Below are 56285 nucleotides of genomic sequence, written 5' to 3'. Positions count from 1 at the left end.
ACCGCGATCAGGTCGCCGCCGCCGGCGCGCTCCTCGTCAGCGGCCGACACGGATGCTGGGCAGACCGAGCGACACCGGCCGCGGGCCGTCGGCGGCCCCGACGGGTGCCGGCGTCGGGACGCCACAGCTCTCCGCCTGGGCACGGTCCCACGCGTCGCCGGCACGGGTGCGCCGGATCCGCAACGGTGCGTCCCCGTCGGCGATCAGGAAGTGCGGGGCCGAGCGGGTGACCTCGACGGTGACGACGTCCCCGGGGCGCGGCACGTCCGATCCGCCCGGCACCGAGAAGTGCACGAGTCGGGAGTCCTCGGCGCGGCCCGACAGCCGGTGCGTGGCGTCGTCCTTCTTGCCCTCACCGGTGGCGACGAGGACCTGGACCGTGCGCCCGACCTGCTTCGCGTTCTCCTCTGCCGTGATGTGCTCCTGCAGGGCGACGAGGCGCTCGTACCGTTCCTGCACGACGTGCTTCGGCAGCTGCTCGTCCATCGTCGCCGCGGGCGTCCCCGGCCGGATCGAGTACTGGAACGTGAACGCCGAGGCGAACCTCGACTGCTCCACGACGCGCAGGGTGTCCTCGAAGTCCGCGTCGGTCTCGCCGGGGAAGCCGACGATGATGTCCGTCGAGATCGCCGCGTGCGGGATCTTCGCCCGGACGCGGTCGAGGATGCCGAGGAACCGTTCGCTCCGGTAGCTGCGACGCATCGCCTTGAGGACGCGGTCCGACCCGGACTGGAGCGGCATGTGCAGCTGGGGCATCACGTTCGGCGTCTCGGCCATCGCGTCGATGACGTCGTCCGTGAAGGCGGCGGGGTGCGGGCTGGTGAACCGGACCCGCTCGAGGCCCTCGATCTGACCGGCGGCACGGAGCAGCTTGCCGAACGCCTGGCGGTCCCCGAACTCGACGCCGTACGAGTTGACGTTCTGCCCGAGCAGGGTGACCTCGATCGCGCCGTCGTCGACGAGTGCCTCGATCTCGGCGAGCACGTCACCCGGGCGGCGGTCCTTCTCCTTGCCGCGCAGCGACGGCACGATGCAGAACGTGCAGGTGTTGTTGCAGCCGACCGAGATCGACACCCAGCCACTGTGCGTCGAGTCGCGCTTGGTCGGGAGGGTCGACGGGAAGACGTCCAGCGACTCGAGGATCTCGATCTGCGCTTCGTCGTTGTGCCGGGCGCGCTCGAGCAGCGTCGGCAGTGACCCCATGTTGTGCGTCCCGAAGACGACGTCCACCCACGGCGCCTTCTCGAGGATGACGTTCTTGTCCTTCTGCGCCAGGCATCCGCCGACCGCGATCTGCATGCCGGGGTGCTCGCGCTTGATGCCCGCGAGCTGCCCGAGGTTGCCGTACAGACGGTTGTCGGCGTTCTCGCGCACGGCGCACGTGTTGATGACGACCACGTCCGCCTGCTCGCCGTCGGCAGCGACGTACCCGGCGGCCTGGAGCGACCCGCTCAGCCGCTCGGAGTCGTGCACGTTCATCTGGCACCCGTAGGTGCGGACTTGGTAGGTGCGGGGGCGCGCTGCGACGGTGGCCATGGTCGTCCCAGTGTAAAACCGTCGCGACGCTACTCGAAGCGGACGGAGCCGCGAGGTCCCGCCGGCGGACGCCCACCACTGTCGAGCGCACGCTCGACCGCGATCCGCACGATGCCGCCGTTGTAGCCCTTGCGCATCAGGAAGCCCGAGAGCCGTCGTTCCGCAGTCGCTCGGTCGAGCCCGCGGAGCTGCCCGGCACGCTTCTGCGCGAGGTCGATCGCCCGGACGAACTCGTCGTCCTCGTCATCGGCGGCTGCCTCGAGCGCCGCGTCGATCGCGACCTGGTCGATGCCGCGGCGCCGCAGTTCGGCGACGACGCCCTGGCGCCCCAGACCCTTGCGGTCGTGCAGGCGGTCGACGAGGTCGGTCGCGAGCGCCACGTCGTCCACGAGTCCGACGCGGGTGAGCCGCTCGATCTCGTGCTCGACGACGTCCGGGTCGAGGTCGTTCTTGGTCAGCATCGTGCGCAGCTCGGACTCGCTGACGCCCTTGCGACCGAGCGCGCGCATGCTGAGCCGCTCGGCGTCGGCACGCTGCTCGTCGATCGGCCGTGGGGCGTCCGCGGGGTCGAGTTCGGCACCGCCGTCGATCGCGAACACGGACGCCGTCGTGGCGTCTGCCGTCCGGCCGTCGTCGTAGCCGTCCTGCTCGGCACGGGCACTGCGGCCGCTGCCGTCCCCGACGACGGGCGAGAGCCACTCCGCCTGCGCCCGAGCGCCCTGGATCGGCAGCGGGACCGGTGCGTCGGCGTCGGCTCCGTCGTGGTCCGTCACGGCATCCGTGTCGCCCGCCGTCGCCGGCCCAGCCGCGGATCGGCGACGGGACCGCGCGCCGCGCGCACCGAACAGGTCGGTGACCGGTGCGAGGTCCTCGTCGCCGTCGTGGTCGGTCGTCACGCGCCCTTGCGCTCCGCGATCTTCGGCGCGATCGACTCGACGGGAGCCTCGACCGCCTCGGCCGACGCACCGCCGACACCGAGCTTCGCGAGGATCTTGCCCTCGATCTCAGCAGCGATCTCGGGGTTCTGGATCAGGAACGACCGCGAGTTCTCCTTGCCCTGCCCGAGCTGGTCGCCGTCGTACGTGTACCAGGCACCGGACTTCTTGACGATGCCGTGGTCGACGCCGAAGTCGAGCAACGAGCCCTCGCGCGAGATGCCCGTGCCGTACAGGATGTCGAACTCGGCCTGCTTGAAGGGCGGGGCCATCTTGTTCTTGACGACCTTGACGCGGGTGCGGTTGCCGACCGCGTCGGTACCGCTCTTGAGCGTCTCGATGCGACGGATGTCGAGGCGGACCGACGCGTAGAACTTGAGCGCCTTACCGCCGGCGGTGGTCTCGGGGCTGCCGAAGAACACACCGATCTTCTCGCGCAGCTGGTTGATGAAGATCATCGTGGTCTGCGTCTGGTTCAGGCCACCGGCGAGCTTGCGGAGTGCCTGCGACATGAGGCGGGCCTGCAGACCGACGTGCGAGTCACCCATCTCGCCCTCGATCTCGGCGCGGGGCACGAGCGCCGCGACGGAGTCGATGACGACGAGGTCGATCGAGCCGGAACGGACGAGCATGTCGGCGATCTCGAGCGCCTGCTCACCGGTGTCCGGCTGGGAGACGAGCAGCGCGTCGATGTCGACGCCGAGCTTCTTCGCGTACTCGGGGTCGAGCGCGTGTTCCGCGTCGATGAAGGCCGCGATGCCGCCGGCGCGCTGGGCGTTGGCGATGGCGTGCAGCGTCAGGGTCGTCTTACCCGACGACTCCGGGCCGTAGATCTCGATGATGCGGCCACGCGGGAGCCCGCCGATGCCGAGCGCGACGTCGAGGGCGACCGAACCGGTCGGGATGGTGGCGACGGGGGCGCGCTCGTCCGAGCCGAGGCGCATGACCGTGCCCTTGCCGAACTGACGGTCGATCTGGGCGAGAGCGGTCTCGAGGGCCTTCTCGCGGTCCTGGGGTGAGGGCATGGTGTGCTTCCTTCGTGCTCGGTGTCGGCCGCCTGTAGGCTGTCGCGTCCACCCGGCCGGTGGTGCAGGGCCGGTGCTTCAGCGACAAGGCTTCGGGCTGTTCCCGTTGACTCGAACCTAGGGCGGGCCACCGACATCACTGCCGACGACCGCGCGATCTGTGGACGAACTCTCCGGACAGCGCCGCTGTGGAGGAAGCTACCACCGATCGAACACCCGTTCGAGCAACACGCCGAACAGAGTTTCGGACGGAGAACGCGCGTCAGTCCCGCGGTTCCGCCAGCCCCTTGCCGTGCCGCTTCTCGAGCGGGACGTCCTGCGACTCGCACAGCGCCTCCCACACGCGGCGCGCATCGATGCCCGCGTCGAGCGCCTCGGCCGCCGAGCGTCCGCCGAGTTCCTCGAGCACCACGTCACGACTGACGACGGCACCGTAGGCATCGCCGAACACCTGGTCGACGGCCCGCCAGAACTCACTCACACGCATCATCCCAGCGTAACCGCGCCGCCCCGCCTCCCGAGCACGGCCCCGGAACGCCGAACGCCCCCGCTGGCGGACCAGCGGGGGCGTTCGGGAAGCGGTGGCGTCAGCGCACCGCGAGGTCGTTGTCGAACTCGGCGACGAGGTCGTCCGGGAGCGTGTCGGGCACCGGGGTGAGCCCCTCGACCACCGCGAGACGGTCGCCGACCTCACGCATGATGGTCGAGATGGGGGTGTCCAGCGCGTCCGCGACGGACGCGAGGATCTCCGAGCTGGCTTCCTTCTGCCCACGCTCGACCTCGCTGAGGTACCCGAGAGCCACGCTGGCCTTGGACGCGACCTGACGGAGGGTCCGGCCCTTCTGCAAGCGGAAGTCCCGCAGAACGTCGCCGATTTCCTGACGAACGAGAACCATGAGAACTCCTCCTCTCTGTCGTCTCCGCGCCCGCTCGGTCCTGATGGCCGAGTTCGGGTTCAGCAACAGTAGCGTTGCCGGTTGCAGCATGCTAACCACGCCGGCTGCTCTACTGCTGGAGATTGCGTGAGATGTAACCCAGTGGAAACGGGACCTATTCCCGGGCCCGGATCGTGGACGACATCCGTGCCAGGAGTTCGGAGACGGTCGCCCAGCGGATTGCATCGCGATCGCCGTCGAGGTGCAACTCGTACGCCTGGGCACCGTCGGCGTCCGCGATGCCGACGAAGACCGTCCCCACCGGCTGACCGTCCTGCGGGTCGGGTCCGGCGACACCGGTCGTGCTGATGCCCCAGGTCGCGGGTGCTCCGTCGACCGCGAGTGCTGCTCGCACGCCCGAGGCCATCTGCCGAGCGACCTCGGGGTCGACCGCACCGTTGGACGCGAGCAGCGCCGACGAGACGCCGAGCACGGTGTGCTTCACGGGCGTCGCGTAGGCCACGACTCCCCCGCGCACCACGGCGCTGGCGCCCGGCACGCCGACGAGGGTCGCGACGACGAGTCCACCGGTGAGCGACTCCGCCACGGCGACGGTGTCGCCCCGCTCGGTCAGGCGCGCGACGAGGTCGCGAGCGGACGTCCGGACGTCGGGTCCGGTGTCGTGTCCTGGAGGCGCGGTGCCGGTGACGTCGTCGGCCGCCGTCACGCGGTGGTCCGGTTGTGCTTCCACGCCTGGTACAGGTAGTCGATCCCGCTCAGGATGGTCGCCAGGAAGGCCGCGGTCATCAGGATGCCGTTCACCCAGTGCGCCCAGTCCCCCACGAGGTTCCACCACGGGAAGAGCGCGGCGGTCAACGCGACGGCCTGCAGCACGGTCTTGATCTTGCCGCCCCGGCTCGCCGGGATCACCCGGTCCGAGAGCACCGCGAACCGGAAGACCGTGATGCCGATCTCGCGCACCATGATCAGCACGGTCACGTACCAGGGGAGCTCGCCGAGGATCGACAGCGCGACGAGCGCACCGCCGATGAGGACCTTGTCCGCGATCGGGTCGACGAGCTTCCCGAAGTCCGTGACGAGGTTCTGCCGGCGGGCGATGATGCCGTCGGCGCTGTCCGTGACGATGGCGACCACGAACACGACGGCCGCCCAGATGCGCAGCGGCCCGTCCGTGCCGGCGTCCGTCAGGAGCAGCACGAAGAACAGCGGCGCCATGAGGATGCGCACGACCGTGATGATGTTCGCGACGTTGCCCGTCGACGCCGGGCCGGGGCCCTTGCGCAGGAGTCGTCCGCGCCACGGGAAGCGTGCGCCGTGCGTGGTCTCCGTGCTGTCCGAGGCGGTCATCGCACTCACTCCCTGCCCGTCAGTCCCCACGCGTCCTCATCGGGCTCGTCGTCTGCTTCATCGTACCCGCGCGTCATGTCCGCCACCGGGTCGGCACCGTAGCGGTCGCCGTCGTCGGTCAGGGCGGACGCCGGCGCCGGAGCCGTGGGCGCCGGACCGGCAGCGGGGGCTGCCGGGGCAGCACCCACTGGTGGCTCCTCGCCCCGGAGCTTCGCGAGCACGGCCGGCAGCTGGTCGGTCGTCACGAGGACGTCGCGCGCCTTCGAGCCCTCGGACGGCCCCACGATGTCGCGGGACTCCATGAGGTCCATCAGACGGCCGGCCTTGGCGAACCCGACGCGGAGCTTGCGCTGGAGCATCGAGGTCGACCCGAACTGCGTCGACACGACCTGCTCGACCGCCGCGAGGAGCAGCTCGAGGTCGTCGCCGATGTCCGCGTCGATCTCCTTGCGCTCCACCACGGCCTGGACGTCCTGGCGGTACTCCGGACGGGCCTGGCGGGTGACGTGCTGGACGACCTCGGCGACCTCGCTCTCCTGCACCCAGGCACCCTGGACGCGGAGCGACTTCGAGGACCCCATCGGCAGGAAGAGGGCGTCGCCCTGCCCGATGAGCTTGTCGGCGCCCGGCTGGTCGAGGATGACCCGGGAGTCGGTGACGCTGGTCACCGCGAAGGCGATCCGCGACGGCACGTTCGCCTTGATGAGCCCGGTGATGACGTCGACCGACGGACGCTGCGTCGCGAGCACCAGGTGGATACCGGCGGCACGGGCGAGCTGGGTGATGCGGACGATCGACTCCTCGACGTCACGCGGCGCGACGAGCATGAGGTCGGCGAGCTCGTCGACGACGACGAGCAGGTACGGGTACGGCTTGAGCTTCCGCTCGCTGCCGGCCGGCAGGACGATCTCGTTGTTCGCGATCGCCTTGTTGAAGTCGTCGACGTGCCGGAACCCGAACGACGCGAGGTCGTCGTACCGCATGTCCATCTCCTTGACGACCCACTGCAGCGCCTCGGCCGCCTTCTTCGGGTTCGTGATGATGGGCGTGATGAGGTGCGGGACGCCGGCGTAGATCGAGAGCTCGACGCGCTTCGGGTCGACGAGGACCATGCGGACCTCGGACGGCTTCGCGCGCATGAGCAGCGACGTGATCATCGAGTTGATGAACACCGACTTGCCGGACCCGGTGGAGCCGGCGACGAGCAGGTGCGGCATCTTCGCGAGGTTGGCCACGACGAAGCCGCCCTCGACGTCCTTGCCGACGCCGATCGTCATCGGGTGCTTGGACTTGCGAGCGGCGTTCGAGCGCAGGACGTCACCGAGGGAGACGGTCTCGCGGTCGGTGTTCGGGATCTCGACGCCGATCGCGCTCTTGCCCGGGATCGGCGACAGGATGCGGACCTCGTTCGAGGCGACCGCGTACGACAGGTTCTTCGACAGGGCGGTGACGCGCTCGACCTTCACGCCGGGGCCGAGCTCGATCTCGTACCGGGTCACCGTCGGCCCACGGGAGAACCCGGTGACCTTCGCGTCCACCTTGAACTCGGTGAGGACGCTCGTGATGGCGGCGACGATGTCGTCGTTCGCCTGGCTGCGTGCGACCGACGGCGTGCCGGAGCTCAGCGTCGTGGCGGCCGGCAGCCGGTAGGGCGCGGCCGGGTCTTCATCGGGGCCGGCCACCGGGGGCAGGCCGTCCGTGTCGTCGGCGGCGTCGACCGCGAGGTCCTCGGCCGGGAGCGACGGCGACACCACCGGCGACACCGAGGCGTCCGGGCGGACGACCTCGGCCGGCGCGGGGCGTTCCGGCACCGGGGTCCCGAAGTCACGCAGGGCCTGTTCGGCGATCTGCAGGTCCTGTTCGACCGAGTCGTTGAGGTTGACCGAACCGGGCTCGGCCGGCGTGTGGTCGACCAGACCGGCGGCGGCACCGGCGTTCGGGCCGGGTGCCGGCGCGGCTGCGGCGGCCGGGGGCACGGCCGACGTCGCACCGCTGATCACGGGGCTGTCGTACGCGGGGTCCTCTTCGCGACCGGACTTGTTCCGGCGCCACCACGGGATGGTCCCGCCCTCGGCGTCGGACTCGGCGGCCTTGTCGTCCTCGAAGCCGAGGTCGTCGAACAGCTGGAAGTCGGTGTCGCCCTTCGCGCCGCGCTTCTTCGTCGGCTTGGTCCGTGCGGCGGGCGCCTCGGCGACGGGCTCGTCCGTCTCCGTCGCGGGGGCCGGCGCGCCGAACAGGTACGCGTAGAGCTCGTGCAGGCGCCGACCGATCTTGTTCGGCGGCGTCTTGGTGATGATGAAGAGCGAGAGCACGAGCAGCAGCACCGCGACCGGCACCGCGACCCACTCGGTGGCGACCGCGACGAGCCAGGCGATCACGACCCAGCCGATGACACCGCCGGCGGTCGCCAGCGCGGGCATGCCGTCCGAGGCGCTCGGCTGCCCGCCGAACACGTGGCAGAGCGCCGCGATGGACACGAGCAACAGGCCGAGCCCGATCCCGATCCGGGTGTTGTCGTGCACGGACGCCGGGTGCCGGAAGAGCCACCCGGCGAAGACGACCATGATCACGGGCAACGCGAAGGCCAGTCGGCCGAAGAGCCCGCCGAACGTGTACGCGTCGAGCGCCACCGAGACGGCGTTCGACGGGTTGAGCCACTCGACCACCGCGCCGGCGACCGCCAGCACGAAGAGCAGGAACGGGAACCCGTCGCGCCGCTGGTCCTTCTCGAGCGTCTCCGTGCCGAGCAGGCGGAAGACCGCGCCGACGCCGTGCGCCATCGCGAGCCAGAACGTCACGAGGGGGTTCTGTTCGCGGAAGACCGGGGTCGGTGCGGCCTGCGGCAGCTTCTTCGTCGTGGCCTGGGTGCGCGACGAGCCACGCGTCCCGCTTCCACGGGACGACGAGGACGCGCGCGAGCGCGTGGTCGACTTGGTGCCTCCGGCCATGGGCAGAACCCTAATCCCCCCTCAGGACAAACCGAGCGCGGCCCGCCGCAGCATCCGCGACGGGTGCCACGGCGGGCGCGGTGTCAGTACCGGATCGCGTCGATGACCTTCACCCGGACCGCGAGCACCGCGGGCAGGAAGCCGGCGAGCGCGCCGACGAACACGGCCGACCCGACGCCGATGAGCGCCGCCTCGAGCGGGAACGGCGCCCCACCGACCTCGACCCCGCTCGTGATCAGTCCGCGCACGGTGTCGTTCCCGAGGACCGCGGCGCCGACCATCACGCCGATGCCGCCGGCCACCGCGGTGCCGAGGACGTTCTCGAGCAGGACCGCCACGAAGATCCGCCCCGCCGAGGCGCCGACGCCGCGACGGATGCCGATCTCACGGATGCGCTGGCGGACGCTCACGAGCGACACGTTGAGCAGGCCGAGGCCACCGAGCACGAGGACGAGCACCGCGACGCCAGCGATGACGTAGCGCATCGCGCCGAGCGGGTCGCCGTCCACCGAGCCCGCGGCGTCCATGCGGCCGGCGTCCACCGACACGTCGCCACCGACCGCACGCTCCGCGTCGCTGGCGATGCGGTTCGCGAGCGCCTTCGCACCGTGCTCGGGGATCCAGACCTCGAACGTCCGCTGGTTGCCGTCGTCCGCACCGGGCGTGACGCTCGCCGTCGCGACGGAGTTCGCCAGCTGGTAGAACATCGGGTCGGTGTCGTACTCCGACGACACGTACTGCCCGACGACGACCGCGGTGACGCCGGGGGTTCCCGGCATCCGGACGGTCGGGTGCGTGACCACGTCCGCGCCACCGAGCCGGTCGAGGAACGCCTGGTTGACGACGAGCGCCGGTGCCAGGCGGTCCCGGTCGGACTCGGAGAACCAGTCCCCCGCGGCGATCCGCAGCCGGTGGATCTCGGCCCACGGCGGGTCGACCGTCATGCCCTGGACCTCGGCGACACCGTCCGGGAACTGGATGCGACGGGACGTGTACGACGCCTCGGTCGCGTACTGCACGTCGTACCGGTCCGCGGCCGCGCGGAGTTCCCGGTCGACCGCGTCCGCCGTGGCCGCCGCGGCCGCACCGGTGCCGTCGCCGGAGCCGGGCGTCCCGGTGATGCTGTAGGTCGCGGGACGTCCGCCGTACTGCTCGTTGAACGCCGCCGTCACGCGCTCCGCGAGCGACCCGAACCCGACGACGACGGCGAGCGAGGCCACCGCGATCGTGACGCCGACGAGGCTGAGCACGACCCGGCCACGGTGGACCCGGAGTTCCTGCCAGGACTCGACCAGCGTGCCGACGACGGTCGTCACGACCCGGTTCACGGCGTCACCCCGACGACCTCGGCGGCGATCCCGGCGACGGACACGTCCGTGGGGTCGACGACCAGGCCGTGGTCGATGCGGTGGACGACGTCCGCTCGTGCGGCGACGGCGGCGTCGTGGGTGATCGTCACGAGCGCCGCCCCGGTCTCGCCGGCGACGGTCTCGAGGAGCTCCATCACGACACGACCCGTGTCGACGTCGAGTGCGCCCGTCGGTTCGTCCGCGAGGATCAGGCGCGGCGCACGCACGAGCGCGCGGGCGATCGCGACGCGCTGCTGCTCGCCACCCGAGAGGCGGTGCGGCTGCGTGTCGGCGCGGTCCGCGAGTCCGACCCGGTCGAGCATCTCGAGCGCGAGCCGACGCCTGGCCCAGAAGGCGCGTCCGGTCGCGTAGAGCAGGGGGACCTCGACGTTCTCGAGCGCGGTGCGCCCCTGCAGGAGGTTGAACTGCTGGAACACGAACCCGACGTCCTCCCCGCGGATCCGGTCCCGCCGGAGCGACCCGGCACGACCGACGTCGACACCGCCGAACTCGTGGACGCCGTCGGTCGGGGTGTCGAGCAACCCGAGCACGTTGAGCAGGGTGGACTTGCCCGACCCCGAGCGCCCGACGATCGCGACCCGGCTGCCCGCGTCGACGTCGAGGTCGACGCCACGCAGGATCTCGAGCTCGGACCCGTCCGGGAGCTCGACCGACTTGCGCAGCCCGCGCACCCGGACGAGGGACGCTGCCCGCGCGCTCATCCGACCACCACGGAGCCGTCGTCGGCGAACTCGTCGCCCTCGACCTGCTCCTTGCCCGGGACGAACTGCAGGACGGTGTCGCCCTCCGACAGCCCCGACCGGACCTCGACGCTCTCCCCGTCGTTGAGGCCGAGCGCGACGGTCTTCTCGGCACGCTTGCCGTCCTCGCCCACGACCGTGACGACGCCCTTCTGCGCCGTGCCCTGCACCGCGGTCGTCGGGAGCGTCAGGACGCCCTCCGCCTTCCCCGCGGGGACCGCGACCGTGACCTCGAGTCCGGGGAACACGGTGACCCCGCTCGGCACGTCGCACGCGAGTTCCGTGCCCCCGGCCGAGGCGTCACCGGAGCCGTCGTCGCCGGCGTCGCCGTCGTCCGCGGAGGACGCCGCAGCACTCGTCAGTGTGAGGTGGGTGCAGGTGAACGGCGCCGGGCCGTCGGTGACCGTGACGGTCGCCTCGGACGGACGCGAGGTGAGGCGGTAGAGCTGGGCGGCATCGAGGGTCGCGGTCGCCCGGTAGGCCTCCGGTGCCACGCGTGCCACGGTGTCGCCGATGGCCACGGGCTGCTTCGTGACGAGGTCGAGTCCGGACACGGTGCCGGACGCCGGCGCGACGACGGTCGAGAAGGTCACGGTCGGGGGCAGCGGTTCGCCGTCGTCGGTCGTCCCCGTCGACGGGGTCTCGACCCGGACGTCGATCACCGGGGCGCCCTGCTCGACGTGCGCGCCGTTGCCGGCGAACACCTTGTTCACCGTGCCCTCGACCGAGGAGCGGACGGCCGTGGCGGCCACCGACCGGATCGTGCCGGTCGCCTCGACGTCGTTCACGATGTCGCCGGTCGCGACCGTGACGGTCGGGTCCTCGATCGCGCCGGTCGGGACGGTCTCCTCGCCCTCGGGCTGGGCTGCGAAGAACGCGAGGCGGACGAGGGACACCGCGATGGCGGCGAACACGAGGAACTTGAGGCCGGGCCACACCCAGCGACGCAGGACAGTCACCCCGGAACACTATTGTCTGACATACCGACAGAAGATCATCCTGTGGGATGAAACCGGTCAGCCGACAGGCCGGAACGTGCCAGGAGGCGCGGTGCACGTCCGTCAGGAACGTGCACCGCGCCTCCTGGACACGGCCACTGCGACCACCGCGACGTGCGTGGTGGTCGCGACGAGCACTACGCCTCGATGACCACCGGCACGATCATCGGACGACGACGGTGCTTCGTGTTCACCCAGCGGCCCACGGTCCGGCGGACGACCTGCCCGAAGGCGTGCCCGTCGCGCGTGCCGTTCGCGGCCGCCTCGGCGAGCGCCTTCGCGATCTGCGGACGGACGTCGTCGAAGACCGAGTCGTCCTCGGCGAAGCCGCGCGACTGGATCTCCGGGCCGACGACGCACTGGCCGGTGGTGAAGTCCACCGCGGCGAAGATCGAGATGAAGCCCTCTTCCGCGAGGACCCGGCGGTCCTTGAGGTCGGCGTCGGTGATCTCGCCCACGGTCGATCCGTCGACGTAGACGTACCCGATGTCGAGCTGGCCGGCGACCCGGACCTCGCCGTCCTTCAGGTCGACGACGATGCCGTCCTGGCCGAGGATGACGTTCCGCGGCGGCACACCGGTCTGGATCGCGAGGTCCGCGCTGGCGTACAGGTGGCGGTGCTCGCCGTGCACGGGCAGCACGTTCTTCGGCCGGAGGATGTTGTAGCAGTAGAGCAGTTCGCCGGCCGACGCGTGTCCGGAGACGTGCACCTTGGCGTTGCCCTTGTGCACGACCTTCGCGCCGAGCTTGGTGAGCCCGTCGATGACGCGGTACACGGCGTTCTCGTTGCCCGGGATCAGCGACGAGGCGAGGATGACGGTGTCGCCCTCGCCGATCTCGATCTGGTGCTCGAGGTTGGCCATGCGCGCGAGCACGGCCATCGGCTCGCCCTGCGACCCGGTCGACATGTAGACGATCTGGTCGTCGGGGACGTTCTTCGCCTTCTTCGTGTCGATGAGCACGTTCTCGGGCACCCGGAGGTAGCCGAGGTCGGCGGCGATCGTCATGTTGCGGATCATCGAGCGGCCCATGAACGCGACCTTGCGGTTCGCGGCGGCGGCGGCGTCGAGGACCTGCTGCACACGGTGCACGTGCGACGAGAAGCTCGCCACGACGACCTTCTTGCGGGCGCGCGTGATGATGTTCTCGAGGACGGGTCCGATGTCGCGCTCGGGCGCGGTGAAGCCCGGCACGTCGGCGTTGGTCGAGTCCGGCAGGAACAGGTCGACGCCCTGCTCCCCCAGGCGTGCGAAGGCACGGAGGTCGGTGATGCGGTCGTCCAGCGGGAGCTGGTCCATCTTGAAGTCACCCGTGTGCAGGACACGACCGGCGGGGGTCGTGATCGCGACGGCGAGGGCGTCCGGGATGGAGTGGTTGACGGCCACGAACTCGAGGTGGAACGGGCCGAGCTGCTCGGTCTGGTCCTCGGCCACGACGAGCGTGTACGGCTTGATCCGGTGTTCCTTGAGCTTCGCCTCGACGAGGGCCAGGGTCAGCGTGGAGCCGATCAGCGGGATGTCGTCGCGGAGCTTCAGCAGGTACGGGACGGCGCCGATGTGGTCCTCGTGGCCGTGCGTGAGCACGACGCCGAGGACGTCGTCGAGGCGGTCCCGGATCGGCGCGAAGTCCGGCAGGATCAGGTCGACCCCGGGCTGGTGCTCCTCGGGGAAGAGCACGCCGGCGTCGACGATGAGCAGCTTGCCCTCGTACTCGTACACGGTCATGTTGCGACCGATCTCGCCGAGTCCCCCGACGGGGATGACGCGGAGGGTGCCGGCTTCGAGCGGCTGCGGTTCGGAGATCTGTGTGGGCATTCGGTCCTACGGATTCGGGCGACGCGCGTCCTGCGCGCCGCGTGTTCGCTAGCGGGTGGTGCCTGGCACCTTCGGAAGAGCACCGCCGGCCGCTGCGTTGCGGTCGGGGCGGAAGTTGGAGAAGTCGGCGCCCGGGATGTCCCGGACGGCTTCGAGCGAGGTCTCGATGGCGTACGCCTCGGAGTCCTCGGGGCCGACGAGCGGCAACCGGACGCGCGGGCTGCCGATGCGGCCGAGCCCGTGCAGGATGTACTTCGCCGCCACGGTACCCGGCACGTGCGTCATCACGGCACGGACGAGGGGTTCGACGCGCTTGTGCTCGGCGGTCGCGGTGGCCAGGTCGCCCCGGTTCACGGCGTCGACGATCGTGCGGTACGGCGTCGACGTGATGTTCGCCGTGACGCCGATGAGCCCCGTCGCGCCGATCGACAGGTGCGGGAGCACGTTCGTGTCGTCGCCCGAGAAGTACATGAGGTCGGTGTTGTTGAGCACCCGGGACACCTCGGCGAAGTCGCCCTTGGCGTCCTTCACCGCGAGGATGTTCGGGTGGTGCGAGGCCCGCACGATCGTCTCGTACGTGATCGGGATGCCCGTGCGACCGGGGATGTCGTACAGGATCACCGGCAGGTCGGTCGCGTCGGCGATCATCCGGAAGTGGGTGAGCACACCGGACTGCGTCGGCTTGTTGTAGTACGGCGTGACGATCATCACACCGTCGGCGCCGGCCTTCTCGCTCTGCTTGTAGAGGTGGATCGCGTGCGCGGTCTCGTTCGACCCGCCACCGGTGATGATCTTCGCGCGCCCGGCGGCGACGGACTTGCCGACCTCGACCAGCCGGAGCTTCTCGGGGTCGGTCAGCGTGCTCGTCTCACCGGTCGTGCCGGTGACCACGATGCCGTCGGCGCCGGCGGTGATGCAGTCGTCGATGTGCTGCTCGACGCCGGGCCAGTCGACCTCGCCGTCGGCCGTGAACGGGGTCACGAGGGCGACGAGGACCTGACCGAAGGGATTCTCACGCGGGGACACGGGCACCAGCGTACCGGGGATGCGCGCGAGGGCTGCCGTCCGCGTGGACGGTGCGTGCCCGGAACGTGTCGAACCAGGTTTCCGACGTCGAACCATCGCCGATGCCTGGTGCGATGTCGTTTCCGTGGTTTGACGCCGCGGCGCACGGCGCTACGCGCGCCGGCGCCACTCGAGGAAGCGGTAGCGCGTCCCGTCGACGCGCGACTCCTGCCACGGCCCCTCGTCGACGAGCGACCACCCGGCCACCCCGGCGAGCGTCGGCGCCACGGTGTCCCCCGGCACCTCGACGTCGATCACCGTCTCGGAGACCCGGTCGGCGAAGGGCACCCCCGCCGCGTACACCTGCCCGCCGCCCATGATCCACACCGGCTCGTCGGTGTCCAGCGCGGTCGCCAGGTCGTGCACGACCTCGGCCCCGTCGGCCGTCCACGAGCCGTCACGCGTCAGCACGACGTTCCGCCGCCCGGGCAGCGGCCGGAAGCGCTCCGGCAACGACTCCCACGTGCGGCGCCCCATCACGACGGTCGCGTCGCCGGTGACCTGCCGGAAGTGCGCGAGGTCCTCCGGCACGTGCCACGGCATCCCGCCGTCGGCCCCGATCACGCCGTTCGTCGACCGCGCCCAGACCATCCCGACACCACGGACGGGTTCGGTCCACGAGGACGACATCAGACGGCGACCGCGGCCGCGATCGCCGGGTGGTGGTGGTAACCGACGACCGTGAAGTCCTCGTACTCGTAGTCGTCGATCGAGTCGCGCGGCGCGAGCTCGAGCGTGGGGAGCGCGTACGCGGTCCGGGACAGCTGCTCCTCCACCTGCTCGACGTGGTTGTCGTAGACGTGGCAGTCGCCGCCGGTCCACACGAACTCGCCGACCTCGAGCCCGGTCTGCGCCGCGATCATGTGGGTGAGCAGCGCGTACGAGGCGATGTTGAACGGGACGCCGAGGAACATGTCCGCGCTCCGCTGGTAGAGCTGGCACGAGAGCTTGCCGTCGTTGACGTAGAACTGGAAGAACGCGTGGCACGGGGCGAGCGCCATCTCGGGGATGTCGGCGACGTTCCACGCCGAGACGATCAGGCGGCGGCTGTCCGGGTTCGTCGTGATCTGCTCGATGACCTGGGCGATCTGGTCGACGTGCTCCCCCGACGGCGTCGGCCACGAGCGCCACTGCACGCCGTACACCGGGCCGAGGTCGCCGTCCTCGTCCGCCCACTCGTTCCAGATCCGGACGCCGTGCTCCTGCAGCCAGCGGGCGTTGCCGTCGCCGCGCAGGAACCAGAGCAGCTCGTAGGCGACGGACTTGAAGTGCACCCGCTTCGTCGTGACGAGCGGGAAGCCCTTCGACAGGTCGTACCGGAGCTGTGCGCCGAACAGGCTGCGGGTCCCCGTCCCGGTGCGGTCGCCCTTCGGAGTCCCTTCGGTGAGGACACGCCGCAGCAGGTCCTCGTAGGGGGTCGCGACGGTGGGGTCGGGCTGCACGGTCTCGCTGTCGGTCACGACCACGAGCCTACGACGAGCCGGAGACATCCACGGGCAGTTGAGTAGCGTGAGCGACATGACGACAGCGCCGCTCTCGATCCTGCTCGCCGGTGCGTCCGGCTTCATCGGTACGCCCCTCGTCCACGCCCTGCGCGAGGCCGGGCACCACGTCACCACCCTCGTCCGACGCGAGCCGCGCACGGCGAGCGAGTTCCGCTGGTCCCCGGGCACCCGGAAGCTCGACCCGGCGATCCTCGACGGCGCCGACGTCGTGATCAACCTCGCCGGCGCGAACATCGGCAAGCTCCCCTGGACCGAGACCTACAAGCAGGAGATCCTGCAGTCGCGGGTGTCCGCCACCGAGACCCTCGTCGAGGCCATGCGCCACGCGACGAACCCGCCGCCGCTGTTCCTCTCGGGGTCTGCCTCGGGGGTCTACGGCGACCGTCCGGCCGACGTCCTGCAGGACGACGCGGCCGCCGGCACCGGCTTCCTGGCCGAGGTCTGCACCGCGTGGGAGGCCGCCGCGAACGCCGCTCCCGAGGGCGTCCGCGTCGTGACGCTCCGCACCGGCATCGTCGTCGGGAAGGGCGGCGGCGCGCTCGCACCGCTCGTTCCGCTCACGAAGACCGGGCTCGGCGGCCGCCTCGGCACCGGTGGGCAGCACTGGCCGTGGATCGCCCTCGAGGACGAGGTGGGCGCGATCGTGCACCTCGCGACCAGCCCCGACGCCTCGGACGTCGTCGGGCCGGTGAACCTCGCCGGCCCCGAGGCCGCCGTCGCCGACCGCATCACCAAGCGCGTCGCCGAGGACCTGCACCGGCCCTACCTCTTCCGGATCCCGGAGTTCGCGCTCCGGCTGCTCCTGCAGCAGGCGGCCGACGAGATGCTCCTGTCGAGCCAGCAGATGGTGCCGACGAAGCTGCTCGAGTCCGGCTACGCGTTCCGGTACCAGCGCGCCGAGGACGCGGTCGACGCCGCGTTCTGACGCGACCGGCTGTGTGCCAGGAGGCGCGGTGCGGGCCCGCACCGCGCCTCCTGTCAGGACACGCGTGCCCTGGTGAGCGCTTCGCGCATCGCGGCCCGCGCCCGCTTGCGGTCACCCGCGGCGTCGTAGACGACGCCGAGTCGGTACCACCCGCGCCAGTCCGCCGGGTCGGACTCGACCGCGGCCTTGTACTCGGGGAAGAGCTCGTCGGCGGCCTCGCGCGTGGGACGCCCCGAGGGACGGACCGGGACGACGTCCGAGGGAGCGCCGCCCTCCTGCTCGAGCCGGGCGCCGAGCCGGGTGATGCGCAGCCCGAAACGGAACTCGAGCACGAGCAGCAGCGCACCGATCGCCGCGACGACGAAGAGCGCGACGCCGATGCCGATGCCGATCGGGATGCCCGTCGCGATGAACGCCACGGCACGCTGCCCGACGAGCACGATGTACAGCGCCAGCAGCACCGCCATGAGCGCCGCACCCCAGAAGGGCGAACGGAGGGACCGGGTCAGGCGCACGACGGTCAGCCGATGCCGAGGACGCTGCCGAGGCCGACCGTGAGGCCGCGCATCGACCCCACGGCGGACAGCGCCGCACGGATGCCGGCCACGTAGGCGACGTCGTCGTTCGTGTCGTGCCGGATGGTCAGGGTCTCGCCGGGGCCGCTCAGCACCACGTCCTGCACGGCCTTGACGCCCGGCAGACGGAGCGAGTGGATCGGGACGCTCGCGACCTGCTGCCCCCGCGCGCGCTGGTCGACGTGGGGTGCGTCGACCGGGCCGACCTCGCGCCGGGCGTCGGCGATGAGCTCGGCCGTGCGGACGGCGGTGCCCGACGGGGAGTCGATCTTGCCGGCGTGGTGCGTCTCGACGATCTCGACCGAGGGGAACCAGGGGGCGGCGATCGTCGCCAGGTGGGTGCCGAGCACGGACCCGATCGAGAAGTTCGGGACCACGAAGACGCCCTGCTCCGGACGCGACTCGAGGCCCGCGCGGAGCGTCGCGAGTCGGTCGCCGGACCACCCGGACGTGCCGACGAGCACGTTCGCGCCGCTCACGAGGGCGTTGTCGACGATCGCGGGGCTGAGCGCCGGGACGGTCACGTCCACCACGATCGCCGCGCCGCCGAACACGTCGGGACCGGCCTCGTGCGCCCCGTCCTTGGAGGACAGGCTCGCGACGAGCTCGAAGTCGGGCAGTTCCTCGACCACGGCGGCCACGAGGCCCCCGAGACGACCGGTGGCGCCGACGACGGCGACGGGAGTGACCATGTCCACCATCCTAGGATCGACGCATGACGCTCGAGGTCAGGACCGTGCCGGCAGACATCCCCGAGGTCGACGCCCTGCTCGACGCGTACCTCGACGAGCGCGAGGCCACGTTCCCGAGCGCGCAGGGGTCGTACTCGCGGAAGCGCACCCCGGCGGCCGAGTTCACGCCGCCGGTCGGCACCTTCGTCGTCGCGTACGACGGAGGTCGCGCGGTCGGGTGCGGCGGCCTCCGTCGGCTCCCCGACGACGGCGACGACGTCCGGTTCGAGGTGAAGCACGTCTTCGTGACTCCGGAAGGACGTGGACGCGGCGTGGCGACGGCGGTCATGGACGCGCTCGAGGCACGCGGTGCGCAGCTCGGCGCGACGGCGATCGTGCTGGACACGAACGACTCCCTCGTCGCCGCCGGTGCGATGTACCGCGGTCGGGGCTACGAGCGGGTACCGGCGTTCAACGAGAACCCGAACGCGACCGCCTGGTACCGCAAGCCGGTGCGCTGAGGCGATCCGCGCCTCCGCTCCGAACGGCAGGGCATGGTCCTGCTCCTCCGTGCCCTCGACTCCCCGACCCGCCTGCCGTTCCTCTCGATCTCGCTCGTCCGGGTCGCGCTCGGACTGTTCTTCGCCGCGTCCGGGTGGAACAAGACCGTGACCGCTCCGGGTCGCGCGGCGATGGCGGAGACGATCCGCTCGATCGGCGCGCCGGTGCCCGACGTCACGGCCGCCGTGGTCGCGGGCTGCGAGCTCGTCTTCGGCGTGCTGCTCGCCGTCGGCCTCGTGACGCGGGCGGCTGCGGCCGTCCTCGGCGTGATCAGCACGGTCGCGCTCACGACCGTGGCGGTCCACCAGCTCGGGCCGGCGGACGCGGTGACCTGGTTCAGCGACCTGCTGTACCTGCCCGAGGTGCTGTACCTGCTCCTCGCGGTCGTGCTGGTCGCGCTCGGCGGTGGGCCGTTCGGGCTGGACCGGGTGCTCCGAGCGCGGGTCGCCGCACTCCGGGTGCGCAGGGCCCGTCAGACGGGCTGACCGACCGGCAGGCCCGTCCTCAGCTCGACGGGCAGGTGCGCCAGGTCGTTGAGCGCGACGACCTCGGCCGGCTTGGCCGAGCGGATCCGGATGATCGTCAGCGCCGTGTGCGCCACGTTCGTCCCCATCCAGCGCCACTCGGGTGCCTGGAACGCCTCGCGCACGAACCAGCCGATGACGGCGTTGTGCGTGATGAGGAGGTCGTGCCGGTCCTCGCGGGCAGGGGTGAACCACTCCGCCACCGCATCGCCCATCTGGGCCTGCCCCGCGACGATCTCCTCTTCCGTGATGCCGCCGTACCACCCCTGGTAGGCGTGCGGCATGTCCGGCGTCGGACCCGACGGGATGCAGTCGAAGAGCAGGGTCGACGGCTCGGGCTCGATCGCCGGGAGCCGCTGCGACAGGAACGACGCGGTCTCGCTCGGCGCTTCGAGCGGCGAGTGGTAGACGCCGTCGAACGGCACGCCCCCGAGACGGTCCGCGACGAGCATCGCCTGCCGCTTGCCGCGCTCGGACAGCTTGCCGTCCCGCAGCCCGTGTTCGGCGTCCTGGTGTTCGCCGTGCCGGACGAGGTAGAGGTAGTGCGACATGTCGGTGCTCAACCGCCGATCCCGATCGCGGCCGCGAGCTCGTCCTGCTGCACCGCACCGACCACCGAGGTGATCGTGGGCCGGGTCAGGAGGTCGCGGGCCAGGTCGAGGACGTCGTCGGTGGTGACCCGGTCCACGCGCTCGAGGGCGGTGGCCAGGTCGGTGAACTCCCCCGTGCCGAGCTCGGACCGGCCGAGTCGGGTCATCCGGGCGTCGGAGTCCTCGAGCGAGAGCGTGAGCGCCCCCTCGATCTGCCCCTTCGCGCGCCGGAGCTCGTCGCTGGTGATGCCGTCGTCGACCATCCGGCGGAACTCCGCGTCGACGATCTCGACGACCCCGGCGACGTTGTCGGGGGCGCACCCGGCGTAGACGCCGAAGGCACCGTTGTCGAGGTAGGCGGGCGCGAAGGAGCTCACCGCGTAGGCGAGTCCGCGGCGCTCGCGCACCTCTTGGAAGAGTCGGGAGCTCATGCCACCGCCGAGCACGGCGTTGAGCACGCTGAGGACCGGCCGCCGTTCGTCGCGGAGGTCGAGGCCCTGCGACCCGCGGAGCATCGAGACCTGTTCGGTCGGACGGTGCACGACCGAGAGCTTGGGGATCGCCGGGTCCGCCACCGGCTGCGGGGTCCGCCGTGCCAGCGGAGCAGCGTTCGGGGCGCCCTGGAACACGGCCTCGACGAGCTCGCAGAAGCGGTCGTGGTCGATCGCCCCGGCAGCGGTGACGACGATGCCGTTCGGCGCGTAGTGCTCGCGGTAGTGGGCGAGGACCTCGTCCCGCTGCACGGCGCGGATGCTCTCCGGCGTGCCGCCGATCGGCCGGCCGAGGGCGTGCCCGTCGAAGGCCGCGGCGAAGAACGCCTCGCCGGCGACGTCGGCCGGGTCGTCCGCCGCCATCGCCAGCTCTTCGAGGATGACCCCGCGCTCGATGTCGAACGCCGCGTCGTCGAGGACGGAGCCGGTGACCATGTCCCCGATGACCGAGACGGCCATCGGGACGTCGGCGTCACGGACCCGTGCGTAGTAGCACGTGTACTCCTTGGCGGTGGCGGCGTTGTGCTCGCCACCGACGGAGTCGAACGAGATCGCGATGTCGAGGGCCGACCGGGTCCGGGTGCCCTTGAACAACAGGTGTTCGAGGAAGTGCGTCGAGCCGTACTGGCCGTCGCGTTCGTCGCGGGAGCCGACCCCGACCCAGAAGCCGAGGCTCGTCGAACTCGCACCGGGCATGGCCTCGGTCAGGACCCGCACGCCGGACGGGAGGACGGTTCGGCGGACGAAGGCGCCCCCGGACGTCAGGAACGACGTGTCCGGGGCCTCGAGCGGCAACGGCACTGGGTGGTTCATCGCAGACGAGCCTACTGACCCGGGAGCGCCCGCCGCCCAGTTTCCACAGCCGCTCACGATGTCACTCGAAGTGGGGTACAGATATGGAGGATAGAAAGACTCGTCTGTCTGTCCTCCTTGTGGTACAGTTCTCGTACCGGATCGGAAGCCCCCCTATATTCCGATCCGGTGGCTCGGGACATCAGTCCTCGCGCGGCACGAGTCCCCCCGCTCCGCCGCGGAGCCGATGAGCCCAAGGAGAGCCACGCTGTGACGGTCGATTCCCCCCAACCGACCGTCCAGCGTCTCCCTGGCCCGAGCACGAACCTCGCGTCGCCGGACGGGTCGAGCGTCCCCCCGGCTCCCCGTTCCGGCGGCGCGAAGGTCCGGATCCTCGAGACCGCCACGCGGCTCTTCTACGAAGAGGGCATCCACGGCGTCGGCGTCGACCGTCTCATCTCCGAGGCGAGCGTCACGAAGGCGACGTTCTACAAGCACTACGGGTCGAAGGACAACCTGATCCTGGCCTACATCCGGACGCAGCACGAGCGCGTGCAGCAGCGGATGGAACAGCTCATCGCCGACGCCGGCTCGCCCGAGGCAGCCGTCCGGGCCTGGGTCACGGCCCTCGCCGACGAGGTCAACGACCCCGACTTCCGCGGCTGCGCGTTCCTCAACGCCGCCGCCGAGTACCACGACCCGCGCGACCCCGTGCGCGAGGTCGTCGCGATGCACCGCGACTGGTACACCGAGCGACTGGCCGACCTGCTGCAGGAGTCCGGCCACACCCTGCCGGGCGACGGTGCGGACGAGCTCATGCTCGCACGCGACGGCGCCATGTCCGGCGCGTACGCCGGTGACGCGATCGCGGCGACGGCGGCCCTCGGCCGCGTCGTCGAGCGCGTGCTCGCCGCCTGACGACGCACGTCGCGTCGACGAACGCGACCGTCTGTCGGCCTGGAGGCACGGGTCGGCCCCGCACCGCGCCTCCCGTCCGCCGGTGGGCACCGAGCGACATCCGAGCACGCGGGTGTTGGCTGGGGACATGGCCAACGACCCCAACTGGAACCTCCCCGAGGTCCCGTCCTTCACCCTGACCAGCCCCGACTTCACCGACGGCGGCGTGCTCCCGACGTCCGCCCGCGGCACCGACGCCGGCGGCGAGGACCGCTCCCCCGCGCTCGAGTGGTCCGGCGCTCCGGAGGGCACGCAGAGCTTCGTGCTCACGGTGTACGACCCCGATGCCCCGACGGGGTCCGGGTTCTGGCACTGGAGCCTCACGGACATCCCGGCGTCGGCGACCTCGCTGCCGGCCGGTGCCGGCACCGACGACGCGCTGCTCCCCGCCGAGGCGATGCGCCGCCGCAACGAGTTCGGGACGGACACGTACCTCGGCGCGGCACCGCCCGCCGGGCACGGGCCGCACCGGTACTTCTTCACGCTGAGCGCGCTCGACGTGCCCGTCCTCGAGGCGCCCGCGGACGCGACGCCCGCGGTGGTCGGCTTCGTGCTCCGCGAGCACCTGCTCGGCCGCGCGCAGCTCGTCGGCACCCAGGAGACCCCCGCCGCGTAGTCCCGCAACGGCGAACGGCCGCCGCCCCGGAAGGGACGGCGGCCGTTCGTGCGTCAGGACGCGGGAGGGATCAGCCCTCGGCCGGGGCCTCGGCGTGGGACTCGTGTCCCTTGCCGCCCTCGGTGTCCACCTCGTCGGCGACGACCGGCGCGAGCGACAGCTTGCCGCGGTCGTCCACCTTGGTGACCTCGACCAGGATCTTCTGGCCGACGCCGAGGACGTCCTCGACGTTCTCCACACGCTTGCCGCCGGCGAGCTTGCGCACCTCGGAGACGTGGAGCAGACCGTCGCGGCCCGGGAGCAGCGACACGAACGCACCGAACGTGGCGATCTTGACGACCGTGCCGAGGAACTGGTCCCCGATCTCCGGGTTCGTCGGGTTCGCGATCGCGTTGACCTGGGCGCGAGCGGCCTCGGCCGACGGACCGTCGACGGCGCCGATGTACACGGTGCCGTCGTCCTCGATCGAGATGTCGGCGCCGGTCTCGTCCTGGATGCCGTTGATCGTCTTGCCCTTCGGGCCGATCAGCTCGCCGATCTTGTCGACGGGGATCTGCACCGAGATGACACGAGGAGCGGTGTCCGCCATCTCGTCGGGGGCGTCGATCGCCTCGTTCAGCACGCCGAGGATGGCCGAGCGGGCCTCCTTGGCCTGCTTGAGCGCGGCGTCGAGGACGGACGAGGGGATGCCGTCGAGCTTCGTGTCCAGCTGGATGGCCGTGACGAAGTCCGAGGTGCCAGCGACCTTGAAGTCCATGTCGCCGAGCGCGTCTTCGGCACCGAGGATGTCGGTCAGCGCCGCGTAGCGAGTCTGGCCGTCGACGGTGTCGGAGACGAGGCCCATCGCGATGCCCGCGACCGGGGCCTTGAGGGGCACACCGGCGTTGAGGAGCGACAGGGTCGAGGCGCAGACGGAACCCATCGACGTCGAACCGTTGGAGCCGAGGGCCTCGGACACCTGACGGATGGCGTAGGGGAACTCCTCGCGCGACGGCAGCACCGGCACGAGGGCGCGCTCGGCGAGGAAGCCGTGCCCGATCTCGCGACGCTTCGGCGAACCGACACGACCGGTCTCACCCGTCGAGTACGGCGGGAAGTTGTAGTGGTGCAGGTAGCGCTTCTTCGTGACGGGCGACAGCGAGTCGATCTGCTGCTCCATCTTGAGCATGTTCAGCGTGGTGACGCCCAGGATCTGGGTCTCGCCGCGCTGGAAGATCGCCGAACCGTGGACGCGCGGGATCACGGCGACCTCGGCGTCGAGCGGACGGATGTCGGCGAGGCCGCGACCGTCCATGCGGACCTGCTCGGTCAGGATCCGGCCGCGGACGACCTTCTTCGTGACCGACTTGTAGGCACCGCTGACCTGGCCGTTGGCGCTCTCGGGGAGCTCGCCGGCCGTCACCTTGGCGGCGATGGCCTCCTTGACGCGGGCTTTCAGGGCGTCGTCGGCGTCCTGACGCTCGAGCTTGCCGGCGATCTTGTAGACGTCGCCGAGCTCGGACAGCGCGATGGCCTCGACCGCGTCGTAGACTTCGGGGGCGTACGGCGGGAAGACCGGGTAGTCCTGGATCTCCTTGGCCGACTGGGCGGCCATCTTCGCCTGCGCCTCGACGAGCTGCTTGAGGAACGGCTTCGCCGCCTCGAGCCCCTGCGCGACGACGGCCTCGTCGGGCTTGGTCGCGCCGCCCTGGATGAGGTCCCAGCTGTGCTCGGTGGCCTCGGCCTCGACCATCATGATGGCGACGTCCTCGTTGCCGGCCTCGTCCGTGACGACACGGCCCGCGACGGTGAGGTCGAAGACGGCCTCGGCGAGCTGCGACGCCTTCGGGAACGCGACCCACTGGTCACCGATGAGCGCGAGGCGCACACCGGCGATCGGGCCGGAGAACGGCAGACCGGAGATCTGCGTCGACGCGGACGCCGCGTTGATCGCGAGCGCGTCGTAGAACTCGTCCGGAGCGATGCTCAGGACGGTGATGACGATCTGGACCTCGTTGCGGAGGCCGTCGACGAACGACGGGCGCAGCGGCCGGTCGATGAGGCGGCAGACGAGGATCGCCTCGGTGCTGGGACGGCCTTCACGACGGAAGAACGAACCGGGGATCTTGCCGGCGGCGTACGAGCGCTCCTCGACGTCGACGGTCAGCGGGAAGAAGTCGAACCCTTCACGCGGGTGCTTGCCGGCGCTGGTGGCCGAGAGGAGCATGGTGTCCTCGTCGAGGTACGCGGCGACCGCGCCCTGCGCCTGCTGTGCGAGCCGACCGGTCTCGAACCGGACGGTGCGCTTGCCGTACTTGCCGTTGTCGAGAACGGCCTCGGCGAACTTGATCTCGGGACCCTCCAAAAGGGTGCCTCCTTGATGTGTTCGGCAGGCTGGGGCCACGGCACCCGATGGTGCGTGCGCGCCGAAGGGATCGGGACGCATGTCTGGCCAGCAGTAGAAGCACTCGGGAAACCGTCCGGCCCGCGAGCCACCACCGATGACCAGCTCCGTGCCCGGCCTGCGCAGTGTTTGTCGTAACGCCCGGGGAAACGGTCCCTGGACGTGATGGACTTTACCAGTCCTCAGGGATTCGGCGGCGAGGCTCACGGCGAACCGGAGTGTCCTCGCTAGCCTGCTGCCATGCGCCTCACCCCCTCCCGGGGCTGGTTCGTCGCGGCCGCAGTGGTCGTCGGCGCGCTCGTCGCCCCCGTCGTCACCGCTGTCCCGGCGAACGCGACGGAGTACCCGAGCTGGCAGGACGTCGAGCACGCGAAGGGCAACGAGCAGACCAAGAAGGCCGAGGTCGCCAGGGTCCAGGCGGCACTGGAGTCCGCCCAGCAGGCCGCAGCCGTGAAGTCGCAGGCCGCGCTCGTGGCGTCCCAGCGTGCGGACGCGGCCGAGTCGGCACTGGCGTCGGCCACCCAGGCCGCCACGAGCCTCCAGACCCAGGCGGACCAGGCGGCGAAGACCGCGGACCGCGCCCAACAGCGCGCCGGCCAGCTCGCCGCGAACCTCTACCGCGACGGCAGCTCGAGCCAGATGACCACGCGCATCGCGACGGCGAAGGACCCCTCCCAGCTGCTGTACCAGCTCGGCGCGCTCGACCAGCTGTCGTCGACGTGGGCCGGCGTGATGGACGACGCTTCGGTCGCCGCGAGGACCGCGTCCTCGCTGCACGACCAGGCCACCCGTGCCGAGGACGAACGCGCCGACCTGGCCGACGCCGCCGAGACGAAGGCGAGCGCGGCGAAGGACGCCGAGGCCGCCGCCGACGCCGCGGTCGACGACACGCAGCAGCACAGCGACGAGCTGTACGCCCAGCTGGCGTCGCTCAAGGACACCACCGCGAAGACCGAGCAGCGCTACCAGCTCGGCGTGCAGGTCGCGGCGCAGAAGGCCGAACAGCAGCGGAAGCGCGAGGAGGCGGCCGCGGCAGCAGCAGCCGACGCGGCACCGAGCCCCGCCGTCCCGTCGACGAGCGGCGGCGGTTCGTCCTACCCGAGCACGGGCGGCGTCGTGGTCGACCCGGCGGGTGCCCAGGCGTACGCCCGCAGCGCCATCGGGTCGTACGGGTGGGGGTCGGACCAGTTCTCGTGCCTGGTGTCCCTGTGGACGCAGGAGTCCGGCTGGCGTGCGAACGCCCTGAACGTCTCGAGCGGTGCGTACGGCATCCCCCAGTCGCTCCCGGCGGAGAAGATGTCCGTCGCCGGCGCGGACTGGCGGACGAACGCGGCGACCCAGATCAACTGGGGCCTCGCCTACATCCACGACGCCTACGGCTCGCCGTGCGGGGCGTGGAACCACGAGATGAGCGTCGACCCGCACTGGTACTGATCAGCCGTCGTCGGCGGGCCAGCCCCCGATCCGGACGACGGCGCCGTCCGCAGCGACCAGGCGTGCCGCGCGACCGCTCCGCCGGAGCATCTCGGTGGCACCGTGTCCACGGACGACCGCCGCGGTCGTCATCGTGTTCGCGGTGACGCACGACGGGGCGACGACGGTCACCGAACGCCAGACCGGTTCGGCCGGCAGCCCCCACCGCGGGTCGAGGATGTGGTGCCGGGCGTGGCCGTCCTGCTCCCACCGCCGCTTCCGGGTACTCGAGGTCGCGACGGACCAGCCGGAGGCGATCCGCACGTGGCCGGCGGGGTCGTCGTCGAGGTCCTGCACCCGGACCTGCCAGCCGCCGGACGGGTCGGGCCCGGCGGTCGCGACGTCCCCGCCGAGCGAGACGAGCGCGCCGATGCCGAGGCGGGCGGTGATGCTCGCCGCGGCCATGTCGGCAGCGGCGGCCTTGGCGGTGGCACCGAGGTCGAGCGTGACGCCCTCGGGCACGCGCAGGAAGGTGCCGGACAGCAGGACCCGCTGCCACGCCGGGCGACCGTCGAGCGCTCGGGCCACGGCCTCGGGCGTCGGCACGGGTGGGGCGTCGGCGAACGCGGCGTCGTAGCCCAGCGACGCCATGCGGGCGCCGAGGGTCGGGTCGACGTCGCCGTCGGAAGCACGTGCGGCGTCGAGCGCCTGGTGCACGAGTGCGGCGAGGAGCGGGGAGACCTCGGCGCCGCGCACCAGGTCGGCTGCGCGGGCGACGAGCTCGGAGTCGCTGCGGAAGCGGCTGCACGCCGCGTCGACGGCGGCGGTGACCTCGACGACGCACGCCCGTGCGGCGGCGAGGTGGCGGCGGTCACGGCGGTCGAGGACGACGCGGGCGGTGGTGGTCCAGAGGTCCCACTCGGCTGCGGCACGCACGGTCACGATCCCGTCGTGGTCGCGTCGGAGGCGCCGGAGCCACCGGTCGTGCCCTGGCTCACGCCCTGGTCGGTCGAGATCCCGGCGTCGGTCGAGCTCCCGGTGTCGGACGAGGTCCCGGAGTCGGTCGCGGTCCCGGCGTCGGACGAGGTCCCGGCGTCGGACGAGGTCCCGGCGTCACTCGTCGACGAGTCGGCCGAGCCCGTCGTGGCCTGCTCGTGCCCGAACCACACCCCGGCCCCGGTCAGCGCCGCGACCACGAGCCCGCCCACGCTGACGAGCGCACTCGTCGTCCAGCCGGGTCGCCGGCCGTTGCCCCTGGTGTCCATCGGTCCTCCTCGTCGTCGCGATCCGTCGTCACGACGAGGTTCCCGAGCCCACCGGTGAGCGGGCCGGGCGGAGGCTGCACCCCCGCCCGACGACCCCTGTGGCCGGCCTAAGAGCGCACGGCCGAGTGGCCGAGCCCACCGAGCAGGGACGCGAAGTCCGCCGTCTCGGGGAGCGCGTCGGCTTCCTGCGGGGTCCGACGGGAGGCGCGGATCGCCCAGGCAAGGTCTTCCCCGGCCCGGCGGATGCGACCGTCCAGTGCGGCCGAGTCGCCCTCGCTCCCCCAGTCGTCGGTGGCGGCGAACACACCGGTGGGGACGACCGCGGCGCGGAGGTACGCGAACACCGGACGCAGCGCGTGCTCGATCGCGAGCGAGTGCCGTGCGGTGCCGCCGGTGGCTCCGAGCAGGACCGGCATGTCGGCGAGCGAGTCCTTGTCGAGCACGTCGAGGAACGACTTCGCCAGACCGCTCACGCCGGCGGTGAAGATCGGCGTGACGAACACCAGGGCGTCGGCCTCGACGACCGTCGCCATCGCGGCGGACAGCGCCGGTGCGGCGAACCCGGTGAGCATCGCGTCGGTGATCTCGTGCGCCAGCGGACGCAGGTCGACGTGCAGGACGTGCGCCGCGCCTCCTGGCAGGCCGGACGGGCTCGGTGCAGCGAGCGCCGCGATCGTGGCCTCGCCCAGGCGGTCGGCGAGCAGGCGGGTGGAGCTGGGCTCGGAGAGCCCGGCGGAGACGACGGCGATGGTGGTCATGGTGAGTCCCGACTTTCGATGCGTTTGCATGAACATCGTACCCAACCGCACGTTCCCCGCAACCATTCCCGGGGAACGGAGAACGCCCCGGTCCTCGTGTGAGGGCCGGGGCGTTCGGTCAAGCCGTGGGTCGGTCGACTAGCGACGCAGGCCGAGACGCTCGATGAGCGCACGGTAGCGGGCGATGTCGACGTCGGAGAGGTAACCGAGGAGACGGCGACGCTGACCGACCATGAGCAGCAGACCACGACGCGAGTGGTGGTCGTGCTTGTGCTCCTTGAGGTGCTCGTTCAGGTCGTTGATACGACGCGTCAGAACGGCGACCTGGACCTCGGGGGAACCGGTGTCGCCCGGGTGGGTCGCGTACTCTTCGATGATCTCCTGCTTGACCTTCGCGTCAAGTGCCATGCGTAGATCCCCTTTCAGTCCGTTGCGCGGTGCCCGTGCCTGATGCACGAGCGCTCTTTGTCCGCGGCCGTTCGACGGCAACCGCGCAAGACTACCAGATCGCTAGACGGTCCTGGCGCGCAGCCGACGCCGACGCGGTGCCGGCAAGAGACTGCGGACGAGGCCGACGAGCGTCGCGCCGAGCAGACCGCCGAGGCCGTTCGACAGGACGTCGCGCGGATCGGCCACGCGGTAGGGCAGGTAGGTCGCCTGCGCGAACTCGATGCCGGTGGAGAGCACGACCGCGACGACCGCACCGAGGATCCACCACCGGCGCGGGAGCCACAGCGCGGCGAGCATCCCCACGGGCACGAACATCGCGATGTTGGCGAGGAACTCCACGCGGTCGTAGCTGAACCACGTGCCGTGCGGGAGCTGCTGCACCCAGGCGATCGCGTGCAGGACGAGGGAGTTCTGCGCCGCCGAGAAGACCTGCGGGGTCAGCGTCATCCGCCAGATCACCCAGGCGTACGCCGCGGTCAGGGCGAGGAGGAGGAGCTTCCGGAACATCCGGCCAGTCTGGGACACGGTCCTGGCAAGAAGCGGCGGCGACGCTGGGTGAACGCCCGGCGGGACGGGCCGGGCCTGGGCACGCCGGGGTCGCACCTGCGAGCATGGGCGCATGCCGAGTCTCGAGGGAACCCGTGCACGCCGCAGCCCCGGCCGTCGTCAGTGGACGTGGATCGGGCTCGCCGCGGTCGTCGTCGCCGCGCTCGTCGTGACGCTCGTGCTGGTGCTCCCCCGCGGCACCGAGCCCACCGGCAGGCAGGTCGCCGAGCGGAAGACGGCGTCCGAGGCGTTCCCCGGCGGCCTCGCGGAGCAGCCCGAGGCCGAGAACCAACCCGGCAAGCGGGAGTCCGAGGCCCGTGCCGACGGCGACGACACCACGGCCCGGAAGATCGCCGTCATCGCGGACGAGCCGATCGCCACCTGGCTGACGAACACCTCGGTGTCCGAGACGCGTCAGACCATCCGGGACGTCGTCCGCAGCGCCGAGCGGCAGCGGAAGACACCGGTGTTCGTCCTCTACAACGTCCCGGACCGCGACTGCGGCAGCTACTCCAAGGGCGGGACCGCCGCGGACGAGTACCTGCCGTGGGTCCGGTCGGCGGTGCGGGCCATGGCGGGTTCCCGGGCCGTCGTGCTCGTCGAGCCGGACGCCATCGCCCAGATCCAGGTGTGCAAGCGCCTCGAGCAGGACCGCCTGCCCCTGATCCGCAAGGCCGTCGACGAGCTCAGCGGCCACGGCCTCACCGTGTACCTCGACGGCGGGAACGAGAACCGCGTGCCGACGGCGACGATGGCGAAGTGGCTGCGCGAGGCCGGGGTCGACCGGGTGCAGGGCTTCTTCACGAACGTCTCGAACTTCTACCGGGTCGACCAGGAACGCGCCTACGCCGATCGGCTCGCGGACGCGATCGGCGGCGACCCGCACTTCGTCATCGACGTCTCGCGCAACGGTCAGGGCTGGCGCGGCACGTGGTGCAACCCGGACGGCGCCGGCCTCGGCCAGGCCCCGCACGTCACCCGCGGCTCCACCCGGCTCGACGCGCTGCTGTGGGTGAAGACGCCGGGACTGAGCGACGGCACCTGCAACGGCGGGCCGGCCGCCGGACAGTGGTGGGAGTCGTACGCCCTCGGGCTCGTGGAGAACCGCAAGCAGGACTGACCGCGGTGTCGGTGCCCGGTGGTTGCATGACGCCATGACCCCGACCGACCGCATCCGATCCGTCGTCCCGCCCTACCTGCTCCGCGCCGTCGCCGATGCCCGGGGCTTCCCACGCGCGGCCTCGGCGGCACGGACGGCGCTGGCGTCGCTCGACACCGTCCAGCGTCCGAAGCACGAGCACCGGGTCCGTCCGCAGGGCGTGAGCGGCACGGTCGACCGGTCGCCGCAGCGGACCATCTCCGACGCGCACGGCAGCACCACGCTCCCGGGCACCCCGGTCCGGCGCGAGGGCGACCCGGACTCCGGCGACCCCGCGGTGGACGAGGCGTACACGGGCCTCGGCGACACCCACGCCTTCTGGCTCGAGGTGTTCGGCCGGGTGTCGATCGACGGCGCAGGCCTCCCCCTCGACGCCACGGTGCACTACGGGCAGGACTACGACAACGCCTACTGGGACGGCAGCCGGATGGTGTTCGGCGACGGCGACGGCGAGGTCTTCAACCGCTTCACGATCGCGGTCGACGTCATCGGCCACGAACTCGCGCACGGCGTGACCCAGTACACCGCCGACCTCACGTACGAGGGGCAGTCCGGGGCGCTGAACGAGTCGATCAGCGACGTCTTCGGCTCGCTCGTCGCCCAGTACGCCCGACGCCAGAGCGCTGACCAGGCGTCGTGGCTCATCGGCGAGGGGCTCTTCACCCCGGCCGTGCACGGCGTCGCGCTGCGGTCGATGCGGGCTCCGGGCACCGCCTACGACGACCCGGTGCTCGGGAAGGACCCGCAGCCCGCGACGATGGCCGGGTACGTCGACACCACCGAGGACTCCGGCGGCGTGCACACGAACTCCGGCATCCCGAACCACGCCTTCTACCTGGCCGCCACGGCGATCGGCGGCAACGCGTGGGAAGGCGCCGGAGCCGTCTGGTGGGACGCCCTCACGTCCGACGCCGTCACCGCCTCGATCGACTTCGCCGGGTTCGCCACCGTCACCGTCGACGCCGCACGCACGCGCTTCGGGGACGGGTCGGCGCAGCACACCGCGGTGCAGGACGCCTGGCGCACGGTCGGCGTGCTCGACTGAGCCGGGCTGCCGGCGTACCGTCGGGGGCATGCACATCGACGTCCGCCGCAGTGGGGGCATCGCCGGCACCACCAGGGGTTGGCGCGTCGACACCGATGCCTGCGACGACCCGGGCGCGTGGTCGGCGCTCGTCGGTGCCCTGCCCCGCGACGCCCCGAGTGCCCCTGCGCCGGGCGTCCGCGACGACTTCACGTGGACGATCACCGTCGAACGGACGACGGTCACGATCCCCGGCACCCGCCTCGACGGCCCGTGGGCGGCACTGGTGACGCGCGTGCGGGCCGAGGGCACCCCGACCTGACGGACGTGCGCCGCGCCTCCCGTGCGCCCGCGCATCGCTTCGTGCGCTCGCGCGTTCGCTTCGTGAGCAGAAACGGTCGGGTCGCCGACGCGCACCCGACCATTCCTGTTCACGAAGTGACGCGCCGCGCTCAGGAAGTGACGCGCGCGGCGCTCAGGCGACGTCGACGACGGTCAGGCGGCGCGTCGGGCGCGTCATGGCGACGTACACGGCGGCAGCCGCGCGCGCCGCGTCCGCACCGACCCGCTCCGGGTCGACCAGCAGCACCCCGTCGAACTCGAGCCCCTTCGCATCGGCGCCCGTGAGCACCGTGACGGACCCCGGCCGGGGCGACCCGAGCGACCGGACGTCCACCTCGGTCCGGGCCAACCGCTCGCGGACCGCGTCCACGTCGGCCTCGGGCACGATGACGCCGATCGTGCCGGCGCCGATGTGCTCCCGCTCGCTGCCGACGATCGCGGCGACCGTGTCGAGCACCTCGGCACGGCTGGACGAGACGCGCACCACGGGGTCGCCGTCGCGCACGGCCTCGGTCCGGGTCACCGCGAGGCCGGCGGCGTCCGCGAAGGCCCCTGCGGCCTCGACGATCGAGCGCGGCGTGCGGTAGTTCACCGTGAGTTCCTCGACGCGGTGCTCGATCGGCACCTGGGGCGCGCGGCCCCGACGACGGCGGGCGAGGGCGCCGACGACGTCGTCCCACGTGCGGGCGGCCCCGGGCGAGGACCCCTGCGCCATGTCCCCCACGATCGTGAACGAGCGGAGCGGGTTCCGGCGGGCGAGCACCCGCCACTGCATCGGGGAGAGCTCCTGCGCCTCGTCGACGACGATGTGGCCGTAGGTCCACTCGCGGTCCTCGGCGGCGCGCTCGGCGGTGGAGCGGGGGTCGCCGCCCTCGGCGAAGGAGCCGGCGACCTGCTCGGCGGTGACGATGCCCTCGACGCCCATGTTCTCGATGGCCTGGCGGGCGTTCTCGATGTCGCGGTTGCGGCTGGCCTTCGCCGCACGCTTGGCCGCCCCGCCGGTGGGGTCGAACGGGCCGAGGAGCTCCGCGGCCTCGTCGAGGAGCGGGACGTCCTCGACCGTGAACGCGGCTCCCCGCTCACGCAGCAGCAGGGCCCGGCGCTCCGGGGTCCAGTGCGGGGTGAGCGAAGCGAGCCAGTTCGGCCGGGCGTACAGGTCCTCGAGGAGCTTCTCCGGCGGCAGCGGCAGCCACGCGGTGTTGAGGAGCACGCGGGCGTCGTACGACGACCGGATGTCTTCGCGCAGGACCTTCTCGTCCGCCTCGTCGACGGTGGTCCCGCGCTGGCGGAGCTGCTCGGCGAGCAACCGCGTCATGGCGTCGAGCGCGGTCTTGTTGAAGGTGACGCGGGCGGCGTTGTGGGGCTTCCCGCGGTCCTGCGCACGCTTCATTGCGTCGGCGACGAGCTCGGGCGGCACGACGAGCCGCTCCCCCTCGACGTCGAGCGTGACCGACTCGGTCGGGACGACCTGGCGGGACCGCACCGCGCGACGGAGCAGCTGCGCCATCTCGGCCGAGCCCTTCACCGCGGCGACGTCGCGCTGGTCGTGCTTCGTCGCGTGCACGCCCGGGTAGAGCGAGCCGAGCGAGGCCATCACCACGCCGGTCTCGCCGAGCGACGGGAGCACCTGCTCGATGTAGGTCAGGAACGCCGGCGACGGGCCGACCATGAGCACGCCGGACCCCCGGAGCCGCTCGCGGTACGAGTACAGCAGGTACGCCGCACGGTGCAGGGCCACGGCGGTCTTGCCCGTACCGGGGCCGCCCTGGACGATGAGCACGCCCTCGAGCGGGGAGCGGATGATCCGGTCCTGCTCGCCCTGGATCGTCGCGACGATGTCGGTCATCCGGCCGGTGCGCTCGGCGGTGACCGCGGCGAGGAGCGCGCCCTCGCCCTGCAGGTGCGTGCGCTCGTCGTCGTAGAGCGTGGCGTCGAAGACCTCGTCCTCGATGCCGACGACGCTCCGGCCGTCGAGGGTCAGGTGCCGGCGGGCGCGCATGCCCATCGGGTGCGCGGCGGTCGCCTGGTAGAAGGCGCTGGCACCGGGGACGCGCCAGTCGAGCAGGAGCGGTCGGTGGTCGCGGTCCCGCAGGCCGACACGGCCGATGTAACGGAACGAGTCCTCGTCGCTGTCCGGCTCGGACACCTCGAGCCGCCCGAAGACCAGGCGGTCGCCCACGCGCTCGAGCGTCGCGATGGTGTCCTCGTAGAGCCGGGCGTACGCGTCGCGTTCACTCCGGCTCTGGTGGTTCCCGCCGACCGCTTGACGGCGGGTTTCGGCGAGACGCTGCTCGGCCTCGGCGGTCAGCTCGTCGAGACGGCCGAACAGGCCGTCCACGTAGCCGCGCTCGCGGTCGATCTCGGTCGGTTCTGACACACACAACCCTTCGGGACAGGGGAACCCAGTGTAGTCCCCCCATCCCGAAGTGAGGCTTCCTACATCTCTTCGTGCGTGTCCGGGTCGCCGTCCCAGAGGCGCCCGCGCTCGAGGCCGGAGATCGCCGCCATCTCGGCGTCGGTCAGCTCGAAGCCGAAGACGTCGAGGTTCTCGCGCTGCCGGGCCGCGTCGCCGGACTTCGGCACCGGGACGGCACCGATCTGGACGTGCCAGCGGAGCACGACCTGCCCGGGGGTGATCCCGTGCGCGGCGGCGGCGTCGACGATCGGCTGCTCCGTGAGGAGTTCCGACCGCTTCGCGAGGGGGCTCCAGCTCTCGGTCACGATGCCGAGCTCCTGGTGCACCTTCCGCAGTTCGCCCTGCGGGAAGTACGGGTGCAGCTCGACCTGGTTCACGGCCGGGGCGACACCCGTGGCGTCCACGATGCGACGCAGGTGCTCCGGGGTGAAGTTCGAGACGCCGATCGAGCGGACCTTGCCGCTGTCGCGGAGGTCGACGAAGGCCTTCCAGGTGTCGACGAACTTGTCCACCGACGGGTTCGGCCAGTGGATCAGGTACAGGTCGACCGAGTCGAGGCCCAGGTTGCCGAGGGTCTCGTCGATCGAGCGGTGCGCCTCGTCGTAGCCGTGGTGACGGCCGGGGAGCTTCGACGTGACGACGAGGTCCTCGCGCGCCACCTCCGACTCGCGCACGGCCCTGCCGACGGCGTCCTCGTTGCCGTAGTTGAGCGCGGTGTCGAGCAGCCGGTAGCCGCCCGCGATCGCCGTCCCGACGGCCGCGGCGCCCTCGTCGCCGTTCAGCCCGTAGGTGCCGAGGCCGAGCTCCGGGAACCGGTGTCCGTCGTTCAGCTCGATGGTCGGTGCGCCGACCTGCATCAGCGGACCCCGAGCAGGTCGATGACGAAGATCAGGGTCTTGCCGGACAGGAAGTGGCCGCCGCCGGCGGGGCCGTAGGCGAGCTCCGGCGGGACGACGAGCTTGCGGCGCCCGCCGACCTTCATGCCGGGGATGCCCTCCTGCCAGCCGCGCACCAGGGCGGCGAGCGGGAAGTCGATCGGCTCGCCGCGGTTCCACGAGCTGTCGAACTCCTCGCCGGTCTCGTACTCGACGCCGGCGTAGTGCACCTTGACGGTCGACCCGGCGGAGGCCACGTCGCCGGAGCCCTCGACGATGTCGGTGATGACGAGCTCGGTGGGGGCGGGGCCCTCGGGGGCGTCGAACTCGGGCTTGCTGTTCAGGTCAGTCATGCCCGCCAGTCAACCAGAGAGCGCGGACATGGCCCCGCACGTCCACGGACGGCGCCGCAGCCCCCAGAATGGTTCCACCGTGACATCATCCACACCGACCGGCGAGCGCCGACGCCGTCTCCTCGCCGACCTCACCCCGCTCCGCCGCTCCCCCGCGTTCGCCCGGCTCTGGCTCGGCACCGCCATCGCCGGCATCGGCACGCAGATGACCACCGTCGCCGTCGGCCTCGAGGTCTACGACATCACCGGTTCGACCTTCGCGGTCGCCCTCGTCGGCGTGATCGCGCTCCTGCCGATGATCGTCGCCGGCCTCTACGGCGGCATGCTCGCCGACGCGTTCGACCGGCGCACCGTCGCACTCGTGTCCGCCGTGATCGCCTGGGCCGCCGTGGCCCTGATCGCCACGCACGCATGGCTCGGACTGCACAGCGTCGCCCTGCTCTACGTCCTCGCCACGGTCAACGCCGTCGCCGCGACCGTGAGCAACGCGTCCCGCTCCGCGATCGTGCCCCGGCTCGTGGGCACGGACCTGCTGCCGGCGGCGAGCGCCCTCGGCGGCATCGCCTCGGGGTTCCAGGTCACGGTGGGTCCTGCGGTCGCGGGCGTGCTCATCGCGGCCGTCGGCTTCGCCCCGACGTACACGATCGACGTGGTCCTGTTCACGTTCGCGTTCCTCGGGGTGTTTACCCTGCCGCGGATGGCCGCCGACCGGGACGCGCTCCGTCCGGGGCTCAGCTCGCTCGTCGAGGGGGCGCGGTTCCTCCGACGGTCGCGGAACATCACCATGACGTTCGTGCTCGACATCGTCGCGATGACGTTCGGGCAGCCCCGCGTGCTCTTCCCCGCGATCGGTGCGCTCGTGATCGGCGGCGGGTCGATCACCGTCGGCACCCTCACCGCGGCGTACGCGATCGGAGCCCTGCTCTCGAGCGTCTTCTCCGGTCCGCTCGGCCACGTCCGCCGCCAGGGCGAGGCGGTCGGCTGGGCGATCACCGCCTACGGTGGCGCGATCGCGGCGTTCGGCGTGGTCATCGCCTGCGCCCACGCGCTCGGCGGCCGCGAGGGCGACGCGTTCAGCACCGGCATCCTGCCCGCGCTCGGCCTCGCGGCACTCTTCCTCGCGGCGGCCGGCGGTGCCGACAACGTCAGCTCGGTGTTCCGGAACACGATCCTGCAGGCCGCCTCCCCGGACGGCATGCGCGGACGCCTGCAGGGCATCTTCATCGTCGTCGTCACCGGTGGACCGCGGCTGGGCGACCTCTACGCGGGGCTCGTGGTCGCCGCCGGCATCGCGTACCCGCCGATCATCGGCGGCGTGCTGATCATCGGCCTGGTCGCGCTGCTCCTCCGCGCGGTGCCGTCCTTCCGCCGGTACGACGCACGGCACCCGCACGCGAACTGACGAGCGGAGCGGCCGCCGGAAGCGACCGTCGACCGGACGGGAGGCGCGGTGCGGGCCGCCACCGCGCCTCCTGGCCCGCAGGTGTCGGGTACCGTACAACGCATGCCGGACAGCGCATCGCGCGACCTCCAGCGGACGGGAGTCCGCGCCGTGGTCCGGCGCACCTACCACTCGGTCATCCGGCACCGCGTCGTCGACGCGGCGGCGTCGCTGACGTTCTTCGCGCTGCTCACGGTGTTCCCGACGACGCTGACCGTGGTGTCGGCCCTGTCGATCGTGGACCGGCAGGGCGACAGCCTCGAGGACATCATCGGGATCCTCGGGTTCATCGTCCGCCCCGAGACGGCGTCGCACCTCGAGGGTCCGCTCCGGCAGCTCCTCACCCTGGACAACCCGTGGCTCGGCTTCGCGATCGGCGTCGTGCTGACGCTGTGGTCGCTCTCCGGGTACGCGACGGCGTTCGGCCGGGCGATGAACACCGCCTACGAGGTCGAGGAGGGGCGTCGCATCTGGAAGTTCCGCAGCATGATGCTCCTCGTCACGCTGCTCGTGATGGCCGGCGGTGCGATCGCGATCGTGATCCTGCTCGGCACCCCGACGATCTCCGCCGCGGTCATCCGGTCCTTCGGGTGGGCGCCGTGGATCGACGACCTCTGGAACGTGGTGAAGTGGCCGATACTCGCCGCCGACCTCGTCGTGATGGTCGCGGTGCTGTACTACGCGACGCCGAACGTGAAGACACCGCAGCTGCGGTGGGTGTCCGCCGGTGCCGGGTTCGCCATCGTGACGTGGGCGCTGGCGACGCTCGGGTTCTCGCTCTACGTCGAGACGATCGGCGGCGGCAACAAGGCGTACGGGTGGCTCGGTGGCGCGATCCTGCTGCTCGTGTACCTGTACATCTCGAACTTCGTCCTCGTGGTGGGCGGTGAGCTCGACTCCGAGGTGATCCGGATGCGCCAGCTCCTCGCCGGGATCGAGGCCGACGAGTCCATCCGGCTGCCGCTGCGCGACGTCACGCGGAACTTCACGCTCGCCCGGTGGCGGGACGCCGACATCGCCGCCGCGCACCACGTCCGGACGATCGCGGCGCAGCGGGCGGCCGAGGACGACGCCGATCCCGCCCGTGCCGAGGCGGCGGAACACCTGCGGGACCTGTCCCGGCAGGTGCGGGTCGGCGAGCCGCCGATGCCGTAGGCGCCGGGTGAACGCTGCTCGCACGGTGCGAGCCCGCGATCGCAGTGTGCGAGGTTCCGACCGGTGTGGGAGCGCGATTGCCCCGCACCGTGCGCGGAACCTCGCACACTGCGGAGGCGCGGCGCGGCGCGGCGCCGCGCCGCGCGTCAGCGCTCGCGCGCCGCCCGGTCGAGCATCTCCTCGGTGACGACCGGGATCGCCCCCGTGGCCAGCTCGATGCCCGACAGCCGCGCCGGGCTCAGGACGCGCTGGACCTGGTCCTCCTCCATGAGCCCCGCCGCGGTCACGAGCGTCGAGATGGGCGTCGAGGTCGTCAACGCCGTGTGCGCGATCGACGCCGCGGCCGCGTACCCGATGTACGGCGTGAGCGCGGTGACGACGCCGACGTTCGTGTCGACCTGGGCCGCGAGCTTCGCCTCGTTCGCCTCGATCCCGGCCACGCAGTTCACCCGGAGCGTCGCGCACCCGCTCGCCATCCACTGCAGCGACTGCAGGATCGAGTGGGCGATGATCGGCTCGAACGCGTTGAGCTGCAGCTGCCCGCCCTCGGCTGCCATCGTGACCGTGGTGTCCGCCCCCACGACCGCGAACGCGATCTGGTTCACGACCTCGGGGATGACCGGGTTCACCTTGCCCGGCATGATCGAGGACCCTGCCTGCCGCGCCGGGAGCGTGATCTCCCCCAGGCCGGCCTGCGGACCCGAGGCCAGCAGCCGCAGGTCGTTGCAGATCTTCGAGAGCTTCGCCGCGCTCCGCTTCACGGTGCCGGAGAGGGTCATGAACGCGCCGGCGTCGCTCGTCGCCTCGATGAGGTCCGGGGCCGTCACGATGTCGAGCCCGGACGCGACCTGCAGCTGGCGGCGGACCTCGTCGCGGTACTGGGGGTCGGCCGTGATGCCCGTGCCGATCGCCGTCGCGCCGAGGTTCGTCTCGGCGAGCAGCGGCATGACCGTCTTGAGCAGGAGGACGTCCTCCTGGATGGTGTGCGAGAAGCCGGTGAACTCCTGCCCGAGGGTCATCGGCACCGCGTCCTGCAGCTGGGTGCGCCCGATCTTCAGCACGTCCTGGAAGGCGTGCCCGCGCTCCGCGAAGGCGTCGGACAACGCCTCGAGCTGCGACACGAGCCGCCGCACGCCGAGGATCATCGCGAGCTTGATGCTCGTCGGGTACGTGTCGTTCGTCGACTGGCTGCGGTTGACGTGGTCGATCGGGTGCAGGTACCCGTAGTCGCCCTTCTCGCGGCCGAGGAGCTCGAGGGCGCGGTTCGCGAGCACCTCGTTCGTGTTCATGTTCGTCGAGGTACCGGCACCGCCCTGCACGATGTCGACGACGAACTGGTCCCGGAGCGAACCGTCGCGGACCTCCTGCGCGGCACGGTCGATGGCGTCGGCACGCTCGGCGTCGAGCACCCCGATCGCCTTGTTCGCCCGGGCGGCCGCCTGCTTGACGGTCGCGAGGGCCTCGATGAGGTCCGGGTAGACCGCGATCGGCACCGAGGTGATGGGGAAGTTCTCGAGGGCGCGGAGGGTGTTGATGCCCCAGTACGCGTCCGCTGGGACGTCACGCGACCCCAGGGAGTCGGTCTCGGTACGGGTCTGTGCTGCTTCGTTGCCGGTCACGCCCACGAGGGTAGCCCGTCCGGCCGGTCGGGGCCGGGCCCCGGCCCGGGCGGGCGCGTCGCGACGTGCGCGGACGTCGCAGGTGGCGCCGTGGACGCGCGCGGTGACGGCCTGGAGGCGCGGTGCGGGCCGGCACCGTGCCTCCAGGCCGTCAGGGGGTCGCGCCCAGGGCGTGCACGCCGGTCGGCGCCGGACGCGTCAGTGGAACTGCGGGACGATGAGGTAGATGCCGTAGAGGACGGCCGCGCCGGAGACGACGAAGCAGGCGACGGACAGGGTCCGGAACCAGCGCACGGCGGTCGTGACGTTCGACGGGTGCGGGAACCCGACCGTCGCCGGGCCGATCGTGCCGTCGTCCTTCACGGTGAACTTGCCGGCGCGGGTGTCGGCGGCGCTCCAGAAGCGGAGGCCGATCGAGTACACGGTGACCACGAAGCACGCGCCGACGAGCGACACGATCGCGACCGTCAAGAAGGCGAACCAGTCGATCCCCATCAGCGTCGTCCTCCCTTGCGGCCGGCCATGCGGCGCAGGGTGCGCTCGCGGCTCAGCTCGGCTCGACGCGCGGCGACGGTCTCGGCGCGCTTCTTCCGCTGCAGGTCACGCAGCTCCTTGCGGGTGAACACCGCGTTGGCGGCGACGTCCACCTCGATCGCGGCGGCCTGCTCGTGCGGCTTGCGGAGCGACCACAGGTAGAGCCCGAGGATCACCGCGGCGCCGACGACCGCGTCGATGACGAGGCCCGTGACGCCGAGGCGGGCGATGCCGGACGCGACCGCGCCGACGGCAGCGGCTGCCGGGAGGGTGATGAACCAGGCGATCACGATCTTGCCGGCGGTGGACCACTGGATCTTCGACCCGCGGCGACCCAGACCGGCGCCGATGATCGAGCCGGAGGACACCTGCGTGGTGGACAGCGCGAAGCCGAGGTGGCTCGAGGCGAGGATCGTCGCCGCGGTCGACGCCTCGGCCGCGAACCCCTGCGTCGCGCGGATCTCGGTGATGCCGGACCCGAGCGTGCGGATGATGCGCCACCCGCCGGTGTACGTGCCGAGGGCGATCGCCAGGGCGCAGGCGATGACGACCCAGAACTGCACGCCCTGCTCGGACGACTGCGCACCCGAGGCGATGAGGGTCAGCGTGATGACGCCCATCGTCTTCTGCGCGTCGTTCGTGCCGTGCGCGAGCGACACCATCGAGCTCGTGAAGACCTGGCCGATGCGGAAGCCGCCGCGCTCGTTCGGGAAGACCGGGCGCCGGGTGATCCGGTACGCGATCCGCGTGGACAGGAACGAGACCAGCGCGGCGATCACCGGCGAGAGGAACGCGGGGATGATCACCACCGTCAGCAGGGCCGCGTAGTTGACGGCGTTGAACCCCGCACCGACGATCGCGGCACCGATGAGCCCGCCGAACAGTGCGTGCGAGGACGACGACGGCAGGCCGCGCAGCCACGTGATCATGTTCCAGACGACCGCCCCGATGAGCCCGGCGAAGATCATCTCCGGGCTGATCGCCACGCCTCCGGGCCCCTCGTTGATGAGGCCGTGCGAGATCGACGTCGCCACCGCGGTGCTGAGGAACGCACCGACGAGGTTGAGCACCGCGGCGACCGTGACGGCCACCTTGGGCTTCATCGCACCGGTGGCGATCGGGGTCGCCATCGCGTTGGCGGTGTCGTGAAAACCGTTTGTGAAGTCGAAGAAGAGGGCCAACGCGATGACCAGGACGACTATGAGTGTGATGTCCACCGCGGGCAAGTGTCCCAGGCTGGACGCCGCCTGGCAAACCCTGTCGGACACCTGCTGTTCATGTCGCCTTCGGACTCGTTCAGATTCGGAACCATTCCGATGGAAGAATGGACGGCATGGACACCGTCGAGCTCCTCATCCTGTTGGTCGGATCGCTCGCGGTGACGGGGTTCGCTCGGGCGAAGGGACTGCCGGCGCCACTGCTCGTGACGGCCGTCGCCCTGGCCGCGTCGTTCCTGCCCGGCCTCCCGCCGATCGAGATCGACTCCGAGGTCATCCTGACGATCATCCTGCCGCCGCTGCTCTACTCGGCGGCGCTCGACGTGTCGTGGCAGAGCTTCCGGCAGTCGATCAAGCAGATCCGTCGACTCGGCATCTTCCTCGTGATCATCACGGCACTGGCCGTCGGCCTCGCGGCGTACATCATCATCCCCGACATGGACTGGCCCGCGGCGATCCTGCTCGGCGCGATCGTCGCCCCGCCGGACGCGGTGTCGGCCGCCGCGATCGGCCGGAAGCTCGGGCTCCCCCGCCGCGTGATGACGGTGCTGTCCGGCGAGAGCCTCATCAACGACGCCGCGTCCCTGACGCTCGTGCGCGTGTTCACCCTGATCGCGGCGGGCACCTCGCTGACGATCTGGCAGGACCTCGGGATCTTCGGCCTCGCGATCGGCGTCGGGCTGGCGGTCGGCATCGTCCTCGGCGTCGCGGTGCACTGGATCCGGATGCGGATCAACGACCCTGTGGTCGAGACGATCATGAGCATCCTGCTGCCGTTCGTCGCGTACATCCTCGCCGAGGACCTCTCCGGCTCCGGGGTGATCGCGGTGGTGACCGCCGGCCTCTACATCGGCTACAACTCGCCGAAGGAGGGCTACGCGACCCGGCTGCAGGAGCGCCCGCTCTGGACGAGCATCGACGTCATCCTCGAGGGGTTCGTCTTCGCCCTCATCGGCCTCCAGCTCAACACCGTCGTGCAGGACCTCGTCGAGAGCGAGCGCAGCCTCGGGCAGACCCTGACCGCCGCGGCCGTGGTGCTCGTGGTGGTGATCCTCGTGCGGCCGCTCTTCGTGTTCGAGTCGTACGTGCGCAACCGCTTCAACGGCAGGTGGTTCCGACCCCTGCGCATCCGGCTCTCCCGCGGCCATCCGTCCCTGCGGTGGATGCGCGGCTCGGCGGAACCGAAGCTCAACTGGCGCGAGCTCACCGTCATCTCGTGGACGGGCATGCGGGGCGTGGTGACCCTCGCCGCCGCCGTGTCGGTCGTGGCGAACCCGGTCGACATCAAGGCCCAGGACACCATCTTCATCATCGCGTTCATCGTGACGGTGGGGACCCTCCTGCTCCAGGGACTCACCCTGCCGTTCGTGATCCGGTCGCTCAAGGTGCAGGACCCGGCCGAGGGCGAGGAGGACGTCCGCAGCGAGATGCGCCTCAACCAGCGCACGACCGAGGCCGCGATCGAGCTGCTCGAGAAGCGACGTCCGGACTGGTCGAAGCAGTACGGCGACGAGGCCGTCGATGCCGTCGTGAACCGGCTCAAGGCCCGGCTCGAGCGCCAGGCGGAGACGTTCCGCCGCGACGCCGAGGAAGAGGAGGACGAGGAGCGCAACGCCCCGGTCCGCCTGCGGGGTGCCCAGATCCAGGACATCCGGCGGGAACTGCTCGACCGTCGCCGCGAGATCGTGCTCGAGGAACGCGAGAAGGGCAACCTCGACGAAGAGGTCATGCGCCGCGTGCTCGTGACCCTCGACGCCGAGGAACTCGCGATGGACTCGGCGCAGGCGTCGCGCAGCCGGTCCTGACCGCGACCAGGATCCCGGGCGTATCCTGGCGGCCCGACCCAGAACAGGAGCGCATCGCCGAGTGAGCACGCCGCGGAACGACGTCCCCAGGAACAACGACCTCCCGGATCGTGACGGGGGGCCGCGGCAGTCATCCGCTCCCAAGCAGCGCACGACACGTCCGTCCACCCGCGGTGGTTCGAAGCCCCGACGCGGTGCGCCGGTCGCCGGCACCCGGCCGACCCGAACCGGCTCCGGTGGTTCCGGTCGCGTCCGGCAGGCACCCGTCCCGGAGCCGCAGCGCATCAGCGGCTACCGGCGCTGGTTCGGGACGCTGCACCCGTCGCTCCAGTTGATCGGCCTGCAGCTCTGGATGCCGCTGTTCTTCATCGTCGGCTTCTGCCTCTGCTACGTCTTCGCGTTCCACGCCCCGCACCCGCACGACGTCCCCGTGGCCCTCGTCGGCAGCGACCCGACCCTGGTGGCCGCGATGCAGAAGGCGCTGCCGGGCGAGTACCTCTTCCACACCTACGACTCCCTCGCGCAGGCGAAGCGCGACGTGCTCGCCGGCACCATGGCCGTGGCGTACGACCCCTCGACGAACGAGGTCTTCAAGGCCACCGCGCACCAGTTCCAGGTCGCCTCGCTCGTCCCCGTGACGCTGACCACCGTCCTGACCGGCATCGGGGTCGCCGCCCCCACCGTGACCGAACTGGCTCCGCTGCCCGCCTGGGACGAGTACGGCACCGTCGCCATGTACGTCATGCTCGCCTGGTGCATCGGCGGCTACATGGTCGCGATGTTCATCGGCATCATGGGCGGCCCGCTCCGGCACCGCACGCGCATGGCCGTCATCGTCGTCGGTGGCCTGGTCATCTCGCTCATCACGAACACCCTCGCCGGGCCCGTGGTCGGCGCCATCCACGGACACTGGATCGAACTCGTCCTCATCGCCTGGGGCTGGATCGTCGCGATCGGCCTCGCCGTCAACGGGCTGAGCTACTTCGTCGGCCGGTTCATCGCCGCGCCGGCCATGATCTGCTTCGTCTTCCTGTCGATGCCGTCGTCCGGCGGCGCCTACCCGAAGTGGTTCATGCCGGAGCCGTTCGCGTGGCTCAACAACGTCGTCGTCGGCTCGAGCATGGTCGACATGATCAAGCACCAGATCTACGGCGTCGGCCCGTCGTACTCGCGCGGCCTCATCACGATGGCCTGCTACGCCGGCGCCGGACTCGTCCTCATGTACTTCGGCAAGCAGTGGTGGGAGCGCCGACGCATCCGTGCCATCGTCACCGGCCGCACGACGATGTTCCAGGACGCCCAGACCGCGAACCGCGAGTTCCTCGGCAAGCAGCGCGACGCCGAGCTCGAGCGCCACGGGCTCACCTCGACCGAGACCGGCACGCTGAGCATCCTCCACGACGACGACTGGGAGGACGAACGCGTCGGCGGCGACGTCTTCATGGGCGGTCGCGACGGCCTCGAGACCGAGACGACGCCCACGGGTCGCATCCCCGTCGTCCGCGGGGACCGCACCGGTCCGGTGCAGCGTCCAGGAGGCGCGGCGACCGGCCCCCGCACCCGTCCCGTCCCACGGGCGGACGGGTCCAGGGCACCGGGTCGTGCCGACGCCACGGGTCGCGCCGCCGACGGCGCCGGCGCCGGCGAGCGTCCGCACGGTCGACACGCGGACCGCTGAGCCCCGGGCGCCGCGCCGCGCGCGCGTCGCCCATGCGTGTGCGGTGCCCGTGCGTGTGCATGTTCCGACATCGCACGCGTCGATCGACGGGCACGATGTCGAACGGTGCACACGCATCCGATGCACGTGCACACTTCGACGCTGTGCCAGTCGATCGACTCGCGTGATGTCGCACGGTGCACGCGCATCGACACGACCGACGCCCGGACCGCGTCCGCACGGCGCGTATCCTGGGGGCATGAACCCGCGCATCGCCTGGCACCGCGTCCTCGTCACCGTCGTCGTCGTGTTCCTCGTGCTGACGGTCGGGTTCTACGCGGCGAGTGTGCTGCTCGCCCCCGCCGACGGCCGCAACGTCGCCGGGCTGTTCGTCGGCTGGGCGATGTTCGCGATGATCGGCGCGATCGTGTTCGGCATCATCGACTTCTTCGTGCGCCCGCTCGGCGGACGGAGCGGTGACGCCGAGGTCATCGCCGCGGCCGAGGAAGCCCGCACCGGCAGCACCCGCACGCAGACCCCCACCCGGTAGGACGACGCGCTGGGACGGCGACGGGTCAGGGTCCCGACGGCGCTGCCACCCCGGTGCCGGTGTAGCCCGAGACCGTGGCATCGTCCTCGGCGAACGTGAACCGCGCCCGCACCGATCCCCCGCCGAGCACGCCCGGCAGCCAGTACTTCGCGTCGTCCCACATCGCGTCGAACGGCACGGCGTCGACCGGGATCCAGCGGGGTTCGAGTTCGTCGCTGCCCGACGGGCTGCCCTGCCAGCGGCGGCAGACGAAGACGTCCGAGACCTGGGACCAGGACGGGCGGTACGGGAACCGGTAGTCCAACGTGCCCCGCGCCTCCAGGTCCGCCGCGTCGATCCGCAGGCCGACCTCTTCCGCGACCTCGCGCACCGCCGTCTCGACGGCGGACTCCCCCGGTTCCCGCTTGCCGCCGGGTCCGACGAGCCGGCCGGTCCCGAGGCCGCGTCGCTTCTCCCCGAGGAGCACCTCGGGGCCCTGTTCGCCGTCGCGCACGAGGTAGACGACGACCACGGCGGGGTGCTGGGACTTGCTCGGGTCGCGTGGGGTCACGCGTCCAGTCTGGCCGAAGTTCTGGCGTAGGCTTTTTCCATGGCGGGCACGCTGCGGGGGCACCATGGCTGAGCCGGGCAGGACCGGGCGCAGCCTCGAAGTGCTGCGTGCCGAGGCGGCCGAGGAGATCTCGATGATCGTCGAGCACCGCAGCCGCCAGGGCGAAGACCCGTGGGAGTTCATGCCGACGCTCCCCACCGTGGACGAGCAGGTCGTGCTCATCCTCCGCGCCGACGCCGTCGAGCTGGACGCCGCGATCGGGCAGCGGAGCGCGCAGTGGTCGATGCACCCCGCCTCCGGGCAGGGCACCCGCCTCGGCGAGGAGTACCACCGGCTCCGCCGCATCGCGCTGCAGCACCCCGAGCTGACGCCGGCGGTGTGGAAGCTCATGGGCGCGCTCCCCGAAGCCGGCTAGGTCGTTCCCGGCCGGGCTGCGGTTGGATGGCCCCATGACCGAAACCGTGCTCGCCGTCCTGAACCAGCCCTCCCGCGACCGCGCGCCGCACGACCCCGCGGCGGACGCGTTCACGTGGGCGAAGCCCCTCGAGGAGCACGTCCAGGTGCAGGACCTCGGCATCATCCGCGGCGACGGGGTCTTCGAGACCGTCACCGTGATCGACGGGCACCCGCAGGCGCTCGAGGCACACCTGGCGCGCTTCGGCCGCTCGGCCGCGATGCTCGACCTGCCCGCACCCGACACCGACGCCTGGCGCCGGGCGATCGAGGCGGTGTGCGCCCGGCTCGACCCGGTCCGCGAGGCCTTCGTCAAGACCGTCCTCACCCGCGGCGTCGAGGGAACGGACCGCCCGACGGGGTGGGTCTACGCGGCACCGTCCGGCGACTCGACCGCTGCACGCACCGAGGGCATCTCCGTCGTCACGCTCGACCGCGGCTACCGACACGACGTCGAGCGGACGTCCCCGTGGCTGCTGCAGGGCGCGAAGACGCTGTCCTACGCGGTGAACATGGCAGCGCTCCGCGAGGCCGGCCGACGCGGAGCGGACGACGCCGTGTTCGTGTCGACGGACGGCTACGTGCTCGAGGGCACGCGCGCGAACCTCGTCCTCTCCGTCGGCGGGCGGCTCGTGACGCCGCGCACCGACATCGGGATCCTCGCCGGGACGACGCAGGCCGACGTGTTCCGCTTCGCCGAGGAAGCGGGCATCGAGACCGCCTACGAGCTCCTCACACTGGACGACTTCCACGCGGCGGACGCGGCCTGGCTCGTCTCGAGCGTGCGCCAGGCGGCGCCGATCCGGTCGGTGAACGGTGTCGAGCGGGCGATCGACGCGGAACTCACGACGCGGATCAACGACTTCCTGCTGGCGCGCGAGGTCTGAGACCCGCCTGCGGGCGGCGGACGGGAGGCGCGGTGCGGGCCCGCACCGTGCCTCCCGTCCGGAACCTGGTCGCTACCAGCGCGGCGTGGTGACGCCCGTGCCGTCGGCCCACTCGAAGACGGACTCGCCCTCGATCCAGACGCGCGTCGCGCGGCTGGTCGCGTCGAGCGGGTCGCCGTCCCACAGGACGAGGTCGGCGTCGTAGCCCTCGGCGAGGCGGCCGACGCGGTCCCCGAACCCGAGGAAGTCGGCGGGGTTCGTCGTGAGCGCCTCGAGCGCGGTCTGGCGGGGCAGCCCCTCCTTCACCGCCGCGGTGGCCTGGTCCACGAGCATGCCGATCGGGACGACCGGGGCGTCGGTCGTGATCGCCACGCGGACCCCGGCCGCCGCGATCGCCGCGAGGTTCGGGATCCCGCGGTCACGGAGCTCGACCTTCGAGCGGCTCGTGAAGAGCGGGCCGTAGATGACGGGGATGTCCTTCTCGGCGAGGACGTGCGCGATCTTGTGCGCCTCGGTGCCGTGGTTCACGACGAGGCGGTACCCGAACTCCTCGGACAGCCGGATCGCGGTGGCGATGTCGTCGTGGCGGTGCGTGTGCTGGTCCCACGCGAGCTCGCCGTCGAGGACGCGGACGAGCGCCTCCTTCGTGAGGTCGCGGGCGAACGGGTCGCCCTTCGCGGCGGCGGCGTCACGGGCGGCACGGTAGTTCTGGGCCTCGACGAAGGCGTCGCGGATGATCTTCGCGACGCCGAGACGGGTGGACGGGGTCTGTCCCTTGCCGCCGTACACGCGCTTCGGGTTCTCGCCCAGCGCGCTCTTGATGCTCACCGCGTCGGAGATGAGCTGCTCGTCGATCGTGCGGCCGCCCCAGGTCTTGATCGCGACGGTCTGCCCGCCGATCGGGTTGCCGGACCCGGGCTTGACGACGATCGAGGTGATGCCGCCGGCGAGGGCGTCGCGGAAGCCCTCGTCGTCGATGTCGATCGCGTCGATCGCGCGCACCCCGGCCATGTTCGGGCCGGTCATCTCGTTCGTGTCGTTGCCCGCCTCGCCGTTCGCCTCCTCGTGGATGCCGACGTGCCCGTGGGACTCGACGAAGCCCGGGACGAGCCACGCGCCAGCGGCGTCGACGACCGGCAGCCCGGCCGGGGGCGAGACGTCCGGGCCGATCGCGGTGATGCGACCGTCCTCGACCACGACGGCGCCGCCGTCGAACTCGGGGGCGGTGACGGGGACCACGTGTGCGTTCGTCACGACGAAGGAGTTGCTCATGCCACCACGGTACCGACGGGGGCGGACACCTCGGCCGTGCACACGACATGCAGATTCCTCGCGGCGGTGGCCGACGCCGCTCTAGCGTCGAGCCGTCGTCCTGTCTCGTCCACCGTGGAGGAACCGATGCCCCGCACCGAGCACCCCTGGCCGTCCCACACCACCGTCACGCTCCCCTGGCGCAGCAGCGTGCGCGGCCCGCGGCAGGACCGCGAGACGACGTCGGTGGTGGCGTCGGTCCCGCCGCGCATCGCCCGGCTCCCCTGGTCCCCGGACGCCGACACCGCAGCGCTGCTCGACCGCGCCGCCGCCGCACTCGTGCACCTCGACGAGCACCACGGCGACCGGCTCGCCGTGCTCGGTCGCGTGCTCGACCGGACCGAGGCCGTCGCGACCTCCCGCATCGAGGACGAGCACGCCACGCTCGACGACCTCGCGCGTGCCGTGGTCGGCGTCCGGGCGAACCGCAGCGCGACGGCGATGGTCCGGGCCGGCGGGGCGATCGAGACGCTCGTGTCCTCCACGGCGTCCGGGACGATCACGGAACGGGCGCTGCTCGCGGCCCACCACCGGCTCCTGCGCGACGACCCGGTCGACGGCCGGGACGCCGGACGCTGGCGGGACGTGCAGAACTGGATCGGCGGCGGCACCACGCCCCGGCTCGCGCGCCACGTCCCGCCGCCGGCCGCGCTCGTGCCCGAGCTGATGGACGACCTGTTCGCGTTCCTCCACCGTGACGACCTGCACCCGATCGCGCAGGCGGCCATCGCGCACGCGCAGTTCGAGTCGATCCACCCGTTCACCGACGGCAACGGGCGGATCGGCCGCGCGCTCGTCGCCGCCGTGCTCCGCCGTCGTGGCCTCGCTCGGATCGTCACGGTGCCGGTCGCGACCGCCCTGGTCGCCGAGCGGGACCGGTACTTCTGGCACCTCGACCGGTACCGTCGTGGTGTCGTCGACGAGTGGGTCCGTGACGTCGCGATCGCGATCGGCACGGTGTGCGACGAAGCCACGGTCACGGCGCTGCTCCTCGACGAGGCCGCCGTCCCCCGCGGGTCGCGGTGGTGGCCGACCCGGGCGCACGACGCCGTCGCCCGGACCCTCCTCGACGATCCCGTCGTCACCGAGGACCACCTCGAGCAGCTGCTCGGCGACGACGCCCGCTCGATCGACACCGTGACCGACGACCTCTGCCGCGCCGGGGTGCTGCGGCCGGTGACCGAGCGGCGCCGTCGCCGAGCGTGGCTCGCGGTGGCCGTCGCCGACGAGGTGACGGCCTTCACCGACCGCGTCCACGACGCCGTCACACACCGGGCGAATAGGGTGGGGTGGTGAGCACCGAGCACGCCCAGGCCACCCCGCCCACCGCCGCCAAGCGGCCCGTGACGCGGACCCACCACGGCATCGACTTCGTCGACGACTACGAGTGGCTGCGCGACAAGGAGTCGCCGGACGCCCTGGCCTACCTCGAAGCCGAGAACCGCCACACCGAACAAGCGACGGCGCACCTCGACGGACTGCGCGACCGGATCTTCGCCGAGGTGAAGAACCGCGTGCAGGAGACCGACCTCTCGGTGCCCGTCCGCATGGGCGACTGGTGGTACTTCACGCGCACGGCCGAGGGCAGCCAGTACGGCGTGCACTGCCGTGCGCCGATCAGCGGCCCGGACGACTGGACCCCGCCGGCGGTGACCGAGGGCGAAGCGACGCTCCCCGGCGAGCAGGTCGTCCTCGACGGCAACGCGCTCGCGGACGGCCACGACTTCTTCTCGCTGGGTTCCTACGACATCAGCGACGACGGCACACGGCTCGTCTACGGCATCGACGTCGAGGGCGACGAGCGGTACACCCTGCACGTGCGGGACCTCACGACCGGCACCGACCTCGGCGACGAGATCCCGAACACCGGCTCCGGGGCGACGTTCGACCCGTCCGGGCGCTTCGTGTTCTACCCGACCGTCGACGACTCCTGGCGGCCCGACCGCATCTGGCGGCACACCGTGGGCAGCCCGGCGGCCGACGACGTCGTCGTGTTCGAGGAGCCGGACGACCGCTACTGGGTCGGCGTCGGGGTCACCCGGTCGTCGCAGTACATCGTGATCGAGCTCGGGTCGAAGATCACCTCCGAGGCGCTCGTCCTCGACGCGGCCGACCCCACCGGCGAGTTCCAGGTCGTGTGGCCCCGGCGCGAGGGCGTCGAGTACGAGATCGAGCACGCGATCGTGGGCGGCAGCGACCGGTTCCTCGTCCTGCACAACGACGGCGCCGAGAACTTCGAGCTCGTCGACGTCCCCGCGGACGACCCCACGTCGGAGCGCGACCGGCGGGTCGTCGTCGCCCACCACGCCGAGCGTCGGATCGAGGCGGTGGACGCCTTCGCCGGACACCTCGCACTCGAGTACCGGTCCGAGGCGCTCCCCCGTGTCGCGATCATCCCGATCGAGGGCGACGGCTACGGCGACGCGCACGAGGTCCCCTTCGACGAGGCACTGTTCTCGGCCGGGCTCGGTGGCAACCCGGAGTGGGACCAGCCGACGCTCCGGATCGGGTTCACGTCGTTCGTCACCCCGTCCGAGGTGAGCGACCTCGACCTCGCGACCGGCGAGGTCACGGTCCTGAAGCGCCAGCCCGTGCTCGGCGGCTACGACCCGGCCGACTACGTCCAGGAGCGCGACTGGGCCACCGCCGACGACGGTACCCGCGTGCCGATCTCCCTCGTGTGGCGCCGTGACGCGGTCGACACCGACCGTCCGGCACCGCTGCACCTCTACGGGTACGGCTCGTACGAGCACTCGATCGACCCCGGGTTCAGCGTCATGCGCCTGTCGATGCTCGACCGCGGCGTCGTGTTCGCCGTCGCCCACGTGCGCGGTGGCGGCGAGATGGGTCGGCACTGGTACGAGAACGGCAAGACCCTCACGAAGAAGAACACCTTCTCCGATTTCGTCGCGGTCGCCACGCACCTGATCGACACCGGACGCACCACCGCCGACCGGCTCGTCGCCGAGGGCGGCAGCGCGGGCGGGCTCCTGATGGGCGCCGTGGCGAACCTCGCCCCGGAACGGTTCGCCGGGATCCTCGCGGCGGTGCCCTTCGTCGACGCGTTGACGAGCATCCTCGACCCCGACCTGCCGCTGACGGTCATCGAGTGGGACGAGTGGGGCGACCCGCTGCACGACCCCGAGGTCTACCGGTACATGAGCGAGTACTCGCCGTACGAGAACGTCCGCGACGACGTGCAGTACCCGAAGATCCTCGCCGTGACGTCCATCAACGACACCCGTGTGCTGTACGTCGAGCCCGCGAAGTGGACCGCGAAGCTGCGGGAGGTCGGCGCTCCGGTGCTGCTCAAGACCGAGATGGCAGCGGGGCACGGCGGGGTCAGCGGCCGGTACGCCTCGTGGAAGGAGCGGGCGTTCGAGCTCGCCTGGCTCCTCGACGTCCTGGGGCTGGCGGACGAGGCGACCGCCGCGTGACGACTTCGTGAGCAGGAATGGTCGGGTTGCCCATCGGCACCCGACCATTTCTGCTCACCAAGCGAGCGCGCGAGCGCGCGCCGCCCGGCGCTCACACGCGGTTGAGCGCGTGCACCGCCTCGTCGTAGGACTCCTCGGCGAGGCGCACCCGGTCGCCCGCGAGCACCCCGTACCCGAACGTGCCCTCGCCGCCGCGCTCGGCGATCGCCGCGTTCGTGCGCAGCGTGTCGAGCGCGTGCAGGGAGCGCACCCGCTCGGTGAGGACGTCGGCCGCCGTCCCGATCCGCTTCCACAGTGCGTGCGGGAACGCGTCGTCGCCGAGCACGTCCATCGTCAGGCGCGCGCGCATCGTCGCCTGCCAGGCGGCCTCGGTCGTGGCGCGGTCGGCGGCCTCACGCGCAGCGGCGGTGTCCGAGGTGTCGTCGGCGACCGCGGCGCGCACGAGTTCGCGGACCTCCGGCTTCACCTGGGCGACGACGTCCTGCGCGACCTTCTTCGGCGACCGGAGGGCCCACGCGGTCGGTGCGGGGCGCTCGACCGCGTCGTCGAGGGCGTCGAGGAGCTCGAGGAACGGCTCGCCGTGCAGGAACGCCACGACGTCCCGGACCGACTGGTCGCGACGTTCGCGGGTGGCCGCCAGGATCCGCTCGCGCGTCATCGCGTCGACGAGCTCGTCCTGCGCCGGGGTCGACGCACGCGGCAGCCGGTCGATGAGGTACTCCGCCAACGCAGCGCGCGCGGTGACGGCGGCGAGTCCGTCCGCCCCTGCGGCAGCGCGGTCGACGGCGTCGCCGGCGGCGAACGCCGGACGGTACGCGCCGAGGATCGCGGCGATCTCGAGGGCGGTCTCGGCCGCCTGCCGGAGGTCGGTGGCGTCGCCGGAGCGGAGCCGCGCCTCCTGGGCGAGGAGCGCGGCGCGGAGCTTCCGCAGCCGCTTCACCAGCACGCGTGCGGTCGTTCCCTTGTCCGGCTTGTCCTCGGCCTGGAGGCGCGGTGCCGGTGCTCCTACCAGCCCACGTGCCAGCTTGGACGAGACGGCGGCGGGGCCGGCGCCGACGGCGGCGAAGCGCCCGTCCAGCGACGCGAAGAGCTCGTGGGCGACCTGCGGGTCGACGCCGCCGACGATCTCGACCTCGACCTCTCGCCAGGTGCGCGGGGTCTCGGGGGCGTCGTCGTCGAGCCGCGTCGCGCGGACCTGGTCGTCGGCGAGCTCGGCGATCTGGTCGCCGTCCTCGTCGAGCAGCCGCGTCACCGTGCGGGTCGTCGTGATCCGGACCACCGGGTGGAGGCCCCGGCCACGGCGCTCGGTGAAGAGTGCGGCGAGGACCTCGTCGGGGACGGTGTCGGCGTCGTCGGTGAGTGGGAAGTGCTGCTCGTGCCGGACGGTGTCGGACGAGGCGCGCTTGATGTGCCAGCCGGCGTCGGGGCCACCGGTCCGTCGGCGCACCGTCACGCGGGCGGCCACGAGGTCGTACCGCTCGGTGTCCCAGTACGTGGCGTCGAGGTCGAACGGTTCCTGGTGCTCGGTGCGGATGATGCCGCCGATTCCCACGAGGTCCGGCAGGGCACCGCCCTCGGGCAGGTCGTAGGTTCGCTCGATCTCGAGGTGCGTGTCGCTCACGCGGTCCTGTCTACCAGGGCTTCCCCGTGTTCCCCGAACCGGCGGGGTTAGCCTGAGCACATGAGCGAGACGATCACCCGCGACGCGTTCGTGCCGGAGGCCGGCGCCGTCACGATGTTCACGACCAGCTGGTGCGGCTACTGCGCGCGCCTGAAGAACCAGATGTCCAAGGCCGGGGTCCCCTACCGCGAGGTCGACATCGAGCAGACGCCCGGCACGGCCGAACTCGTCGCCGAGGTCAACGGCGGCAACCAGACCGTGCCGACGCTGGTGTTCCCCGACGGCAGCACGGCGACGAACCCCTCGCTCGCCGAGGTCCAGTCGCGCATCTGACGCCGCGGAGCCCCGCACAACCGAAGTCCGTCCGAACCGCGCGATCGCGTGGTTCGGACGGACTTCCGTTGTGCGAGAGACATGCGCGCCACGCGCCGGGCGCGCCGCACGCGCCGGACGGCGCCGGCCCTAGCCGCGCTCCAGCGCCTCGGTCAGCAGCGCCGCCATCGCGTCGAGCTGGATGTCGCCGGAGTCGACGATCTCCTCGTCCGAGCCGTCGAGCGCGCGGGCGGCGAGGGACGCCTTCGAGTCGATGAGCTCGGCGATCTTGGTGTCGATCGTCTGGGCGGCGATGATGCGCCACGCCGTGACGGGCTCCTCCTGCCCGATGCGGTGCACGCGGTCGATCGCCTGGGTCTGCTCGGCGCTCGTCCACGACAGCTCGGCGAGCACGACGTTCGACGACACCTGCAGGTTCAGGCCGACGCCCGCCGCGGTGAGCGAGCAGACGATCACGGCGACGTCGGGGTCGTTCACGAACGAGTCGATCTCGGCCGTGCGCTGCGCCGGCGTCTGGTCGCCCCGGACCGTCGCGGTGCGGAGGTGTCGACGTGCGAACACCTCTTCCGCCTGGTCCATGACGTCGAGGTGCTTCGCGAAGAACACGACCTTGCCGACGTTCGAGGCGAGCTGCGCCGCGTAGTCCGCCGCGAGCTGTGCCTTGGCCCGACCGATGCGCCGCACCATCGAGAACACGTTCTCCCCGGTCGGCGAGGCGTCCTGGTCCTCGAGCTCCCAGCGCGCGACCTGGCGGACGAGCTTGTGGTCGATGCCGACGACCGGGTCCTGCCCGGTGCGGGCGTCGAGCGCCTGGTGGTACCGCTTGACGAGCTTCGCGGTGAGCTCGCGCTCGGCGTCGCGGATCGAGCGGCCGACCTCGTCGTCGAGTTCGACGGGGATGTCGGCGATCCGACGTGCCGGGATGTCCGCGGCGACGTCGACCTTGCGGCGGCGGACGATGCCCTGGTCGATGACGGCCTTGCGGGCCTCGACGAAGAACCCGGGGTCGGCCGGCGTCAGGCCGATCTCCTCGAGCTCGTTCATGAGCTTGGCGCGCGGCTTCTTGTCGTCGATCCAGCCGAGGTACTCCCAGATGGTGCGGAAGTCCTCGACCGAGTTGATCAGCGGCGTGCCGGTGAGGGCCATCAGCAGCGGCGACGCGGTGCGCGACCGGATCGCCTCGGCGAGCTGCAGCACGAACTTCGAGCGCTGCGAGTCCTTGTTCTTGATGAAGTGCGCCTCGTCGACGACCATGCCCTTGAACCCGAAGTTCCCGAGCCAGCCGGCGTGCCGGTCGAGGATCTCGTAGTTCACGATGACGATGTCGGCGAACCCGTCGAGGTCGTCCCCGTCGCCGTGGATGACCGTGGCGGTGCGGTTCGGGACCCAGCGGGCGGCCTCGCGCTTCCAGTTCGTCTTGACGACGTTCGGCACGACGACCAGCAGCGGGAAGGCGTTCGCGGCCTCGGCGGCGAGGAGCGACTGCGCGGTCTTGCCGAGGCCGGGCTCGTCGGCGAGCAGGAACGTGCGGTGGCCCTGCGCCGCGGCGGCGATGAGCTCCGCCTGGTGCTTCATGAGCGTGGTGCCCGACCGCGAGTGCAGCGTCGTGGGCTCCGGCAGCGGCATCGTCGCCGCTCCCCCGCCCGCGCCGTACTCGAACGACTTGAAGAGCGGGCCGAACAGCTCCCAGTTCGCCAGGCGACGCGGGTGCGCGACGGGCTGGTCGGCGAGCGCGAAGTCCGGCGGCAGGAACGGGTTCGCGAGCTGTCGCTGCACGACCGCCTGCGGCACGACCGCACGCACCGGACTCTCCACCGTCGGCGAGGGCTCCGCCGCGATGACGAGTTCCT

Annotated in this window: 55 protein-coding genes (2 of these 55 running past the window's edge); 19 read left to right on the top strand and 36 right to left on the bottom strand. The window is 71.6% G+C overall.

From position 1 onward, the window contains the following. The 16 genes from miaA to ACIPKM_RS14180 all read right to left on the bottom strand — a co-directional run. Positions 1-50: the beginning of a tRNA (adenosine(37)-N6)-dimethylallyltransferase MiaA gene (gene miaA, locus ACIPKM_RS14255; RefSeq protein WP_402736964.1), read on the bottom strand. It extends 901 nt beyond the left edge of the window; 50 of the gene's 951 nt are visible here — the first part of the coding sequence; it begins with the start codon at positions 48-50; its stop codon lies off the left edge, out of view. Next, a complete protein-coding gene (miaB, locus tag ACIPKM_RS14250; RefSeq protein WP_402736963.1) occupies positions 37-1536 on the bottom strand; it encodes a tRNA (N6-isopentenyl adenosine(37)-C2)-methylthiotransferase MiaB in 1500 nt (499 codons plus the stop codon). The genes miaA and miaB overlap by 14 nt, the downstream gene beginning before the upstream one ends. Before the next feature lie 29 nt (positions 1537-1565). Next, a complete protein-coding gene (locus ACIPKM_RS14245; RefSeq protein WP_402736962.1) occupies positions 1566-2432 on the bottom strand; it encodes a regulatory protein RecX in 867 nt (288 codons plus the stop codon). After that, the gene (gene recA / locus ACIPKM_RS14240; RefSeq protein ID WP_070416506.1) at positions 2429-3496 is read right to left on the bottom strand and encodes a recombinase RecA; all 1068 of its coding nucleotides are present in this window, start codon (positions 3494-3496) and stop codon (positions 2429-2431) included. Before recA ends, ACIPKM_RS14245 begins: the two co-directional genes overlap by 4 nt. Positions 3497-3758: 262 nt before the next feature. Then, complete coding sequence (locus tag ACIPKM_RS14235; protein WP_022907383.1) at positions 3759-3983, bottom strand: DUF3046 domain-containing protein; 225 nt, start codon at positions 3981-3983, stop codon at positions 3759-3761. 100 nt (positions 3984-4083) lie between these two features. Then, positions 4084-4392: a helix-turn-helix domain-containing protein gene (locus tag ACIPKM_RS14230; protein WP_058742950.1), complete on the bottom strand. Its 309-nt coding sequence runs from the start codon at positions 4390-4392 to the stop codon at positions 4084-4086. A 154-nt stretch (positions 4393-4546) separates the two neighbouring features. Then, positions 4547-5122: a CinA family protein gene (locus ACIPKM_RS14225; RefSeq protein ID WP_302847417.1), complete on the bottom strand. Its 576-nt coding sequence runs from the start codon at positions 5120-5122 to the stop codon at positions 4547-4549. Then, positions 5095-5748, bottom strand: a complete 654-nt coding sequence (gene pgsA / locus ACIPKM_RS14220) for a CDP-diacylglycerol--glycerol-3-phosphate 3-phosphatidyltransferase (RefSeq protein ID WP_083294987.1) — start codon at positions 5746-5748, stop codon at positions 5095-5097. Before pgsA ends, ACIPKM_RS14225 begins: the two co-directional genes overlap by 28 nt. Next, complete coding sequence (locus ACIPKM_RS14215; protein WP_402736961.1) at positions 5745-8687, bottom strand: DNA translocase FtsK; 2943 nt, start codon at positions 8685-8687, stop codon at positions 5745-5747. The genes pgsA and ACIPKM_RS14215 overlap by 4 nt, the downstream gene beginning before the upstream one ends. An 83-nt stretch (positions 8688-8770) precedes the next feature. Next, the gene (locus tag ACIPKM_RS14210) at positions 8771-10015 is read right to left on the bottom strand and encodes an ABC transporter permease (protein ID WP_229085130.1); all 1245 of its coding nucleotides are present in this window, start codon (positions 10013-10015) and stop codon (positions 8771-8773) included. Next, complete coding sequence (locus tag ACIPKM_RS14205; protein ID WP_071295431.1) at positions 10012-10758, bottom strand: ABC transporter ATP-binding protein; 747 nt, start codon at positions 10756-10758, stop codon at positions 10012-10014. Before ACIPKM_RS14205 ends, ACIPKM_RS14210 begins: the two co-directional genes overlap by 4 nt. Then, positions 10755-11756: an HlyD family efflux transporter periplasmic adaptor subunit gene (locus tag ACIPKM_RS14200; protein WP_071295430.1), complete on the bottom strand. Its 1002-nt coding sequence runs from the start codon at positions 11754-11756 to the stop codon at positions 10755-10757. The genes ACIPKM_RS14205 and ACIPKM_RS14200 overlap by 4 nt, the downstream gene beginning before the upstream one ends. Before the next feature lie 176 nt (positions 11757-11932). Continuing rightward, positions 11933-13609 carry a ribonuclease J gene (locus ACIPKM_RS14195; protein WP_070416509.1) on the bottom strand — a complete coding sequence of 559 codons (1677 nt, stop codon included), beginning with the start codon at positions 13607-13609 and terminating at the stop codon, positions 11933-11935. Between the two features lie 48 nt (positions 13610-13657). After that, a complete protein-coding gene (gene dapA / locus ACIPKM_RS14190; protein ID WP_071295500.1) occupies positions 13658-14635 on the bottom strand; it encodes a 4-hydroxy-tetrahydrodipicolinate synthase in 978 nt (325 codons plus the stop codon). Positions 14636-14785: 150 nt separating this feature from the next. Then, on the bottom strand, positions 14786-15304 hold the full coding sequence (locus tag ACIPKM_RS14185) for a dihydrofolate reductase (protein WP_402736960.1): 519 nt from the start codon (positions 15302-15304) through the stop codon (positions 14786-14788). Next, positions 15304-16134, bottom strand: coding sequence for a thymidylate synthase (locus tag ACIPKM_RS14180; protein ID WP_402736959.1), 831 nt, complete (start codon positions 16132-16134; stop codon positions 15304-15306). The genes ACIPKM_RS14185 and ACIPKM_RS14180 overlap by 1 nt, the downstream gene beginning before the upstream one ends. A 58-nt stretch (positions 16135-16192) precedes the next feature. Here ACIPKM_RS14180 and ACIPKM_RS14175 point away from each other — a divergent pair, with 58 nt between their 5' ends. Continuing rightward, positions 16193-17104, top strand: coding sequence for a TIGR01777 family oxidoreductase (locus ACIPKM_RS14175; RefSeq protein ID WP_175473607.1), 912 nt, complete (start codon positions 16193-16195; stop codon positions 17102-17104). A gap of 53 nt (positions 17105-17157) precedes the next feature. Here the strand turns inward: ACIPKM_RS14175 and ACIPKM_RS14170 are convergent, their stop codons facing one another. Beyond that, positions 17158-17619, bottom strand: coding sequence for a tetratricopeptide repeat protein (locus ACIPKM_RS14170; RefSeq protein ID WP_402736958.1), 462 nt, complete (start codon positions 17617-17619; stop codon positions 17158-17160). 5 nt (positions 17620-17624) lie between these two features. After that, complete coding sequence (locus ACIPKM_RS14165; protein ID WP_071301748.1) at positions 17625-18371, bottom strand: 4-hydroxy-tetrahydrodipicolinate reductase; 747 nt, start codon at positions 18369-18371, stop codon at positions 17625-17627. A gap of 23 nt (positions 18372-18394) precedes the next feature. Here ACIPKM_RS14165 and ACIPKM_RS14160 point away from each other — a divergent pair, with 23 nt between their 5' ends. After that, positions 18395-18871 (top strand): GNAT family N-acetyltransferase, encoded by a 477-nt coding sequence (locus ACIPKM_RS14160; RefSeq protein WP_402736957.1) that lies wholly within the window; start codon positions 18395-18397, stop codon positions 18869-18871. Positions 18872-18904: 33 nt separating this feature from the next. Continuing rightward, positions 18905-19396 carry a DoxX family protein gene (locus ACIPKM_RS14155; protein ID WP_402736956.1) on the top strand — a complete coding sequence of 164 codons (492 nt, stop codon included), beginning with the start codon at positions 18905-18907 and terminating at the stop codon, positions 19394-19396. Here ACIPKM_RS14155 and ACIPKM_RS14150 read toward each other — a convergent pair. After that, the gene (locus ACIPKM_RS14150) at positions 19384-19986 is read right to left on the bottom strand and encodes a histidine phosphatase family protein (RefSeq protein WP_070419134.1); all 603 of its coding nucleotides are present in this window, start codon (positions 19984-19986) and stop codon (positions 19384-19386) included. The two genes, ACIPKM_RS14155 and ACIPKM_RS14150, sit on opposite strands and share 13 nt — an antisense overlap. A gap of 8 nt (positions 19987-19994) precedes the next feature. Next, complete coding sequence (locus ACIPKM_RS14145; protein WP_070416515.1) at positions 19995-21329, bottom strand: pitrilysin family protein; 1335 nt, start codon at positions 21327-21329, stop codon at positions 19995-19997. Between the two features lie 249 nt (positions 21330-21578). On the opposite strand from ACIPKM_RS14145, the gene ACIPKM_RS14140 reads away from it, so the two are divergent. Beyond that, positions 21579-22226, top strand: coding sequence for a TetR/AcrR family transcriptional regulator (locus ACIPKM_RS14140; protein WP_071295424.1), 648 nt, complete (start codon positions 21579-21581; stop codon positions 22224-22226). 127 nt (positions 22227-22353) lie between these two features. Next, a complete protein-coding gene (locus ACIPKM_RS14135) occupies positions 22354-22881 on the top strand; it encodes a YbhB/YbcL family Raf kinase inhibitor-like protein (RefSeq protein ID WP_402736955.1) in 528 nt (175 codons plus the stop codon). Positions 22882-22951: 70 nt separating this feature from the next. Here ACIPKM_RS14135 and ACIPKM_RS14130 read toward each other — a convergent pair whose 3' ends face one another. Further along, positions 22952-25225, bottom strand: a complete 2274-nt coding sequence (locus ACIPKM_RS14130) for a polyribonucleotide nucleotidyltransferase (RefSeq protein ID WP_071295422.1) — start codon at positions 25223-25225, stop codon at positions 22952-22954. Positions 25226-25504: 279 nt separating this feature from the next. Here ACIPKM_RS14130 and ACIPKM_RS14125 point away from each other — a divergent pair, with 279 nt between their 5' ends. Next, entirely contained in the window at positions 25505-26698 is a 1194-nt protein-coding gene (locus ACIPKM_RS14125; RefSeq protein WP_071295421.1) for a hypothetical protein, read from the top strand. Here ACIPKM_RS14125 and ACIPKM_RS14120 read toward each other — a convergent pair whose 3' ends face one another. From ACIPKM_RS14120 to ACIPKM_RS14100, 5 genes are all read right to left on the bottom strand, one after another. Then, a complete protein-coding gene (locus ACIPKM_RS14120; protein WP_217637363.1) occupies positions 26699-27619 on the bottom strand; it encodes an FAD:protein FMN transferase in 921 nt (306 codons plus the stop codon). Next, the gene (locus tag ACIPKM_RS14115; protein ID WP_071295419.1) at positions 27616-27942 is read right to left on the bottom strand and encodes a hypothetical protein; all 327 of its coding nucleotides are present in this window, start codon (positions 27940-27942) and stop codon (positions 27616-27618) included. The genes ACIPKM_RS14120 and ACIPKM_RS14115 overlap by 4 nt, the downstream gene beginning before the upstream one ends. Positions 27943-28049: 107 nt before the next feature. Then, the gene (locus ACIPKM_RS14110) at positions 28050-28700 is read right to left on the bottom strand and encodes a CE1759 family FMN reductase (RefSeq protein ID WP_071295418.1); all 651 of its coding nucleotides are present in this window, start codon (positions 28698-28700) and stop codon (positions 28050-28052) included. 138 nt (positions 28701-28838) lie between these two features. After that, on the bottom strand, positions 28839-29108 hold the full coding sequence (gene rpsO, locus ACIPKM_RS14105; RefSeq protein ID WP_070416523.1) for a 30S ribosomal protein S15: 270 nt from the start codon (positions 29106-29108) through the stop codon (positions 28839-28841). Between the two features lie 102 nt (positions 29109-29210). Beyond that, positions 29211-29657, bottom strand: a complete 447-nt coding sequence (locus ACIPKM_RS14100) for a VanZ family protein (RefSeq protein ID WP_175473608.1) — start codon at positions 29655-29657, stop codon at positions 29211-29213. A 112-nt stretch (positions 29658-29769) separates the two neighbouring features. Here ACIPKM_RS14100 and ACIPKM_RS14095 point away from each other — a divergent pair, with 112 nt between their 5' ends. From ACIPKM_RS14095 to ACIPKM_RS14085, 3 genes are read left to right on the top strand one after another with little or no spacing between them, the layout of a single operon-like run. Further along, positions 29770-30816 carry a glycoside hydrolase family 6 protein gene (locus ACIPKM_RS14095; RefSeq protein WP_083403315.1) on the top strand — a complete coding sequence of 349 codons (1047 nt, stop codon included), beginning with the start codon at positions 29770-29772 and terminating at the stop codon, positions 30814-30816. 34 nt (positions 30817-30850) lie between these two features. Beyond that, positions 30851-31900, top strand: a complete 1050-nt coding sequence (locus ACIPKM_RS14090) for a M4 family metallopeptidase (RefSeq protein ID WP_071295417.1) — start codon at positions 30851-30853, stop codon at positions 31898-31900. A gap of 28 nt (positions 31901-31928) precedes the next feature. Continuing rightward, entirely contained in the window at positions 31929-32201 is a 273-nt protein-coding gene (locus ACIPKM_RS14085; protein ID WP_071295416.1) for a protealysin inhibitor emfourin, read from the top strand. Between the two features lie 153 nt (positions 32202-32354). On the opposite strand, the gene ACIPKM_RS14080 is transcribed toward ACIPKM_RS14085, so the two are convergent. The 3 genes from ACIPKM_RS14080 to ACIPKM_RS14070 are packed head-to-tail and all read right to left on the bottom strand — an operon-like array spanning position 32355 to position 35865. After that, positions 32355-34598 (bottom strand): HelD family protein, encoded by a 2244-nt coding sequence (locus tag ACIPKM_RS14080; RefSeq protein ID WP_402736954.1) that lies wholly within the window; start codon positions 34596-34598, stop codon positions 32355-32357. Positions 34599-34657: 59 nt separating this feature from the next. Next, complete coding sequence (locus tag ACIPKM_RS14075; RefSeq protein WP_402736953.1) at positions 34658-35494, bottom strand: aldo/keto reductase; 837 nt, start codon at positions 35492-35494, stop codon at positions 34658-34660. Next, on the bottom strand, positions 35494-35865 hold the full coding sequence (locus tag ACIPKM_RS14070; RefSeq protein ID WP_092094011.1) for an FKBP-type peptidyl-prolyl cis-trans isomerase: 372 nt from the start codon (positions 35863-35865) through the stop codon (positions 35494-35496). Before ACIPKM_RS14070 ends, ACIPKM_RS14075 begins: the two co-directional genes overlap by 1 nt. A 79-nt stretch (positions 35866-35944) precedes the next feature. Between ACIPKM_RS14070 and ACIPKM_RS14065 the strand changes: the two genes are divergently transcribed. Together ACIPKM_RS14065 and ACIPKM_RS14060 are read left to right on the top strand one after the other, a co-directional pair. Further along, positions 35945-37267: an MFS transporter gene (locus ACIPKM_RS14065; RefSeq protein ID WP_083403314.1), complete on the top strand. Its 1323-nt coding sequence runs from the start codon at positions 35945-35947 to the stop codon at positions 37265-37267. Between the two features lie 102 nt (positions 37268-37369). Further along, positions 37370-38461 carry a YihY/virulence factor BrkB family protein gene (locus ACIPKM_RS14060; protein WP_070416528.1) on the top strand — a complete coding sequence of 364 codons (1092 nt, stop codon included), beginning with the start codon at positions 37370-37372 and terminating at the stop codon, positions 38459-38461. Positions 38462-38607: 146 nt separating this feature from the next. Here the strand turns inward: ACIPKM_RS14060 and ACIPKM_RS14055 are convergent, their stop codons facing one another. The 3 genes from ACIPKM_RS14055 to ACIPKM_RS14045 form a co-directional block, all read right to left on the bottom strand. After that, on the bottom strand, positions 38608-40080 hold the full coding sequence (locus ACIPKM_RS14055) for an aspartate ammonia-lyase (protein ID WP_070419138.1): 1473 nt from the start codon (positions 40078-40080) through the stop codon (positions 38608-38610). 198 nt (positions 40081-40278) lie between these two features. Next, on the bottom strand, positions 40279-40575 hold the full coding sequence (locus ACIPKM_RS14050) for a hypothetical protein (RefSeq protein ID WP_309779063.1): 297 nt from the start codon (positions 40573-40575) through the stop codon (positions 40279-40281). Continuing rightward, entirely contained in the window at positions 40575-41831 is a 1257-nt protein-coding gene (locus ACIPKM_RS14045; protein WP_083294992.1) for an inorganic phosphate transporter, read from the bottom strand. Before ACIPKM_RS14045 ends, ACIPKM_RS14050 begins: the two co-directional genes overlap by 1 nt. A gap of 116 nt (positions 41832-41947) precedes the next feature. Here ACIPKM_RS14045 and ACIPKM_RS14040 point away from each other — a divergent pair, with 116 nt between their 5' ends. From ACIPKM_RS14040 to ACIPKM_RS14030, 3 genes are all read left to right on the top strand, one after another. Further along, complete coding sequence (locus ACIPKM_RS14040; protein WP_071295413.1) at positions 41948-43636, top strand: sodium:proton antiporter; 1689 nt, start codon at positions 41948-41950, stop codon at positions 43634-43636. A gap of 61 nt (positions 43637-43697) precedes the next feature. After that, positions 43698-45314, top strand: a complete 1617-nt coding sequence (locus ACIPKM_RS14035; protein ID WP_402736952.1) for an ABC transporter permease — start codon at positions 43698-43700, stop codon at positions 45312-45314. Positions 45315-45552: 238 nt separating this feature from the next. Further along, positions 45553-45843, top strand: coding sequence for a hypothetical protein (locus ACIPKM_RS14030; RefSeq protein WP_071295411.1), 291 nt, complete (start codon positions 45553-45555; stop codon positions 45841-45843). 25 nt (positions 45844-45868) lie between these two features. Here ACIPKM_RS14030 and ACIPKM_RS14025 read toward each other — a convergent pair whose 3' ends face one another. Continuing rightward, a complete protein-coding gene (locus ACIPKM_RS14025; protein WP_175475779.1) occupies positions 45869-46393 on the bottom strand; it encodes an 8-oxo-dGTP diphosphatase in 525 nt (174 codons plus the stop codon). 64 nt (positions 46394-46457) lie between these two features. Here ACIPKM_RS14025 and ACIPKM_RS14020 point away from each other — a divergent pair, with 64 nt between their 5' ends. Beyond that, the gene (locus ACIPKM_RS14020; RefSeq protein WP_070416534.1) at positions 46458-46808 is read left to right on the top strand and encodes a tryptophan synthase subunit alpha; all 351 of its coding nucleotides are present in this window, start codon (positions 46458-46460) and stop codon (positions 46806-46808) included. A 34-nt stretch (positions 46809-46842) separates the two neighbouring features. After that, entirely contained in the window at positions 46843-47733 is an 891-nt protein-coding gene (locus tag ACIPKM_RS14015) for an aminodeoxychorismate lyase (protein WP_402736951.1), read from the top strand. A gap of 72 nt (positions 47734-47805) precedes the next feature. On the opposite strand, the gene ACIPKM_RS14010 is transcribed toward ACIPKM_RS14015, so the two are convergent. Beyond that, a complete protein-coding gene (locus tag ACIPKM_RS14010; protein WP_402736950.1) occupies positions 47806-49005 on the bottom strand; it encodes an amidohydrolase in 1200 nt (399 codons plus the stop codon). Between the two features lie 126 nt (positions 49006-49131). Between ACIPKM_RS14010 and ACIPKM_RS14005 the strand changes: the two genes are divergently transcribed. After that, a complete protein-coding gene (locus ACIPKM_RS14005) occupies positions 49132-50340 on the top strand; it encodes a Fic family protein (protein ID WP_402736949.1) in 1209 nt (402 codons plus the stop codon). Next, entirely contained in the window at positions 50337-52481 is a 2145-nt protein-coding gene (locus ACIPKM_RS14000) for a S9 family peptidase (RefSeq protein ID WP_402736948.1), read from the top strand. The genes ACIPKM_RS14005 and ACIPKM_RS14000 overlap by 4 nt, the downstream gene beginning before the upstream one ends. 91 nt (positions 52482-52572) lie before the next feature. Here ACIPKM_RS14000 and ACIPKM_RS13995 read toward each other — a convergent pair whose 3' ends face one another. Beyond that, complete coding sequence (locus ACIPKM_RS13995) at positions 52573-54102, bottom strand: CYTH domain-containing protein (protein ID WP_071295407.1); 1530 nt, start codon at positions 54100-54102, stop codon at positions 52573-52575. 60 nt (positions 54103-54162) lie between these two features. Here ACIPKM_RS13995 and ACIPKM_RS13990 point away from each other — a divergent pair, with 60 nt between their 5' ends. Next, on the top strand, positions 54163-54435 hold the full coding sequence (locus ACIPKM_RS13990; protein ID WP_070416538.1) for a mycoredoxin: 273 nt from the start codon (positions 54163-54165) through the stop codon (positions 54433-54435). A 129-nt stretch (positions 54436-54564) separates the two neighbouring features. On the opposite strand, the gene ACIPKM_RS13985 is transcribed toward ACIPKM_RS13990, so the two are convergent. Next, a protein-coding gene (locus tag ACIPKM_RS13985; protein ID WP_070416539.1) for a DEAD/DEAH box helicase crosses the window boundary here: on the bottom strand, positions 54565-56285 show its 3' portion. The gene runs 409 nt beyond the window's last position; only the last 1721 of its 2130 coding nucleotides appear in the window; the start codon falls outside the window, past its right edge — the gene reads right to left on this strand; the stop codon is at positions 54565-54567.

The sequence above is a fragment of the Curtobacterium sp. NPDC086286 genome, assembly GCF_044746255.1.
Taxonomy (GTDB): Bacteria; Actinomycetota; Actinomycetes; order Actinomycetales; family Microbacteriaceae; genus Curtobacterium.
This window is presented reverse-complemented; position numbering and strand designations above follow the sequence as displayed.

What these genes read in the sequence shown, in the direction of transcription:
- ACIPKM_RS14160 (WP_402736957.1), top strand. Translation starts at nt 18,395, where the DNA reads ATGACGCTCGAGGTCAGGACCGTGCCGGCAGACATCCCCGAGGTCGAC.
- ACIPKM_RS14040 (WP_071295413.1), top strand. Translation starts at nt 41,948, where the DNA reads ATGGACACCGTCGAGCTCCTCATCCTGTTGGTCGGATCGCTCGCGGTG.
- ACIPKM_RS14135 (WP_402736955.1), top strand. Translation starts at nt 22,354, where the DNA reads ATGGCCAACGACCCCAACTGGAACCTCCCCGAGGTCCCGTCCTTCACC.
- ACIPKM_RS14005 (WP_402736949.1), top strand. Translation starts at nt 49,132, where the DNA reads ATGCCCCGCACCGAGCACCCCTGGCCGTCCCACACCACCGTCACGCTC.
- ACIPKM_RS14150 (WP_070419134.1), bottom strand. Translation starts at nt 19,986, where the DNA reads ATGTCGCACTACCTCTACCTCGTCCGGCACGGCGAACACCAGGACGCC.
- ACIPKM_RS14090 (WP_071295417.1), top strand. Translation starts at nt 30,851, where the DNA reads ATGACCCCGACCGACCGCATCCGATCCGTCGTCCCGCCCTACCTGCTC.
- ACIPKM_RS14020 (WP_070416534.1), top strand. Translation starts at nt 46,458, where the DNA reads ATGGCTGAGCCGGGCAGGACCGGGCGCAGCCTCGAAGTGCTGCGTGCC.
- ACIPKM_RS14235 (WP_022907383.1), bottom strand. Translation starts at nt 3,983, where the DNA reads ATGCGTGTGAGTGAGTTCTGGCGGGCCGTCGACCAGGTGTTCGGCGAT.
- ACIPKM_RS14185 (WP_402736960.1), bottom strand. Translation starts at nt 15,304, where the DNA reads ATGTCGTCCTCGTGGACCGAACCCGTCCGTGGTGTCGGGATGGTCTGG.
- ACIPKM_RS14175 (WP_175473607.1), top strand. Translation starts at nt 16,193, where the DNA reads ATGACGACAGCGCCGCTCTCGATCCTGCTCGCCGGTGCGTCCGGCTTC.
- ACIPKM_RS14195 (WP_070416509.1), bottom strand. Translation starts at nt 13,609, where the DNA reads ATGCCCACACAGATCTCCGAACCGCAGCCGCTCGAAGCCGGCACCCTC.
- ACIPKM_RS14075 (WP_402736953.1), bottom strand. Translation starts at nt 35,494, where the DNA reads ATGCAGGTCGGCGCACCGACCATCGAGCTGAACGACGGACACCGGTTC.
- ACIPKM_RS14215 (WP_402736961.1), bottom strand. Translation starts at nt 8,687, where the DNA reads ATGGCCGGAGGCACCAAGTCGACCACGCGCTCGCGCGCGTCCTCGTCG.
- ACIPKM_RS13990 (WP_070416538.1), top strand. Translation starts at nt 54,163, where the DNA reads ATGAGCGAGACGATCACCCGCGACGCGTTCGTGCCGGAGGCCGGCGCC.
- ACIPKM_RS14205 (WP_071295431.1), bottom strand. Translation starts at nt 10,758, where the DNA reads ATGAGCGCGCGGGCAGCGTCCCTCGTCCGGGTGCGCGGGCTGCGCAAG.
- ACIPKM_RS14100 (WP_175473608.1), bottom strand. Translation starts at nt 29,657, where the DNA reads ATGTTCCGGAAGCTCCTCCTCCTCGCCCTGACCGCGGCGTACGCCTGG.
- ACIPKM_RS14125 (WP_071295421.1), top strand. Translation starts at nt 25,505, where the DNA reads ATGCGCCTCACCCCCTCCCGGGGCTGGTTCGTCGCGGCCGCAGTGGTC.
- ACIPKM_RS14060 (WP_070416528.1), top strand. Translation starts at nt 37,370, where the DNA reads ATGCCGGACAGCGCATCGCGCGACCTCCAGCGGACGGGAGTCCGCGCC.
- rpsO (WP_070416523.1), bottom strand. Translation starts at nt 29,108, where the DNA reads ATGGCACTTGACGCGAAGGTCAAGCAGGAGATCATCGAAGAGTACGCG.
- ACIPKM_RS14115 (WP_071295419.1), bottom strand. Translation starts at nt 27,942, where the DNA reads ATGGACACCAGGGGCAACGGCCGGCGACCCGGCTGGACGACGAGTGCG.
- recA (WP_070416506.1), bottom strand. Translation starts at nt 3,496, where the DNA reads ATGCCCTCACCCCAGGACCGCGAGAAGGCCCTCGAGACCGCTCTCGCC.
- ACIPKM_RS14050 (WP_309779063.1), bottom strand. Translation starts at nt 40,575, where the DNA reads ATGGGGATCGACTGGTTCGCCTTCTTGACGGTCGCGATCGTGTCGCTC.
- ACIPKM_RS14015 (WP_402736951.1), top strand. Translation starts at nt 46,843, where the DNA reads ATGACCGAAACCGTGCTCGCCGTCCTGAACCAGCCCTCCCGCGACCGC.
- ACIPKM_RS14230 (WP_058742950.1), bottom strand. Translation starts at nt 4,392, where the DNA reads ATGGTTCTCGTTCGTCAGGAAATCGGCGACGTTCTGCGGGACTTCCGC.
- ACIPKM_RS14070 (WP_092094011.1), bottom strand. Translation starts at nt 35,865, where the DNA reads ATGACTGACCTGAACAGCAAGCCCGAGTTCGACGCCCCCGAGGGCCCC.
- miaB (WP_402736963.1), bottom strand. Translation starts at nt 1,536, where the DNA reads ATGGCCACCGTCGCAGCGCGCCCCCGCACCTACCAAGTCCGCACCTAC.
- ACIPKM_RS14145 (WP_070416515.1), bottom strand. Translation starts at nt 21,329, where the DNA reads ATGAACCACCCAGTGCCGTTGCCGCTCGAGGCCCCGGACACGTCGTTC.
- ACIPKM_RS14110 (WP_071295418.1), bottom strand. Translation starts at nt 28,700, where the DNA reads ATGACCACCATCGCCGTCGTCTCCGCCGGGCTCTCCGAGCCCAGCTCC.
- ACIPKM_RS14085 (WP_071295416.1), top strand. Translation starts at nt 31,929, where the DNA reads ATGCACATCGACGTCCGCCGCAGTGGGGGCATCGCCGGCACCACCAGG.
- ACIPKM_RS14095 (WP_083403315.1), top strand. Translation starts at nt 29,770, where the DNA reads ATGCCGAGTCTCGAGGGAACCCGTGCACGCCGCAGCCCCGGCCGTCGT.
- ACIPKM_RS14030 (WP_071295411.1), top strand. Translation starts at nt 45,553, where the DNA reads ATGAACCCGCGCATCGCCTGGCACCGCGTCCTCGTCACCGTCGTCGTC.
- ACIPKM_RS14165 (WP_071301748.1), bottom strand. Translation starts at nt 18,371, where the DNA reads ATGGTCACTCCCGTCGCCGTCGTCGGCGCCACCGGTCGTCTCGGGGGC.
- ACIPKM_RS14155 (WP_402736956.1), top strand. Translation starts at nt 18,905, where the DNA reads ATGGTCCTGCTCCTCCGTGCCCTCGACTCCCCGACCCGCCTGCCGTTC.
- ACIPKM_RS14010 (WP_402736950.1), bottom strand. Translation starts at nt 49,005, where the DNA reads ATGAGCAACTCCTTCGTCGTGACGAACGCACACGTGGTCCCCGTCACC.